The sequence below is a fragment of the Cupriavidus pauculus genome, from assembly GCF_008693385.1.
GTDB lineage: Bacteria > Pseudomonadota > Gammaproteobacteria > Burkholderiales > Burkholderiaceae > Cupriavidus > Cupriavidus pauculus_D.
Map to the genome: position 1 here is coordinate 738,161 of NZ_CP044065.1, position 57,139 is coordinate 795,299.

Genomic DNA, 57,139 nt, shown 5'->3' on the forward strand with positions numbered 1-57,139 from the left:
TGATGCGGATCGGCGCCCCACGTCACGGTGAGCGTTCTGGCGTCCGCCGGCAATCCGCGCAGGAGCGAGCGCGCTGCGCGACAGTACCGATCGCGCGGTGGCCCTGGCGATCTCATAGCGGCGCGGCACATCGGCCTTCTCCCACGGCGAGGTCGCTGGTGCCCCCCGTCAGCGCGACATCGAGCGCGCATTGCTGATGCGGATCGGCGCCCCACGTCACGGTGAGCGTTCTGGCGTCCTCCGGCAATCCGCGTACGAGCGCGCGTCCGCCCTGCGCGACAGTACCGATCCGGCGGCCGTCGGCGGCGAAGACCTCGGCGCCGAAGGGCAGCGGCTGGCCGTCCGCCATGCGCGCGCGGATCAGCGCCGCGCGGCCCATGCGATGGGTCTCGAAGCGCGCGCGGACCACGGCGCCTTGGGTCGGCGCCACATGACGGGTGTCCTCCCCGAGTTCCACGCTCAACGGCAGTCCGCGCGGATCGATCTCGATAGCATTACGCGCGAACGGCTGCAGGTTCGAGACCACCGCGCGTCCCCATGGACCGATGCGCGTGCCGCTTGCCGAGGCAATGCGCGCGCCGGGAATATCGTCCGCTTCCACCACGGCCAGCGTGTCGCCCTGCGCGGGCGACGCGGCCACGCCACCGGCGTAGCCGACGATCACCCCCGAGACGCCGCCGCCTGCCTGGCGATAGCCCGATGCCGCGCCCGCGTTGCCATTGACCGTCGCCATGGTACCGAAATAGGTGGCGTTGGCGCTGGCGCCATACGCTTCGCCGGGGTCGTTGCCGTCGGCCGTGCGGCTCGCGCGGGTCGCGTTCGCGGTCAGCCCATAGGTCAGCGTCGGCGCGTCGCCGATGCTGCCGGTCAGGCTCTGCTGCGCGATCGTGCGGCCGCGCGGATCGTAGGTCAGTGCGGCCGCCGCGCTCGCCGTCGTCGCGCCCTGGCCGAGCGGCATGCCGAGCGTCAGCATGATGCGGTGGTTCCATCGGCCGGTGTCCACGCTGAAATCGCGCGATGCCGCGAGGCTGTAGCGCAGTCGGCCGAACGCATGGGTGTAGCCGAGCTGGAACTGCGTGCCGAGGCCACCGCGATGCCGCTGGGCCTGTACCGCCGCGGAGACATACAACGCGCCGAAGCGGTCGCCCAGCGGCTGATTGACGAGCGCCTGCAGGCGCCGGACCGGCCTCGGCGACGGGGCTTCGCGACCCGCGGGGACATGCCGAAGCATGACGGCATCCGCGAGCGAGAGATAGTTACCGCCCATCTGGTGATCGCCGGACACCGACACGCTCGTGCCGATGCCGGGGAACAGGCGCTGATAGGCCAGCCGCAGGCGCTGGCCGCGTACGGACCCCGCGAACGTCTGCACGAGATCGGCGGAGAGCGCGCCATACGCGGTGTTGAGCGCGATGCCGCCCGCGAGGGCCGCATAGTCTCGCGAGGCTGCCACGCCGCCCTCGAGCGTCACGACGTTGTTCAGCCCATGCCGCAGCACGCCCTGCGCGAGCCAGGGCGTGTCGGCGACCGATGGATGGCGATACTGGCCGGCGGTGACCGAGAAGCGCGTGACGCCCGGCGCAGCGCCTTGACCGTGGCGGAAAACGGCACGCGCCAGGTGCGCACGCTGCCGTCCGCCTCGGTGGCGATGACCTCGAGGTCGCCACCGTAGCCCGTGGGGTACAGGTCGTCGATCTCGAATGCGCCCGGCGCGACGGTGGTCTCGAGAAGCAGGTTGCCACCCTGGCGGATCTGCACGCGCGCATTGGTATTGACAATGCCGCGCACGATGGGAGCAAAGCCGCGGCGCGAGTCGGGCAGCATGCGGTCGTCGCTCGTCAGCTGCACACCGCGGAAGCCCGCGCTATCGAACAGCGTGCCTTCGGTAAAGCCGTCGCCGAGTATCAGCAGGCTGTCGAGCGGCGCGATGGCGCGTTGTACGTAGGTCAGCGTGGGCGTGTAGCGCGCGCTCGCACCCGCGTGCGTGCTCGTGCTCAGGTTGCCGACATGGCGCAGGCGCCAGGGGCCCAGGTTGATGCCGCCGCGAAGGCCGAGGTAAGCCTGCATGGCGGAGCCGGCGGCGGAGGCCTGTGTCGTCCGCGTGGCGAAGACACTGCCGTCATAGCGCAGGATGGCCGCGGGCACTCCATCATCCCAGTACGCCGGATCGGTGTAGCCCCGCGCGTGCCGCGCGAGCGCGATCTGCGGAACGCCGACATCGAGGCGGAAGTCGCTCATGTCGTAATGCGCGGTGGCGCCCTCGACCAGCGCGCCCACGGGATCGCAGCGGTCGTCTGCGCTGACGAGGGCGGCGCTCGCAGCCGCGGAAAGGCGGGCCAGATCGACACCGATCCGCTGCAGCAACGCGCGATCGAAACACGGCAGCGGGAGGGCACCGTGGTCCGCGACGGTCGCGAGCCGGATGGCCGCGCGGCCCACGCGCTGGCCATTCACGTAGAGCGTGAGCGTGTGGACACCGGGCTGGACGGGATTGCCGTACGCAAATCGCGAGCCGTCGATGGGCGGTCCGTCACCATGCAGGAATCCCATGTTGAACTCGACCGCGGCAAGCGTCGTGGTGGCGTCGCCTGCCGCGAGTGACGGCGCGGATGCGGCGATCGCGACGAGCGCGGCGGGTGCGAGGGTCAGTGCCGCGGCGCGGCTCACGGCAACACTTGCGCAGGCAACACCAATCGTCCCGATGCGCCTACTGTGCCTATTGCACCGACGCTTCGCCGTACCATGTGCCGCCCTGATCGTTGATGGCACCGAACCTGACGCGCGTTCCCGCAGCGGGATCGACCCCGTTCCGCACGACACCCTCCAGCCGGAATTGCCGGGATGCACCGGGGCCGAGCATGCCGCCGACGCGGTGGGGCGCCGGGGCGGCGTGCTTCGGTTCGGCAAGCGAAATGTCGATGAGCGTCACGTGGTAGGGCGTGGGATTCGTGGCCTCGAGCGTCAGCCCGCGGTCGCCGTCCACCGCGCGGCCGGTCACGCGCCATGTCACGCGCGTGGGGGCCTCCGCGGCAGCGTCGGGAAGCGATGCGGGGCGAAAGAACAGCTTCAGGCGCGTGCGGAACGCCATCTGCAGCAGATTGCCCTGTGCCGCTTCGCCCGTGGGCCTGGGGGGCACTTCGAGGACGTTGAGATAGAACAGGGACTCGCGATCGTCCGGCAGCGGTTCGCCCGTGTACACGATACGTAGCGTCTGCCCCTTGTCCGGGTCGATACGCGCGATGGGTGGCGTCACGACGAACGGCGCATCGGCCGAGGCGGGCGACGCGGTGGCGTCGCCATCGTCGATCCAGACCTGCGCGAGCGAGGGGTGCCTGCCGCTGTTGGTGAGGCGGACCGTCGCCTCCGCCTCCGCCGCGCGATAAACCACGCGCGTGTTGTCGATGACGATGGAGGCGTGCGTGAGCCCGCTGGCGAGAAAGCCCGCGACGGCCGTGGCAACCTTCGCTACTCGCGCGAATCGGAACGACATGACTGCGATGGATGTCCGCGCTTACTGGTAGACGATCGTAAAGTTCACGCGTGCCGTGGCCTTGCCACCCTGGGCCTTGCCCGTGGCCACGTATTGCGCGGCGTAATGCAGCGTGGCCGAGCCGTCGGTACCGATCGGCACCGCGGTGGGAATGGGGGCGTTGCCATTCAGGGGAATGGAGTTGCCGCTGGCATCAAGGAGGGCGATCTGTACATTCTTGGCGCCGGCGGTGGACTCCAGTTTCAGATGGCCGGACTGCGGATCCGCATCGTTGCTGCCTTCGAAATGCACATACGCGCTGCCGGCAGGATCTGTATTGCAGTCCGAAAGACGGATATCGAATCGCGTACGCCCGGCCGTCGCGCCGCTGGTGGAAAGCGCATCGGCCGAGACATGCGGGAGTGGCACCGTGAAGTTCGCGGCGCTATCCTTCAGGTCGTTGATCTTGCAGGTGTTCGTCTTGACCTCGCCGCTGAACGTGATCGTGCCGCTGACGGCATGGGCCCGCGTGGCGAGGAGTGCGCTACCGGCGACGAGCAACAACGGAATGAGCTTGGCTTTCATGAGATGGCAATCGCTGATGAGGATTGCGCCAGTCTAGGAACGTGAGCGCTCCCGCTGGCCGATCCCAACACATCTTTGCCATCTCCGCGCCGCCGGCGCGCGCCGCGAAACTAGCCGCCAAACATGCCGAGCAGTTCCACCTGGCTCACGTACGCCTTCTTCGCGCGGGAAGGCTTCCGCGCATACTCGCCGTCGGGCTGCATGATCCACGCCGACGCGTTGTCGCGAAGATGGACCTGCAGGCTTTCCTTGATGACGCGGGCCTTGAGCGCGCGGTCGAGAATCGGGAACGCGACCTCGACGCGGCGGAACAGGTTGCGGTCCATCCAGTCGGCGCTGGACAGGTACAGCACGTCCTCGCCGCCCGCGCGGAAGTAGTAGACGCGGTGGTGCTCGAGGAAGCGGCCGACGATCGAGCGCACCGTGATGTTCTCGGACATATCGGGCACGCCGGGCCGCAGCGCGCAGACGCCGCGCACGATCAGGTCGATCTTCACCCCCGCGCGGGACGCCTTGTAGAGTTCCTCGATGATCGAAGGCTCCAGCAGCGCGTTCATCTTGGCGATGATGCGCGCGGACTTGCCGGCGCGCGCGTTGCGGGCCTCGTTGCGGATATGCTCGACGAGGTTGCTGTGCATCGTGAACGGCGACTGCCACAGATGATTCAGCCGGATCGTGCCCGCGGTGCCGGTCAGCAGCTGGAACACGTGATGCACGTCCTCGCAGACCTTCTCGTTGGCCGTGAGCAGGCCGAAGTCCGTATAGAGCCGCGCCGTGCGCGGATGATAGTTGCCCGTGCCCAGATGGGCGTAGCGGCGCAGCTGAACGGACTTGCCCTTGACCATGCTCTTGCCGTCGCTGGGCTCGCGCCGCACGATCAGCAGCATCTTGGCGTGGCACTTGTGGCCGACCACGCCGTACACCACGTGCGCCCCCGCCGATTCCAGCCGCTCGGCCCAGTTGATATTGGTCTCTTCGTCGAAACGCGCGAGCAGTTCCACCACGACCGTGACTTCCTTGCCGTTGCGCGCGGCGGACATCAACGCTTCCATCACCGCGGACTCGTTGCCCGTGCGGTAGACGGTCTGCTTGATGGCCACGACGTTCGGATCGGCCGCCGCCAGCTGCAGCAGGTCCAGCACCGAGCTGAAGCTTTCGTACGGGTGGTGCAGCAGCACGTCCTGATGGCGGATCACGTCGAACATCGGCGCGCCGGGCGGAAACGCCTTGACCGGCGCGGCCACGTGCGGCGGGTACTTGAGCAGCGGCCGGTCGATCAGGTCGGGAATCTGCATCAGCCGGACGAGGTTCACCGGCCCGCTCACGCGATACAGGTCCTGCTCGCCGAGTCCCGACTCCAGCAGCAGCCGGCGCGCGAGCGGGGCGGGGGTGTCGGACGAGACCTCGAGCCGCACCGTGTCGCCGAAATGGCGCGCGGGCAGCTCGCCCTGCAGCGCTTCGCGAAGGTCGGTGATGTCGTCCTCGGAAACGAACAGGTCCGAATTGCGCGTGACGCGGAACTGATAGCATCCCTGCACGTCGATGGCGGGAAACAGCTCGTGCACGAACGCCTGCATGAACGACGAGAGCATCACGAAGCCGTAGGGGTAGCCCGACAGCTTCTCCGGCATCTTGACCACGCGCGGCAGCGCGCGGGGCGCCTGCACGATGGCGAGGTCCGCGTCGCGGCCGAAGGCGTCCTTGCCGGACAGTTCGACCACGAAGTTCAGGCTCTTGTTGAGCACGCGCGGGAACGGATGCGCGGGATCCAGGGCGATCGGGGTGAGGACCGGCCCGAGTTCGCGCACGAAGAAGTCGCGCGCCCAGCCGCGCTGCGCGTCCGTCCACGTGCCCATGAGGTGGAAGTAGACGCCTTCCCGCTCGAGCGCGGGGAATATGACGTTCTGCAGCATGTCATACTGCGAGGCCACGAGGCGCTGCGTGCGCTCTGTGACCAGGTGATAGGTCTGCAGGAACGAGAGGCCGTCGGGCGTCGTGCCCGATGCATTGTCGCGGATCTGCTCCTTGAGACCCGCCATCCGAATTTCGAAGAACTCATCGAGGTTGCTGGAAACGATGCAGATGAACTTGAGCCTTTCCAGCAGCGGGACGTTGGGGTCGGCGGCTTGCGCCAGGACGCGCGCGTTGAATTCTAGGATGCCCAGCTCGCGGTTAAGCAGGGTGCCGGGCGCAGTCGTCGACATGGTCATGAATGTTCTTTTTCGGAATGTGGCGACTTTTCCATAGTTGTGTGTCATTTACATGACACTGTGGATTTGTCATGCTCCGGACATGACGAAGACATAATTTACGGGGTTTGATGCGGTGGCGCCACCCGGTCGATCCCGCCACCCCCGTGCTTCACACTAGCAATGACACAGACACCACGCCTGCTGGCCGCCGTAGACATGGGCTCGAACAGCTTCCGCCTGATGATCGGGCGCGTTGACGAGACCCCGACGGCGTCCGGCCCAGCCAGCCAGATCTTTCAGGTCGATGCCCTGCGCGAACCCGTGCGCCTCGCGGCCGGCCTGACCCCCGACAAGTACCTCGACCAGCCCGCGCGCCGCCGCGGCATCGACGCGCTGCGCCGGTTCGGCGACCGGCTGCGCGACTTCGCGCCCGAGCACGTGCGCGCGGTGGCCACCAATACGCTGCGCGTCGCGCGCAATGCCCCCGAGTTCCTGATCGAAGCGGAGCATGCGCTCGGCTTCCCGATCGAAGTGATCGCGGGCCGCGAGGAAGCGCGCCTGATCTACCTCGGTGCCTCGCACGATGCGCCGGCATGCCAGGGCAATCGCCTCGTCGTCGATATCGGCGGCGGTTCGACGGAATTCATCATCGGCAGCGGCTATCAGTCGAAGCTGATGGAAAGCCTGTATATCGGCTGCGTCTCGCACAGCCGCCAGTTCTTCCCGAGCGGCAATGTCGACGAGTACGCGATGAAGCAGGCCGAACTGGCCGCGCGCCGCGAGATCCAGGTGCTCGTGCGCCAGTACCGCGCCGCGGGCTGGCAGCAGGCCGTGGGGTCGTCGGGCACCGCGCGCGCGCTGGCGGAGCTCATCGAGCTCAATGGCATGAACGACAATCCCGCCGAGCATGGCATCACGCGCGAAGGGCTCGAGCGACTCAAGCGCGCGCTGATCAAGGCGGAGAACGCGAATCGCGTCAAGCTTGCGGGGCTCAAGGCCGATCGCATCCCGGTGCTGCCGGGCGGGTTGTCGATCATGCTCGGCGTATTCGCCGAACTCGATATCGACCGCATGGACGTTACCGACGGCGCGCTGCGTCTCGGCGTGCTGTACGACCTGCTGGGCCGCAGCCATCACGAGGACATGCGCACGGTCACGGTCGATCAGTTCATGCGCCGCTACGCGGTGGATCGCGCGCAGGCGGACCGCGTGGGCGCGGCCGCGCGCGAACTGCTGGCGCAGTTTCCGGAGCCGGCGCACGAGCGCCGCGAGGACAACCTCGCGCTGCTCGGCTGGGCGGCGAGCCTGCACGAGATCGGCATGTCGATCTCGCACGGCGGCTATCACAAGCACTCGGCCTATATCGCGACGCACGCGGACATGCCAGGCTTCTCGAAGACCGATCAGGCGCGGCTGGCCACGCTGTTGCTCGGCCATGCGGGCAAGCTCGGCAAGCTGTCCGGCAGCGGCAAGTTCCTCGACTGGCGCATGCTGTTCAGCCTGCGCCTGGCGTTCGTGCTGTGCCGCCGCCGTTCGGATGCGAAGCTGCCGGACATCCGCGTGAGCCAGCGTTCGGAAGCGCTCGACGAGGGCTTCGAGGTGCGGCTGCCGAAGAACTGGATCGACGCGAACCCGCTGGTCGAGTACAGCCTCGCGCAGGAAGCCGACGAGTGGGAGCGCATCGGCAAGCGCTACAAGGTCGTGTACGTGTAAAGAAAAAAGCCGCGCGACGCGCGGCTTTTTTTACTTCAGACCCAGAAAGTGCCGCGCATAGCGCGGGTTCATGTCGCGCACGCGCAGCAGCGTGAGGAAGTCCGCGACGTTGAAGTCCGGATCCCACGCGGGCAGGCCGCAGATCTTCGCGCCAAGGCGCAGATAGCCCTTGATCAGCGCGGGCGGATCCACATCCAGCGTCTGGTTCAGGTCGTCCACGGGCAACGGCACGCGCGGGAACGCGTGGTACTCGATGGGGGCCAGCGAACGCTCCGCGAACTGGCGGTAGAGGCTCGCGGCGTAGTGGCCGCCATCGCTCATCGGCACGCTCGCGCAGCCGAGCAGCGACTCGAGGCCGTAACGCTGCAGGTATTCGCCCAGACCGCCCCACAGGGCCATGATCACGCTGCCGCTGCGAAAGTCGCGATGCACGCACGAGCGGCCGACTTCCAGCATCTTGGGGCGCAGGTGGTTCAGGCGCACGAGGTCGAACTCGGATTCCGCATAGAGGCAGCCGATGCGCTTGGCCTGATGCGGCGGCAGGGCGCGGTAGGTGCCCACCACCTTGAGCGTTTCCTGGTCGCGGACGATCAGGTGGTCGCAATAGGCGTCGAACATGTCCACGTCCATGTCCGGCGTCGAGGTCTGGAGGCGCGCTCCCATCTCCTCGGCAAACACCTTGTAGCGCAGGCGCTGCGCTTCTTCTACTTCGTCCTGATGGCGTGCCCACGCCACGCTGAAAGCAGGCGCTGCATTTGTTGCATCTTGCTGACGAGGAAGACGCCTCCGCGCCGATTGGCCGGTCTGGCCAGTCGGCAAAGAGTCGAAGAGCGGCTGAGTAGGCGTCGGAAGGTCTCGCATTGTGTGTCCTTTCGGTGTCCTTTCGGTGACGAAACGGCTTCGAAACAATGTAGGCAATGTAGGGACGCCCAGTGACAACGCCGTGGCACGAACATGACGATTCCGTGACCAGAACGGTGTTGCGTGGGTGCTGGAAATGACTCTAACCGGCTTGGAAGCCACGCGCCATAAGCTTTACGTGAAATGTGAAGCTTACGATACAGATTTATGACACGTGCAACGTGCGAAGTCGAACACTGCGTGGCAGTCAGAGAAAATCGGGATGGATGACGGCGCGCAGGGCGACTTGCGCGTCCGAGTCGCGCGTCCGTCCGGTGAGCCACCAGACGCCGCTCTTGCGCACGCTCCAGGGCATTTCGCGGCCGGCCAGCACGCGGCTGGCCACGCGGCCGAGCCACGGCTGATGGCCCACGACGACGACGGTCTGGGTGGCCGCGTCGTCCGTGCCGGGCCAGCCGACCGTGGCCAGCACCTCGGTGACGCTGGCACCGAGCCCGAGCACGTCCAGCACCTCGGCATCGCTGCAGAGCGCGGCGGCGGTCTCGCGTGCGCGCACGGCGGGGCTGCAGACCACGCGATAGGGGGCGGGGAGGTGGTTGCGCAGCCATTTGGCCGTGGCTTCGGCTTGCTTGTGCCCGCGCGGGGTCAGCACGCGCTGGAGGTCCGCGTTGCGGGACAGGCTCATTGCCGAAGGCAGGTCTTCCGCTTCGGCGTGGCGCCACAGGATGAGATTCATGAGCGGACGGTGGCTGGTCGAGTCCCGAGTATGGTCAGGCACCCAGCGGGGCGCAAGAGGGGAGACCATGAGGGACCCGGCGGATGGAGGCCAAAAAACAAAACGGGCTGCCGGAGGCTCGAAGAGCCTGCGGGCAGCCCGTCAGTCTGCGGCGCGGGGATGACACCACTGTGGTCACATCGGTGACATCCCCGCCCGAAGGGCGGACAACTCAGGACAACTCAGGACTTGTGGCGGAAATTGATGCGGCCCTTCGTCAGATCGTAGGGCGACATTTCCAGCGTCACACGGTCGCCGGCCAGGATCCGGATGCGGTGCTTCTGCATCTTGCCCGAAGCGTATGCCCAGATTTCCACGCCGTTTTCCAGCGTCACGCGATAACGGTTGTCGGGGAGGGCTTCCGACACCACGCCGCCAAATTCGATGAGTTCTTCCTTAGCCAATCTTGTAGTCCTTTGCTTGCAGCCAAAGGCTGCACGAGTTGAGTGAGATCCTGCGACGCGCGCACCGGACGTGAAAACGCGGTGTCGCGCGGGTTCAGGCATCGCCGAGGGAATCGTGGAGGGGAGGTCTTGATGGCCGCCGATCTTGACGTGCCTGGCTTCCGGGAGTGCTCACGTACCCCGGAACTGATCTCCGTATTGTATCACGACGGGGGCAAACACGCCGTGGCGGCGTCGTGCGGCGGGCACAGCGCGCGTGCCGGCGCGCGTCCCAAAGAAAAAGGGCTCACGTCGCTCGACGCAAGCCCTTGTCCGGTCTGGCTTTACTACTGCAGTACGACTGCAAAACTGGTCGGAGCGATAGGATTCGAACCTACGACCCTCTGATCCCAAATCAGATGCGCTACCAGGCTGCGCTACGCTCCGAAGCCGGCGATTGTAGCGCCTTGTTACCGCGTGGGTCAAATGCGACGGTGAGGGCGGGCGGAGTGCGGGCTTCGCCGCTGGGAGGCACCCTGCTTCAGACGGGGTGGGATTCGGCTTGACTTGGGGCGTCGCGCTGACATAATCCGCACACCGCCAGGGTCCGACGCTCCGTTCGCCACGGGGCCAGGGCAGATCTCTTCCGGACCCGGTCCCGACAATCACAACAATGGCACGCCAGTCTTCGCGAGCGACGCGGGGGCACGGCTGTAGCCTGAGCATCGTTCGCTCGCGCGCCGCCCGGCGCGTTCGGCGGACCGCATCCGGAACCTGCGGAACAACAATAGGACGGCCCATCGCAGGCCGCAACATCAGGGCATCATGGCCGTGCGGAGCCATGCAGGGCCCTTGTGAACGGGAAAGAAGATGTTTCAGTCGCAGGTGGTGGTGCTGATCGCAGGCTTGTTCGCGCTGCAGATGGCGGTCGTCTGCGCCGTGCTGCGGCGCTCGCCGGGGATGGATCGCAGTGGCCTGAGTTCGTGGGCCGCCGGCGATCTGATCGTGGCCCTGGCAGTCGTGCTGCTCGCGGCCCACACGATGCGTCCGGCCTTGCCGCTCGAGGCGGTGCCCGAGCTCGTGCTCACGGCCGGCCTCTCCATGATGGTCTATGGCATGCGCCATTTCGTCGGCCGCCCCGGGCGCGGCCTGGTGCTGCTCGCGCTCAATGTGCCCGGCCTCGCGGCCCGCGGCGCGCATGCGCTGGAGCATGGTTTCACGCCGGCGGCCCACGGCATCGCCGTGCTGAATGCCACCGCCGAGCCCGCGGTGGCGTCGCTCACGCTTGCCGCGTCCGTCGTGCAGATCCTGCTGTTGCTCGAACTCGTGCGCATTACGGTGCCGTGCGTGCCGATGAAGCGCGGCACGGGCCGGCTTGCCGCGTTGTCGCTGGTCCTGGTGGCGCTGGCGTGCACGGCGCTGATCGGCATGCTGATCGCGCCCGCGGTCGTCATGCTCGTGGATCTGCGCCATCTGCCGGCCCTCGCGCAGAGCGCGCCGCACGACGGCATCCTCGTGCTGCTCGTCTTCGGCATGGTCGGCCTGTCGGTCAGCTTCGCGCTGATGGCGCACGATCGCCTGCGCCGCATGCTCGAGCGCCGCGCGCGCCATGACGACCTGACCGACGTGCTCTCGCGCGGCGCGTTCTGGGAGGAACTCGAGGCCGCGTGCAGGAAGGCCGAGCGCGCGCAGCAGCCGCTGACGGTCGCGTTCATCGATCTCGATCACTTCAAGGCCATCAACGACGTGTACGGCCATCTGGCCGGGGACAGCGTGCTACGCCATTTCGCGGGACTGCTGCGCCGGAACGCGCCGCCGGGCGCGATCGTCGGGCGCCTGGGCGGCGAGGAGTTCGCGGTCGTGATGCCCGCCACCACGATGGAAGCGGGGCGCGCCGCCAGCCTGCGCCTGAACACGCTCGTGCGCGCCACGCCGTGCCCGTCGGAGCCCGATCCGATTTCCTACACGGTCAGTATCGGCATGGCGGAGCGCCAGCCCGGCGAGAACGCCGATGCCGTGATGCGCCGCGCGGATCGCGCGCTCTACGACGCCAAGCTGATGGGCCGCAACTGCGTGTCGTCGCACGACAGCGGCGATGCGCCCGGCATGCCGCGCCGCCCGCGCGTGCGCGAGGACGAGCGGTCCGCGCCCGATGGCGCGGGCAAGCCGCAACCGTCCGCGCGGCCGTAAGCCACGCCGCGGACCGCCGGGTCTTCTTGCGCGGCGGCGTGTGCGGTAGAATGCGGGCCTCTTCTCCAGGCCGCCCTTAGCTCAGTTGGATAGAGCACTCGCCTTCTAAGCGAGCGGTCACACGTTCGAATCGTGTAGGGCGGGCCAACTCAATTCCGGGACCGGTGGCGCGATGACCAAGGGTGGCGCGACGAAGGTTGTCGCAACGAAACGGCTGACCAGTATCGACATCGCCCGGCTGGCCGGTGTGTCCCAGACTACCGTGTCTCGCGTGCTGCAGGATCTGCCGTCGGTCAAGCCCGAGACGAAGGCGCGCGTCCTGAAGGTGATTCAGGACCAGGAATATTCGCCGAGCGCCGCCGCGCGCCAGATGAAGACCCGCCGCAGCGGCACCGTCGCGGTGGTCGTCGCCAGTCTTTCCAATCCGCTGTATCCGCTGTTGCTGCAACTGCTGGTCGAGCGTCTGGCGCTGCGCGGCTTCCGCACCACCGTGTGGGAAGTCGACGGCAAGATGGACGAAGCCACGGTGCGCGCGCTCGCCGAGAGTGCGACCGATGGCGTCATCTTTGCCGCGGCGCTCGACGAATCGCGCGAGATGCTTGCGCGCGTCGCCGCGGACAAGCCCATCATCCTGATCAACCGTTCCGTGGGAACGGACCTGTTCGACACGATCGTCAGCGACAACTACGCGGGCGGCCGGCGCGTGGCGGAGTATTTCCGCTCCGCGGGGCGCAAGTCCGTGGGGCTGATTTCCGCGGCACCGGGCAGGGGATCGAAGGCCAGCACGATTCGCGAACGCGAGCGCGGGTTCATCGAGGGGCTTGGCGACCTCATCGATACGGATGCCTTCGTGCGGGCCGATGCCACCGACTTCGGCTACGAGTACGGCATGCGCGCGATGCAGACGCTGCTTGCCGAACGTCCGGCACTGGACGCGGTGTTCTGCACCAACGATATCGTGGCGATCGGGGTCCTCGATGCGGCGCGGCGTTGCGGCAGGCAGGTGCCGGACGACCTCTGGATCGTCGGCTACGACGACATTCCGATGGCGCGCTGGGATTGCATCAGCCTGAGCACCGTGCAACAGCCGCTGCCGGCGATGGTCGAGCAGGTGGTGGAACGGCTCGAGGATCGGATGGGGAAGCCGGATCTTCCGCCGCGCGCGTTCGTGCTGCCGAACGACCTCGTGCTGCGGCGCACGACGTCCTGAGGTTGGCGGCCAGATTTTTTTGCGTATAATGACTACGTAACCATTTAGGTTCAAGCGCGTAAAAGTGGGAACGGCAACGGATCGCGCATTTTTTGGAGAAAAAATGACTACGTATTCATACGGCATGGTGTCCGAGCCCGCTCGGTCCACGCCGGTCTTCCGCGCCGCCGACGTCTGCGTGGTGGGCGGCGGCGCGGCGGGCGTGGCGGCCGCGATATCGGCCGCGCGCGCGGGCGCCAGGGTCGTGCTGCTGGAACGGGAGGGCTTTCTCGGCGGCACGCTGACCTCGGTCAGCCTCGGCAGTATCTGCGGGCTCTATGCCGTGACCGAGTCGCAGGTCACGCAGATCGTGAGCGGCTTCTGCGACGAGGTGATCGAGCGCCTGCGCTGGCTCGACGGCCTGGGCACGCCCACGCGATGGCTGGAGACGGCGTCGCTGCCGTACGACCTGTTCGCGATGAAGGTCGCGCTCGATCAGTTGATTCAGGAAGCGAAGGTCGAGGTGCTGTTCCATGCGATGGTGGTCGGCGTGGCCACGCGCGACCGCGAGGTCGATGCGGTGCTGATCGAGACCAAGGAAGGGCGTCTTGCCATTCGGGCGAAGGCGTTCATCGATTGTTCGGGCGATGCGGACCTCGTGAGCTTTGCCGGCGCGCCGTGCGAGATCTCCGACGGCGACCTGCAGTTTCCGACCACGATGGTGCGGTTCGGCGGCGTCGATACCGACGCGCTGGCCACGCTGAGCCGCCCCGCGCTGCGCGAGCGGCTGGAGCAGGCCGTGGCCGACGGCTACGAGCTGCCGCGCACCGCGGGCGGGGTATTCGCCGAACGTCCCGGCCTGGCGCACCTGAACATCACGAAGGTGGCCGTGGACGGCAAATCTCCGAATCCGTTCGACCTCAGCGTGATGTCGCGCGCGGAGATGGCGGGACGCGAGCAGGTGTGCACGTACCTGAAGGCCTTTCGCAATTACGTGCCCGGATTCGCATCCGCGTTCGTGATGGACACGGGCGCCGTGATCGGTATCCGGGAAAGCCGCCGCACCGTGGGCAGTTACGTACTGACCGACCGGGACGTGCTGGAAGGCGCGCGCTTCGACGACGTCATCGCGTGCTGCGCATGGCCGATGGAGGACCACGCGGCGGGCCGCGCCACCAAATGGATCTGGCTGCCGCCGGGGACGTACTTCCAGATTCCGCTGCGCTCGCTGCTGCTCGAGGACTTCGACAACCTGATGGTGGCGGGCCGCTGCGCATCGGCCACGCACGGTGCGCAGGCATCCATCCGTGTGACCGCGCAATGCTTCGCGATGGGCGAGGCGGCAGGCCTGACCGTCGCGGCCGCCGTCGATCGCGAAACGAGCGTGCACCGCGTACCCGCTACCGACGTCCAGCAGATGCTGGAGAAGAACGGCGCCTTTCTTGGAGACTTGCAATGACCGCCCGCAACTACCGCAGCAATTTCACCCCGGGCACCACGCGCTGGGCCCTTCGCAAGGCGCAATGGCAGGCGCTCGGACTGAGCGACGCGGATCTCGACAAGCCGAAGATCGCGGTGGTGAACACCTCGTCCGAACTGTCGAGCTGCTTCAGCCACCTCGATGGCGTGGCCGAGCACGTGAAGACCGCGATCCGCGCGGCGGGCGGTGTCCCCTTCGAGGTGCGCACGGCCGCGCCGAGCGACTTCATCACGAGCGCGGGAAAGCAGGGCCGCTACATCCTGCCGTCGCGCGATCTGATCGTGAACGACATCGAGGTGCAGGTCGAGGGCGCGCAGCTCGATGGGATGGTGTGCCTGGCCTCGTGCGACAAGACGACGCCGGGGCAGATGATGGCGGCGGCGCGGCTCGATATCCCGACGCTCGTCGTGATCTGCGGCTATCAGGCCAGCGGCCACTACAAGGGCGAGCACGTGGATATCGAGGACGTGTTCGAGAAAGTCGGCATGCATGTGACGGGGCAGCTCTCGTTCGAAGACCTCGACGGCATGTGCAAGCGCGCGGTGCGCAGTCCGGGCGTGTGCGCGGGCCTCGGCACGGCAAACTCGATGCATATCGTCTGCGAGGCGCTCGGCCTGACGCTGCCCGGCGCGAGCCCCGTGCTCGCCAATTCGCCGGCGATGGTCGATCAGGCGCGCGCGGCCGGCGCGCGCATCGTCGAGATGGTCAACGAGGGCCTGAACCCGCGCAGCATCCTGACGCCCGCGGCGTTCCGCAATGCCGTGCGCGTGGCGCTGGCGCTGTCGACGTCGATCAACGTGCTGCGGCATCTGCAGGGCGTGGCGGAAGAAGCGGGCACGGACGTGGATCTCTACGAGCTGTTCGATCGCCTCGGTCGCGAGGTGCCGCTGCTGGCGACGGTCAAGCCGAATGGCCCGCATCGCACGGAAGAGCTCGAGGCGGCGGGCGGCACGCTGGGGACCATCAAGCGGCTTGCGCCGATGATCGAGCAGTCGTGCATGACCGTATCGGGCAAGACGTGGCAGGCGATCCTCGACGCCTACGAGGCGCCGTCGCCATCGATTCTCCGCACGCTCGACGATCCGGTGTCGACGAAGCCCTCGCTGGTGATCCTCCGGGGCTCGCTCGCCCCCGAGGGCAGCATTCTCAAGCTCGGTAACGCGGGCGAGAAGGCCGAAAGCTTTCGCGGCAAGGCGCTCGTATTCCACTCGCAGGAAGAAGCGATCGAAGCGCTGGCCAGCGGCCGTATTACCGAAGGGACGGTCGCGTGCCTGCGCGGCATGGGGCCCATCGGCGGGCCGGGCGTGGCGCTCGCCTCGTCGTTCGTCGCCGCGGTCGAGGGTGCCGGGTTCAACGGCAAGGTCGCGGTCGTGACCGACGGCCAGCTGTCGGGCCTCAATCGCGGCGTCGCGGTGGGACAGGTGTGTCCCGAAGCGGCGGCCGGCGGTCCGCTCGCGCTCGTGCAGGACGGCGACGAGATCGAGATCGACATTCCGGGCCGCCAGATCAACCTGCTGATCGATGCCGCGGAGATGGAAGCTCGCCGCGCATCGGCAACCCCGATCCGCGGTGCCAGCGAGCAGGGCTGGCTCAATATCTACAGCAGGACAGTCAAGCCGCTCGCCAGAGGCGCTGTGCTGATTCCCATCCAACCCCGATAATCAGAACGTGGAGGAGACAACCATGAAAACCATCAACCGACGCACGATCGTCCAAGGCTTGCGCATGACGCTCGGGCTGGCCACGCTGCTCTCGGGCGTGGCCTTTGCCGCGTATCCCGACAAGCCCGTGCGCATCGTCGTGCCTTACCCGCCGGGCGGCGCATCCGATACCACCGCGCGCGTGCTCAGCGAGAAGCTCAAGGACGTCACGGGCGGCACGTTCGTCGTCGAGAACCGGCCGGGCGCCAATGGCAATATCGCGGCGGAACTGGTCGCGAAATCGCCGGCCGACGGCTATACGCTGCTGATGGCGAACGTCGGTCCCAATGCGATCAGCCAGACGATCTATCCGAACCTGAACTACGACGTCAACAAGAGCTTTGCACCGATCGGCCAGACCACGACCGTGCCGATCGTGCTGGTGGCGGGGCCGAAGGTCAGCGCGACGGACATCAAGGGACTGGTGGCGGAGGTCAAGGCGAATCCGGGCAAGTACACGTTCGCCTCCGCGGGCAACGGTTCGTCGAATCACCTCGTGGGCGAGATGTTCAAGTCGGGTCTCAAGCTCGACATGATGCACGTGCCGTACAAGGGCGACGGCCCCGCGATGACCGATGTGATGGCGGGGCAGGTGTCGATGATGTTCACGACGGCCGTGGCCGCACGGCCGTATGTGACCGGCGGCAAGCTCAAGCTGATCGCCGTGGCCAGCAAGAAGCGCGTGCCGGCGTTTCCGAATGCGCCCACGATCGACGAGTCGGTGCTGAAGGGGTTCGACGCCTCGTCGTGGGGCGGGCTCGTCGCGCCGGCCGGCACGTCGCCCGAGATCGTGAAGCAGTTGAACGAGGCCATGGTGAAGGTGCTCGCGATGCCGGAGGTGAAGAGCAAGCTCGCCACGCTCGGCGCGGAAGTGGTGGCGACGAAGCCCGACGAGTTCGCCGCTTATATCCGGAGCGAGACGGACAAGTGGGGTGCCGTCGCGAAGGCGGCCAACGTCGTGGCGGAGTAAGGAAGGGTGGGCCGGGCGGCATGGTGTCGAGACGCGTACAGGCCGAGCTGACGGGCACGGCAGCGGACTGCATCCGACTGCCGCGTACGGCAGCCGATATCAGCCGACCGTGTCGTGCCGCAGCCGTTCGATCAGCGCCGCGGCCTGCCGCAGGTCGGCCGTGCCGTGGCCTTCGGTGAAGCGCGACAGCACGCCGTCCAGCGCGGTGGCGGCTTCCGCTCCGCGCCCATGGGCGCCGAGCAGCTGGCTGTAGCTCGTCATCGCCCGCAACTCCCACGACAGCGCATGGCTTTCGCGCGCGGTGCTGATGGACCGCAGGAAGCAGGTCTCCGCATGCGCATCGCGCGATTCCGTACGCCACAGCTCGCCCTTGATGCGCAGCAGTTCCGCCATGCACCAGCACTCGCCGCTGGTGACGGCCGCACTGATGGCGGCATCGATCGTGGCGTGGGCACCCGACAGGTTGCCCTCGGCGCCGAGGCCCTGGGCCAGCGCGCCGAGAAACGCCGGAAAGCGCAGCCGGATTCCGCAGTCGTCGAGCGTGTCCAGCGATTCGCGCAGCATCGCGATGCCGCTGCGATCGCCGAGCGCGATCCGCAGCAGCCCGTCCAGCGCGACGCTCAGCGCATTCCAGTAGCCGATGGGATGCAGCGCAAGGTGTTCGCGCAACAGCGTGAGGCCATGGCGGGCCCCCGCGTAGTCGCCCACATGCAATGCAATGGAACAGGTGGCGTGCACGAGCGCGTTGGAGATGGACAGCGCGTGCGCGGTCATCTGCGCATGCGTGAATGCGTTCCTGGCCGTATCGACCGCGCGATCGGGATAGCCGCGCAGCCACAATACGTTGGAGAGCGTGCCGTAGGCGGCCGCGCGCTGGTCGAGCTGAAAGCGCGCGATATGCGAGCCGCGCGCGGGCGCCACGTAGGCGGACAACATGCGTTCCAGATGGCTCTGGGCCTGTGTCTGGTCGCCGAGATAGCGCAACGACGTCGCCATCATGCGATCGACGCTCGATTGCGCGGACGCGTCGCCCGCCGCATCCGCGAGCGCGCGGAAACGTGCCTCGAGTTCGAGCGCGGTGCGGTGCTCGCCGCGATAGGTGTGATAGACCGACAGTCCCCACAGCGCGCGCAGGCGATGTTCGGCATCGTCGTTGTGCTCGGCGAGGGCGAGCGTGCGCTGCCAGGCGCTACCGGCCTCCGGCGTGGAGCCCGTGGCGTAGAGCAGGGCCGCGGCCAGGGCGCCCGTGAGCTTCATCGCCACCACGGACTCGCGTTTCGCATCGACGATCCGCAGTGCGCGGCGGACGAACTGCTGGCACTCGTCGTAGAGAGACAGATGCATCCATAGCGGAATGGCGGCCAGCGTCAGCGAGAGCGCCATGTCCTTCGTGGCCGCGTCCATCGCGCCGTCCGCGCCGTCCGCGCTCCGGGACGTGAACGCCCATTTCAGCGCGGCGCGCACGTCGTCGATCTTGTCGTGATGGTCGCGGAGCCATTCGTCGGCGGGCCGCGCGTCCCATTCGGATTCGGCCTTCGCCAGCCGCTGCATGGTCAGCTGCGCATGGTGGTGCAGCCACAGGTCGAGTTCGCGCGCTTCGTGCAGCTTGCGTTGCCCGTACGCGCGCGTGGTGTCGAGCAGCCGGTAGCGCACGGCATTTCCGCCGAGATCCGCGACGACGAGGGACTTGGCTACCAGTCGCGCCAGCTCGTCGACGATGCATGCGGAATTCGGCATGTCGCGCGCGCCGTGCTGCCGGTGCAGCGCGATGGCGGACTCCAGCGTGAACGGCGCGACGAAGACCGACAGACTGCGCAGCAGCGCCTGTTCGTCGGGCGGCAGCGCGTTGTAGCTCCAGTCGAGCGCGGCGCCGAGCGTGCGGTGCCGGGGCAGGGCGCCGCGGCGATCCTGCATCAGGATGCGGAAACGATCGTCGAGCAGCAGCTGGAGTTCGCGGATGCCGAATGCATCGACGCGCGTGGCGGCCAGTTCGATGGCGAGCGCGATACCGTCGAGCCGCCGGCAGATATCGGCGACGATGGGCGCATCGTCGTCGCGCAGGCGAAATTCGTCCACGCATTCGGACGCGCGCCGCACGAACAATTCCACGGCGGCATAGGCGAGCGCCTGTTTCGCGGTCAGCGTGGGCGCGAGTGGCGGGAGTTCGAGCGGCTGGAGCCGATAGACGCATTCGCCACGGACGCGAAGCGTCTCGCGGCTCGTCGCGAGGATGCGCAACTCGGGTATCGCGCTCAGCATCCGGTCCGCATGGGCGGCCACTTCCTCGATGACGAGTTCGCAGCTGTCGAGCACCATCAGCGTGGGACGGCCGCGCAGGGCCTGCGCAAATGCTTCCACCAGCGCGGGGATGGAATCGCCGCCCTGCGGCGTGAGGCCGGCCGCCGCGGCAATCGCATTGCCGACGAACCGGCTGTCGCCCAGCACGCCGAGATCCGCGAAACAGACATGGGTATCCTGCCGCCGCGCAACGGCCGTTGCCACGCCGAGCGCGACGGTCGTCTTGCCGATACCGCCCGACCCCAGCACCGTCACCAGACGATGCTGTTTCAACTGGTGTCCGATGGCCTCGATGGCATCGGCGCGGCCCACGACGCAGGTAGTCAGTGCCGGCAGCCGCGACGCCAGTTGCGGCGGCATGGGCGACTGCATCGGGGAATGCCCGCTCACCACCGGCGAGACGAATCGATAGCCGCGCCCCACCACGGTCGCGATATAGCGCTGGCCCTCCTGGCCGTCGCCAAGCGCGCGCCGCAGCGCGGTCATATGCACCTTGAGGTTGCTCTCCTCCACGACGGTGTTGGGCCACGCGCGGCCCATCAGTTCGGCCTTGGACACGAGTTCGCCGCTGCGTTCCGCGAGCGCGGCCAGCAGCTCGATCGCGCGCGCGCCCATATGCACGGGGGTATCGTGTTTCAGCAGCAACTGCTGCGCGGGAAAGAGGCGGAACGGGCCAAAGGAGAGGACCGACGCGCTGGCAACGTCCTGCGCCGGTGGAGAACAAGGTGGCTTGCCGGTTTCAGGCTTCACGATGCGCTGGGACAGTGGAGGGTCTGTCAACGCCACGCAGGGCGGTGCGTGTATCCCAGGAGTATAGGAGAACGCTGCTACGGCAGCGTCTGACGATGGGCGTCGCGGGCGCCTGCTCGTCTCCTTTAATACTCGTCTGCCCACTGCGCGCCTCCGCCTTGCCCGCGCGCCCACGGATGCGCGGGCTGCGGGCGGCCGCAGAGTTCGATGCCCGCATGGCGTGGCCAATAGGGATCGTCGAGAATCGCCTGGTCGATGGCGACGAGATCGGCATCGCCGGTCCCGATGATCGCCTCGGCCTGTGCGAAACCCGTGATCGCGCCGGTGGCGATGACGGGCAGACCGGTCTCCTGCTTCAGCGCGCGGGCGAGGGGCACCAGATAGCCCGTGCCGTACGGCGCGTCTTCCGACGCGAGCAGGCCGCCCGCGCTGACGTAGAACACATCGCAGCCCTGCGCCGCGAGGCAGCGCACGAACACCGAGGCCTGCTCGAGATCCCACCCCTGGCTCATCCAGTCCTGCGCGGGAATGCGGCAGGCGAGGGGGCGCCCGGCGGGCACCGCCTCGCGTACCGCGGAGAAGACCTCGAGCGGAAACCGGAGCCGGTTCTGGAGCGTGCCGCCGTACAGGTCGTTGCGGCGATTGGAGAGAGGGGAAAGGAACTGATGCAGCAGGTGGCCGCCGGCGGCATCGATGAACACGGTGTCCACGCCCACGCTCACGGCGCGGCGCGCGGCGGCCACGAACGCCTCGCGAATGACGCGCAGGTCCTGATGGTCGAGCGCTTCCGGGAGGACCTGGCCGGGCTCGTAGGCCAGTGCCGACGGTGCCACGGTCTGCCAGCCGAGCGCTTCCGTCGGCGCGATCTGCGCGTGGGCGCCGAGATTTCCGGGGACATCGGTCGATGCCCGGCGCCCCGCGTGGCTCAGCAGGATGCCGATCGGCATGTCCGACCATCGGCGCAGGCTCTCGATCGTGAGACCCATCGCGGCCTCGGTCATGCTGTTCCACAGGCCGAGGTCCGCATGCGTCGATCGGCCCTCGGGCAGCACCGCCGTGTGCTCGATCGAGAGCAACGCCGCGCCCGATAGCGCGAGCCGGCCCAGATGGATCAGGTGCCAGTCGCTCATGCAGCCGTCGTTCGCCGCGTACTGCCGCATCGGCGCGATGACGACGCGATTGAGCAGTTCGAGTCCCTCGATCACCACGGGGCGCAGCAGGCGTGGCCGGCGCGGCGCGCGGCCGCGTCGGCACGCCTGCCGTGGCGACACCGCGGGCGCCAGCGTTGCGGTGGCGAGCGCGGACGTGCCGAGGGCGGATGCGGCGAAAGCGGAAAGTCCCAGTACGGGCGATCCGTTGCAAGGCTTGGCGGTCATGGGGACCCCTCGTTCATGTCCGGCCTTCATGTTCGGGATTACGCTGCGCAGATTGCCGCCGCGATCACTTTCTTCAGCCTAGGGGAGTACGGCGGGCCGCATGGGTTAAACGTTGTGAATTACCGTGACGCGCGCGTTCCGGTTACAGGCGGGTCGCCGCGTATAGCCGCGTGGTGTCGAGCAGTCGCAGCGTGGTGCTGCCATCGATCGCATGGACCGCGATCAGCGATTTCTCGATCAGGTCCGCAATGGACTGGGTGACCGCGGTGGTGCCGAATTCCGGCGCCGCGGCGGCCACGGCCGCGTCGATCGTGAACTCGCTCGGAAAGGCCGCCAGGCAGCGCAGCACCCTGCGATCGCGCGCGGGCAGCAGGTTGCAGCTCCAGTCGAGCGTCGCCTCGACGGTGCCCTGCCGCGCGGGCGCGTCGCGGCGCCCGCGCCATGACAGCGCAAGCTGGTTGCCGAGCAGTTCGGCCACGCCGTCGATGCCATAGAGCGCGACGCGGCTCGCCACGAGTTCGATCGCGAGCGGATTGCCATCGAGCCGGCGGCAGATCGTCGCGACGGTCGGCGCGTGTTCGTCCTCGAGCGGCGCGTCGTAACCGCCTGCCGTGGCACGGTCCATGAACAGCTGGATCGACGGAAACACCATGGCCTGGTCCGCCGTGAGCGCGCCAGCCATCGGCGGCATGCCCAGGGGCGGTATCGGATAGAGGCGCTCGCCGCGCACGCGCAGCGGCTCGCGGCTCGTGGCCAGCACCTGCAGGTTCGGCGCGCTGGACAAAAGCCGCTCGACCAGGCGCGCCACCTCGTCCACGACGTGTTCGCAATTGTCCAGCACGAGCAGCGTCCGGCGCGATGCAATCGTTTTCAGTACCTCGCCGACGAGCGCTTCGTCCAGGCGCCGGCCGGGTCCTTCGCATTCGCTGTCGCCGGCGTCGAGGCCGAACGCCGTGGCGAGCGCGCCGCCCACACGCTCGTCATTCGCACGCGCGATATCGATGGCCCCGAGGTCCACGAAGCAGACGGCACCGGACAACTCGCGCAGCGTATGGCAGAGCAGCGTGGCCAGCGTGGTCTTGCCGGCACCGCCGGGACCGACGATGGTCACCGCGCGTGCGCCATACAGTGCGCGCGACAGTTCGACCAGATGCTCGCATCGGCCGATGGGCGGACTCAGCGGTGCCGGCGCGGGCCGCCAGCCGTCATGCGGGCGACGCGGGACTCCCGCGCGATCGTCGGAGGCGGCCGGCAGATTTTGCAGGGGAGCGACGAAGCAGTAGCCGCGTCCGGAAATGCTCGCGATGTACTGCATGCCGTTCTGCCCGCAGCCGAGGATGCGCCGCAGCTTGGCCATCTGCACGCGGGCGTTGGATTCCTCGACGACCAGTTCCGGCCACGCGAGGGCCATGAGCTCGCGGTGCGACACCACTTCGCCCGGCCGCTGGACCATGGCCACGAGTATGTCGAAGGCGCGGCTGCCCATTGCGATCACCGCGCCCCCACGTTCGAGGACGCGCGACTGCGTATAGAGCTGGAAGGGCCCAAACGAATAAGTTTCGCTCATTGATTATTCCTGTACGACTGGCCCGGAGGTAAGTGGAAGGCAAGAGACAGAACGTTCCTCCCCACAGGCTTTGTTGTAACCGCAGTCGCTGGAAGACGTGGTTAAGCTGGGTTAATTTCAGTAAAGCCGGCCGGCCGAATCGCCGCCGTTCACAGGTGTTCACCAGCATTAACGGGCCATGGCAGGGGGCGCGTGCCACATTGGAATCGGCCCGGTGCCGATGGGGCGCCGGACGCGCAGTCATTGCAGTCAATTCCCTGGAGAGTGAAATGAGCATCCGCGACACGCTTCCCAATGGTCCGCTAGGCTTCGGCGCCGCGCCGCTCGGCAACATGTTTCGCCAGATTCCGGACGCCGAGGCCGAGGCGACCGTCGATGCGGCATGGGATCTGGGCACACGCTATTTCGATTCGGCACCGTTCTATGGCGCGGGACTATCGGAGATTCGCCTCGGCAAGGTGCTGTCGAAGCACAAGCGGGACGATTACGTGCTGAGCACCAAGGTGGGCCGGCTGATCCTCGACGAGATCGAGACCGGCAAGCGCGAGTTCGGCGAGAAGGGCGGCCTGTTCGAACATGGGCGACCCAACAAGATCGTCTACGACTACACCGAGCGCGGCGCCATGCAGTCCATCGAGGACAGCCTGAAACGGATGGGTGTCGATCGGCTCGACTATGTGTGGATCCACGATATCGCCAAGGATTTCCATGGCGATGCCTGGCTGCAGCAGTTCGAGACGGCACGCACGGGTGCGTTCCGCGCGCTCAGCCGGCTGCAGGAGCAGGGCGTGATCAAGGCCTGGGGCCTCGGCGTCAATCGCGTCGAACCCTGCGAGCTGGCCGTCGATCTCGACGAGCACTGCCCGACGGCGCTGCTCGTGGCCGGGCGCTATTCGCTGCTCGATCATGCCTCGGCGTTGCAGCGCCTGATGCCGCTCTGCGAGAAGAAGCACGTCGAGGTCGTGGTCGGCGGACCCTATAGCTCGGGCGTCCTCGCGGGCGGCACCCATTTCGAATACCAGAAGGCGTCGCCCGAGATCCTGGCAAAGGTCGAGCGCATTCGCGCGCTTGCGGACAAGCACAAGGTGCCCATCAAGGCGGCCGCGCTGCAGTTCTCGCTCGCGCATCCGGCGTCGGTCGCGGTGATTCCCGGCGCGAGCAAGCCCGAGCGCATCGCGGAGGACCATGCGGCGCTGAAGGCATCCATTCCCGCCGAATTCTGGCGCGATCTGCGCGCGCAGGGGCTGGTGTCGCCCGAGGCGCCGCTGCCGACCGATCGCTGATGGGCCCGCAGCAGGAGAGATGACATGGCAACAGCATCCACGAGCATCGAGGTCGCCGTCGCGCCCGATACCGTCTGGAACCTGATCGGCGGATTCGATTCGCTGCCCGACTGGCTTCCCTATATCCCGAAGAGCGAGCTGTCGGAGGGCGGGCGCGTGCGCCACCTCGCCAATCCGAACGGCGAGGCGATCGTCGAACGGCTGATGGCGTTCGACCAGAACCAGCGCAGCTACAGCTACGCGATCCTGAAGGCGCCGTTCCCCGTGACCGACTACCTGTCGACATTGCGCGTGATTCCCATCGACGGTGGCAAATCGTCGCGCGTGGAGTGGTCGGGAGAATTCACGCCGAACGGCGTGAGCGACCAGGAGGCCACCGCGATCTTCCAGAAGATCTACGAGGATGGCCTGAAGGCGCTGGCGGACGGCCTGGCCCGCTAGCCCCATCGCCGGCCGACGGCAGCATCGCTGCTGTCGGCTGCCGCCGTTACTGCGTCATCGGCTTGGTCATCTGCTTCTTCTGGGGCTTTTGCTTCTTGGCCGCCTTCGACTTGTCATCGACGAGCGCGCTGCCGGTGCTCGACCGTGCGCCCTGCGTGTACGGGTCGAACTTGTCGCCCGCGCGATTGGCGTCGGGCGTGTAGCCGTCCCGGTTGCTGATGCGCTGCGGATCCGAGCCGCCCGTGCTGCTGTCGGAGCGGTTGTAGCGGTCGTGGGGCGTGCCCGCGAGGGCGGTGCCCGCGGCACCCGCGGTGAGGGCGGCGACCGCCGCCAGCGTGATGAAAGTTTTCATTTGTGACTCCTGCCGGTTTGGGTGGATGCACCGCCCGGGCGATGGCCCGTTTGGCGCGAGGTGGGAATCCGTACGAAAAAGCATGAAGGTTCAGGACGCCGCGGGCAGGGCCGGCGCCGCTGTCCGGTGCAGCAGTACCGGGATGGACTTCGACGTGGGCGTATTGCAGACGTCGGCGACGCTGTCGAGCGGGACCAGCGGATTCGTCTCTGGATAGTAGGCGCCAATGCAGCCGCGTGGAATGTTGTACTCCACCAGCAGGAAGCCAGGCGCGCGCCGTTCCACGTCGTCATCCCATACCGTCGTGATATCGACCCATTCTCCGGCCCGCAGGCCGAGCATGGCCAGGTCGTCACGGTGGATGAACACGACTCGGCGCTGGCCGAAGACGCCACGGTAGCGGTCGTCGAGCGCATAGATCGTGGTGTTGTACTGGTCGTGGGAGCGCGTGGTCATCAGCACCATCACGCGTTCACCAAAGCGGGCCTGCGCGCGGCGGATCGGCGTATCGACCACCAGCGGGTTGACGAGGAACTCGGCCTTGCCCGACGCGGTATCCCATTCCCGCTCGCGCGCCGCCACGCGCATATGGAACCCACCCGGATGGGCGACGCGCTCGTTGTACTGCTCGAAGCCATCGACCACCGCCTCGATCTTGTCGCGAATGCGGCTGTAGTCCTGCGCGTACCAGCGCCATGGAATCTTGTCTTCGCCAAGCGTCGCGCTGGCCATATTGGCCACGATCGCGGTCTCCGACATCAGCATCGGCGTCGCTGGCTGCTTCATGCCGTACGAGATATGCACCATCGCCACCGAATCCTCGACCGTCACGCCCTGCGCGACGCCGTTCTGCATGTCGATCTCCGTGCGGCCGAGCGTGGGCAGGATCAGGGCCGCCTTGCCGTGGATCAGGTGGCTGCGGTTGAGCTTGGTCGCGATATGCACGGTCAGGTCGCACGATCGGAGGGCATCCCACGTGATCTCCGAATCGGGCGTGGCCATCGCGAAGTTGCCGCCGAGCGCGATGAATACCTTGACCTTGCCTTCGCGCATCGCTTCGATGCTCTCGACCACGTCATAGCCGTGCTCGCGCGGCGGCTCGAAGTCGAACACGCTGCCCAGCCGGTCCAGAAAGGCCTGCGTCGGCTTCTCCTCGATGCCGACCGTGCGGTTGCCCTGCACGTTCGAATGCCCACGAATGGGGCATAGTCCCGCGCCTTCGCGGCCGATATTGCCGCGCATCATCATCAGGTTCGACAGCAGCTGGATGGTCTGCACCGAATGCTTGTGCTGGGTCAGGCCCATGCCCCAGGTGCAGATCACGCGCTTGCCGCGCGCGTAGATGAGCGCCAGGCCCTCGATGTCCTCGCGCGCCACGCCGGACTCGGTCTCGATGGTTTCCCACGTTTCCCTGCGCAGGTCGTCGGCAAACGATTCGAAACCGTGGGTATGCGTCGCAATGAATTCGACATCCAGCACGCGCTCGGCATTCGCCGCGACGGCTTCGTCGTCGAGTTCCAGCACGCGCTTGGCCACGCCCTTGATCAGTGCAAAGTCGCCGCCGAGCTTCGGCTGGACGAAGACGGAGCAGATATTGGTGCTGGACAGCGTCAGCATCTCCACCGGGCTCTGCGGGTTCGTAAAGCGCTCGAGCCCGCGCTCGCGCAGCGGATTGATCGACACGAGCGTGGCGCCGCGCTTCGCGCATTCGCGCAGCTCGCCCAGCATGCGCGGATGGTTCGTGGCCGGGTTCTGGCCGAACAGCAGCAGCGTGTCCGCGCTTTCGAAGTCGCGCAGCGTGACCGTGCCCTTGCCGACGCCGACCGAGAACGGCAGTCCGCGGCTGGTCGCTTCGTGGCACATGTTGGAACAATCGGGGAAATTGTTGGTGCCATAGGCGCGCGCGAACAATTGATAGAGGAACGCCGCCTCGTTGCTCGCGCGGCCGGACGTGTAGAACGCCGCCTCGTCGGGGGAGGGGAGCGCGCGCAGGTGCGCCGCAATCAGATCGAAGGCCGCCTGCCACGCAATCGGGCGGTAGGTGTCCGTCATCGGATCGTAGGCCATCGGCTCGGACAGCCTGCCGTGCTGCTCCAGTTCGAAGTCCGACTGCTTCATCAGCGCCTCGACGGTATTGGCCGCGAGGAATTCGCGCGTGACGCGCTTGCTCGTGGTCTCCGCCGCGACGGCCTTGACACCGTTCTCGCAGAACTCGAACGTGGATGCATGCTCGCGATCGGGCCATGCGCAGCCGGGACAGTCGAAGCCGTGGGGCTGGTTCTGATAGAAGAGCGCGCGGTAGTTGAGCCCGTTGACGCGTTCGCGGAGCAGACTGAGCGCAACGTACTTGATGGCGCCCCAGCCTGCGGCGGCATGCGTGTAAGGGGCAATGCGTGGCTTCTCTTGGCTCATCGTTCGCTCCGGGGGCTGCGGCTGGCGGGCTCGTGCCCGCTGATGTGGCCCATCATGCGTCCACCCTCACGCCGAGCCTGTCGTGCATCCGCGCGCGATTTCAAGAACGCACGCTTTCGATACGTCACTAGCTGCTGAAACGATAGCGCAGCGGCACATCGGCCGCGAGCCCGGTTTGCATCTTTTCACGGGGCTTAACCGACGGCTGGGCGCGCGGCGTTGCGAAGCCCGCGTTCGCCGCCTACGCTGAGTACGCCAATCACGCGAAGAAGGGAAGCTCGGCATGCTATCGACCGAACACCAGCACATCGTCAAATCGACGGTCCCGCTGCTCGAAGCGGGAGGGGAGGCGCTGACCTCGCACTTCTATGACCTGCTGCTGACCGAACGCGCCGATCTGCGCGGCATGTTCAACAGCGCGCACCAGGCCACCGGCGCGCAGGCGCGCGCGCTGGCGGGCGGCGTGCTGATGTATGCGAAGCATATCGACGAGCTCGACGCGCTCGGGGAGCTGGCAGGGCGCGTCGTCAACAAGCATGTCTCGCTGCAGGTGCAGCCGGAACACTATCCGGTCGTGGGCGAGTACCTGCTGCGTTCGATCCGGGAAGTGCTGGGTCCCGATGTGGCCACGCCCGTCGTCATCGAGGCATGGGGCGCGGCGTATGGGCAGCTGGCCGACATGCTGATCGCCGCCGAGCACGATATGTACGGTACGCAGGCCGCGACCGAAGGCGGCTGGCGTGGCTTTCGGCGGTTTCGCGTGGCGGAGCGCGTCGTCGAGTCGGAAGAGATCGTGTCGTTCCATCTGGTGCCGGAGGACGGCGGGCCGGTCATGGTCAATGCGCCGGGGCAGTACATCGCGATACAGGTGATCGTGGATGGCGCGCCGCTGCGCAGAAACTATTCGCTCTCGGCGGTTTCGGATGGCACGCGCTATCGCATCAGCGTCAAGCGCGATCCCGGTGGCGTGGTGTCGGGCTTCCTGCACGACCACGTGAAGGCGGGCGATATCGTCGAGCTCACGGCGCCCGCGGGCGTGTTCCAGCTTGCGGAAACGACGCGGCCGCTGGTGCTGATCGGCGGTGGCGTCGGTCAGACGCCGCTGATGGCGATGCTCGAAGCCGCGGCGGCGCAGGGGACGCGCGATATCCGCTACCTGCATTTCGCGCGCAGTCCGGCGGTGCAGGCGTTCCGCATGCGCGTGGAGCAGCTGGCTGCCGAGTATCCGCGGGTGACATTCGCGTTCTTCTACGACCACGATCCGTCGGTGCCGGGCGGCCTGCCGCCGGGGCGCGTGTCTCGCGACCTGCTGGGCGCGTCCCTGCCGGCCGATCGCGACGTGGATGTCTATATCGTGGGTCCGGCACCGTTCATGACGACCGTGGTCCAGTCATTGCGGGAACTCGGCGTGCCGCCCGAGCGGTGCATCACCGAGTTCTTCGGGCCGCATCAGGCGATGGCCATCGACTGATCGCGCGCCGTGCAGGAACGCGCCGCTGCGGCCGAACACGTGAAACTTTTCTGCATGTCGGAACTGCGGCCATTTGTTCCGCCGCGTATCAATTCATGTTCTCCTGCGGCCGTTTATCCGCGCGGCGCTGCTCCCTATAGTTCGAGCCACATGCAACCGAGAGGTATCGATCATGAATGGCATAGCGAGGCAGGCAGGCGTATGGATGGGCATGATGGCGGGCCTGGCGGGCGCATTGCCCGCGCCGGGCCACGCGGCGGGGCTGTCGCCGAAGGAGAACGGCGCCATCCGTCAGGAAGACATCAAGTGGTCGGCTTTCCCGGCGTTTCCGAAGGGCGCGCAACTCTCGGTCCTCGTCGGCGACCCCGCGCGGCCGGGACCCTACGTCGTGCGCGTGAGCGTGCCGGCGGGCGTGAAGCTGATGCCGCACGTGCATCCGGAAGACCGCATCTATACCGTGATCTCGGGCGTGTTCTATATCGGCCTCGGCGGCGAGTTCGATCCGCAGAAGCTCGTGGCCTATCCCCCGGGCAGCGTGATCGTGCTGCCGGGCGGCACGCCGCATTTCCACTGGGCGCGCTCCGGCGGCTACGTGACGCAGGTCACGGGTACCGGTCCGCTCGGCATCGACTACGTCCATGCCGACGACGACCCGCGCAACAAATGATCGAAGGACACGTCATGACGCAGGAACTCGAACTGATCTATATCGGCGACCCGATGTGCTCGTGGTGCTACGGATTCGGCAAGGAGATGACGGCCCTGCAGGCCAAGCTGGGCGAGCGGTATCCCGGCCTGCCGCTGCGCATACTCGTCGGCGGCATCCGCGCGGGCGCCACCGACGTGCTCGACGACGCGGGCAAGCGCTTTCGTCTGCAGCACTGGGCGCGCGTGGAACAGGCCAGCGGCCTGCCGTTCAACCGCGAGGCATTCCTCGCGCGCGAGGGCTTCGTCTACGATACCGAGCCGATCTGCCGCGCGGTGGTGGCGGCGCGTGGCCTTATGCCCGACGCCGATCTGCTGGCCGTCTTCCGCGCGCTCCAGCGGGCGTTCTACGTCGAGGGACGGGATACGACGGACGGCGCGGTGCTGGCCGAGGCCGCGGTCGCGGCGCTGACCGCGCAAGGGCACGATGTGACGGCCGAGGCGTTCCTCGCGGCATGGCGAAGCGACGCCGTGATGGCCGAGACCGCGCAGGATTTCCGCACGGTACGGCAGTGGGGCGTCAACAGCTTTCCCGTCGTCGCCCTGCGCGCCGGGCAGAACCTATATCAGGTGGCGGCCGGCTATACGCCCGTGGAAGCGCTCGTGAACCAGTTCGAGCGGGTCGTGGAGAGCGCCCGATCTTCCAGCGCAGCCGCATGACGTTTTCACGATCGCCGCATGATCTTTCCAGATAGAACGAAATATGATGTCGATGGCCGCCACGTTGCCCAAATGCACGGGGCGAATGCCATCGAACACATTTCGACTGTCTGGAGAGCGTAATGAAATACCGGAAGCTTGGCAGGACCGGGCTCGACGTTTCCGCCGTATGCCTCGGCTGCATGACCTATGGCGTGCCCGAGCGCGGCGCGCACCCGTGGACGCTGGATGAAGAACAGAGCCGCCCGCTGATCCGGCAGGCGGTGGAAGCCGGCATCAACTTCTTCGACACGGCCAATGTGTACTCGGATGGCACGTCGGAAGAGATCGTCGGACGTGCGCTCAAAGACTTCACGCGCCGCGAGGAAGTGGTCATCGCGACCAAGGTCAACGGCCGCATGCACAAGGGCCCGAATGGCGCCGGGCTGAGCCGCAAGGCGATCCTGCAGGAGGCCGACAACTCGCTGCGGCGGCTCGGCGTCGACTACATCGACCTGTACCAGATCCATCGCTTCGATTATTCGGTGCCGATCGAGGAAACGCTCGAAGCGCTGCACGACCTCGTCAAGGCCGGCAAGGTCCGCTATATCGGCGCATCGTCGATGTTCGCGTGGCAGTTCGCGACGATGCTGCATACGTCGAAGGCCAATGGCTGGACGCGCTTCTCCACCATGCAGAACTACGTGAACCTGCTCTATCGCGAGGAAGAGCGCGAAATGCTGCCGCTGTGCCAGGCGGAAGGCATTGGCGTGATTCCATGGAGCCCGCTCGCGCGCGGCCGCCTCACGCGCCCGTGGGACGAGAAGACGAGCCGTACCGAGACCGACGAGTTCGGCAAGAACCTCTACGCCCACACCGCCGATGCGGACCGCAAGGTCGTGGAAGCGGTCGCACAGGTGGCCCGCGCACGCGGCGTGCCGCCCGCGCAGGTGGCGCTCGCCTGGGTGCTGTCCAAAAGCGGGATCTCGGCCCCGATCGTCGGCGCGTCGAAGCCGGGCCACCTCGAGGACGCCGTGGCCGCGCTGGAACTGACGCTGACGAACGAAGAGCTCGCGCAACTCGAGGCGCCCTACGTTCCGCACGCGGTGGTGGGCTTCTCCTGATCCGTCTGTCGCGGCCTCAGGTCACGATTGTGCCGTCCACCGCCGGTCCGGATAGTAGAGCGTCAGGCCCGCAGCGACTAAATGGCCGCCCAGTGCTGTACGCTCAGTCGCGCGAGAATTTCGCGCCGCTCCCCGGCCGGATATAACGCGGCACCGGCAATCCCATCGCCCTGGCCGCATTGAGAATGCCGTCTTCGATCGCGCCCGCGTCGCGCACGCCCTGGAACTCGCCATCTTTGAAGATGACGTTCGCGCCGTACACGACCATAAAGCCCTCCGCGGGCTCCTTCGCGTCGGCCGGTACCGAGAACGTATGGATCGAGCCGCCCGGTTCGTAGAGATAACTCCCGGCGGTCTGCCGGTCGTCGGGATACTCGACGTAGTTCCATTCGCCGCGCGTCGTGAAGAAATGCACGGTTCCCGTGTGGAAGTGGGGCGGCAGCGTGGTGCCGGGATCGAACTTGCCGTAGAGCACCCAGACGCCGTTCTCGCGATCGAGAAACAGCGGGATGATGGTCGAGCCGGCCTCGGAGCCGGGGAACGGCGTGGCGTCTCCGATATTGACCGAGAGCAGGCGTTCCTGATGCGTAAAGGACTTGGGCAGTGCCATGATGGGTCTCCCGGGATTAGAGCAAGCCGAGCGCGCGCAGCTTGGCGTCGGGCGCCGAGTATGGACGTTCGCAGACGATCTTGTCGGAGCCCGGCGCGAACTCGAAAGTCGCCGCCATGCGCACGCGGAACGTGCGGCCGGTCGGCGCGAAGACCTTGCCATTGGCGCGCAGCGGTCCAAGATGGGTGCCCTGCAGCCAGAACTCCACGAGCACGGTTTCGTCGGCCGCGGCAATCGCGATGATCTCGTTCTTCAGGTCGGGAAAGGGCTCGCGCGAGGCATCGAAGTAGCCGCGTACCTCCGCTTCGCCGTCGAAGATCGCGCCGGTGCCGTGCATCTCGTAGCGCGGATGCGCGAACGTGCCGATGACCGCGTCCCAGTCGTGCACGCATTCGAGCGCCATATGATCGCGCACGGTCTGGATGCGTGCGGCGTCGAGTGTGGTCGTCATGAGGATTCCTGTGGTGACTTGTGTAGAGGGTGTCGAGGGTGCGGACAGGTTTCAGTCGAGGCTGATATTGGCCTGCCGGGCGATCTCCTTCCATATCGGGATATCGCGCGCGTTGATGGCCTGCTGCTCGGCGCCGGAGAGGTAGCGCGCGGAGATGCCGAGCGACAGCAGCTTGTTCACGACCTCGGGCTCCTTGAGCGTGCCCTCCAGCGCCGCGGACAGCTTGTCGACGATCGGCTTCGGCGTCTTGGCCGGCACATACGCGGCCCAGTTGAGCTCGCGGTCGAAGTCCACGCCCTGTTCCTTGTAGCTCGGCACCTGGGGCAGGCTCGGCGAACGGCGCGTGCAGACGGCCAGGGCCTTGACCTTGCCTTCCTTCACGAAAGGCGTGGCGGTGACCATATCGACGAAGCCCACGGCAATATGGTTGCCAAGGATGTCGGTGATGATCTGCGACGTGCCCTTGTACGGCACATGCTGCATGGCGATGCCCGTCTTCTGGCGCAGCACTTCGCCGCAGAAGTGGCCGGTGGAGCCCGCGCCCCAGCTTGCATACTGGATCGGCGCGGCCTGGCCCTGCGCCATCTGCCTGCGCGCCATCGCGATCGTCTCCGCGAGGTTGTTCGCGGGATAGCTGTTCGACGCCACCATCACGATCGAGGAACTGCCGATCGCGCCCAGGCTCTGGAAATCGCGCAGGGGATCGTAGGGGAGCTTTGCATAAGTCGCCGGCGCAAGCTGATGCGTCGACATGCCGCCGATCATGATCGTGTAGCCATCGGCCGCGGCCGTGGCCACCGCGTGGGTGCCGATGGTGCCCGCCGCGCCAGGCTTGTTCTCGACCACGACGGGCTGCCGCAGCCGCGCGGACAGCCGCTCGGCCAGCAGGCGCCCGAGGATGTCGCCGCCGCCGCCGGCCGAGAACGGCAGCAGCATGCGGATCGGGCGGTCGGGATAGTCGGCGGCGTTATCGGGCGCCGCGATCGACGCGGTGGATATCGCCAGCAGCAGGGCGGCGGCGAGCGTGGTCTTCATGCGGGGTCTCCATGAGTCGTCGCCCGTCGTCGGTCGCTGCGCGGGCGTTCTTGATTTCGCAAACGTGTGGAAACGTTTCCATAAAGTTTCGATCGAGGCGTCAGCAACGGCAATCATGGTTAACGCTATATGCTTGAACCGCCGCTGCTGCTCTACACTCTGAGATTGGAAACGTTTCCACAAATATTGCAGAGAACAGGGAGACCGGCATGAGCCAGCAGTTCGGCGGCGTGCGCCAGATCGGCTACGTCGTCCACGACATCGAACGCGCCATGCGCCACTGGAGCGAAGTCCTCGGCGTCGGCCCGTGGTTCTACAAGGAAGCGGTGGGCACCACCGAGTTCCGCTACTACGGCAAGCCATCGGCACTGCCGGACCTGTCCATCGCGCTGGCCAACTCCGGCGGGGTGCAGATCGAACTGATCCAGCAGCGCAACGACGCGCCGTCGTTGTATCTGGACTCGCTGGCACGCGGGGGCGAGGGCATGCAGCACATCGCCTACTGGACCGGCGACCGGTTCGACGTGTATGCCGAATGGCTGTGCGCGCGCGGCTATGTCGAGGGGCACGGCGGCCGCATGGGCATGCGCGGCCGTTTCGCGTACTACCTGCATCCGGACCTGCCCGGCAATATCGTCGAGATCTCGGAGATGGCGGGCGGCAAGGGCGAGTATTTCGCCACGATCGCCGCCGCCGCGCAGGCATGGGACGGCACGGACCCGATCCGGCGGATCGCGGTCCCGGCACCGGCGGTGAACGTATGAGCACGCTCGCCATCGACCCGCCGGCCTCCCGCGTTGCCGTGATCACGGGCGCCGCGCGCGGCATCGGCCTTGCGATCGGCCAGCGGCTGGCGGCCGAGGGCAGCGCGGTAGCGCTATGGGACCGCGATGCCGCGGCGCTCGATGCCGCCGCGGCGGCACTGCGCGAACGGGGCGCGCGCGTTCATGCGGTCGCCGTCGATATCACCGCCCGCGCGCAGGTGGAGCAGGCGTTCGCGCAATCGGTGGCGGCACTCGGCACGCCGACCGCGCTCGTCAACAACGCCGCGATCCTTGCGCGCAGCGGCCCGACGCTCGAGGCTTCGCTCGACGACTGGAAGCGCGCGTTCGACGTCAACGTGTTCGGCGCACTGACGTGCGCGCAGGTGGTCGTGCCGTCGATGGTGGCGGCCGGCTGGGGACGCGTGGTCAATATGGCCTCGGTCGCCGGCAAGGACGGCAACGCGTTCGCGGGTGCCTACGCGGCCTCGAAGGCGGCGCTGATCTCGCTGACCAAGAGCCTCGGCAAGGAACTCGCGGAGCTCGGCGTGCTGGTCAACTGCATCACGCCGAGCGCGGCCGATACCGAGATCTTTGGCATGTATCGCGAGGAAGAGCGCGAGCCGTTGCGCGAACGCCTGCTTGCGCGTGTGCCGATGAAACGCTTCGTGCGCGTGGAGGAAGTCGCAGAGATGGCCGCGTGGCTGTGCTCCGCGCAGTGCAGCTTCAGCACGGGCGCGGTGTTCGATATCAGCGGCGGCCGCGCGGTCTACTGATCGGTGCCCGACCCGATCGGCGATAATCCCACGCACCACTGCCCACCACGCTCACTCGTTCATGCGCCGCACGCGACCGCCCGATTCGGACAAGCCCGCTGACAAGGCCATCGCCAAGGCTGCAACGCGGCCCGTCGTGTCCCCCCGCGTCACGATCCGTGACGTGGCGCGCGCGGCCGGCGTATCGCTGGGCACCGCCTCGCGCGCGCTCAATCGCAGCGGTCCCGTGAGCGAAGCGGCGCTGCAGGCCGTCGAGCGCGCGGCCAGGGAACTGGCTTACGCGCCCGATCCCATCGCGCAAAGCCTGCGCACGGGGACGTCGGGGGTCGTGGGCCTGCTGGTATCCGACCTCGCCAACCCGCTCTATGCGCGCATCATCACCGCCGTGGAGATGCGTCTGCAGCGCGAAGGGTATGCGATGGTCGTCGGTAACACGCACAACAGCAATGCGCGCGAGGACATGATGGTGGAGCTGTTTCGCCGCCGTCGCGTGGATGGCCTGATCCTCGGCCCGTGCGAGGTCGAGCGTCCGGACCATTTGCGGCAGCTTGCGCGCGACCTGCCCGTGGTGGCGCTCGACCGCGACTTCGGCGACGAAGGTGCCGGCGTCCATGTGGACCACTTCGGCGGGGCCCGCGACGCCACGCAGTATCTGCTCGACCTTGGCCATACGCGCATCGCGCTGATGACCTCCGACGGCGCGCTGCGTCCCGGCCGCGAGCGCATCAACGGCTATCGGCACGCGCTCGCGGGTCGCGGCGTCACGGTCGATGACACGCTCGTGCGGTCGAGCCGCTCGGCCATGGACTTCTCGTTCAGCGATGCGCTGGCGTTGCTGTCGGCCCCGGATCGTCCCACGGCGTTTGTCTGCCTCGGCACGCGCATTCTGTCCGGCGTGCTGCAGGCCATGAAGCAGACCGGCCTGCGTGTCCCGCACGATGTCAGCCTGATCTGCGTAGGCGATGGCGATCTGCCGCAGCTGTACTCGCCCGCGATCACGGCGGTGAGCTGGGATCTGGAAGCCGTGGGCACCGCCGCGGCCGAGGTGCTGATGGGAGCGATCGGCGGCAGCGGGACGGCAGCTACGGCGACCGAGGCAGCCGATACCGCGGCCTCCGCCACGATCGATCCCCGCGCGCGCCGGGAGATCCGGCTGACCACGCACGTGATCGTGCGCGAGTCGTGCGCGCCGCCGCCCGCGCGGGCGTAGCGTACAGGCAGACGCCAGCGGCGGCCATCACATCACCGCCTGCCAGATCAGCAGGCCGTTCAGCGCGACGATCAGCACCGCCGCGGCCGACGCCGCCACCAGCACCCGGCGCTTCATCGCGAACTCGCCCATCACGCGGCGGCGCGCGCCGAGCACGAGCAGCGCGATCATCGGCAACGGCAGGGCCATGCTCAGTACCACCTGGCTCGCGATCATCGCGTTCGTGACGTTGCAGCCCAGCGCGACGATCGCGAATGCCGGGGCGATCGTCACCACGCGCCGCACCCACATCGGAATGCGCACGCGCACGAAGCCCTGCATGATGATCTGGCCGGCCATCGTGCCGACCACGGAACTCGATACACCCGAGGCCAGCAGCCCGATCAGGAAAATCACCGCGGCACCGCCGCCGAGGATCGGAATCAGCGTGTGATAGGCCACGCCGATGTCGTCGATGGCCGGCGCGCTCTTGTGGAAGACGGTAGCCGACATGACGACCATCGCCATATTGACGAGCGCCGCCGCGCCCAGCGCGAGCACGACCTCGCGGTTCGAGAAGCCGATCAGCCGTCGCCGCTCGTGCACGTTCGCCGTGACCGCGCGGTGCTGGGTAAGACCGGAGTGGAGGTACAGCGTATGGGGCATGATCGTCGCGCCGACGATACCGACCGCGAGCATCAGCGCATCCTTGTCGCGCAGATGCGGGACGATGGCATGCACGGCCACGGCAGACCAGTCGGGCGGGGCGATCAGCAGTTCGCATACGTATGTGCCGCCGATCACGGTCACGAGCAGCGCGATGGCGATCTCCAGCGGCCGAAAGCCGCGGGACTCGAGCGACAGCAGCGCGAAGGTGACCACGGCGACGATGCCCATCGCCGCGAGCATCGGCAGATGGCACAGCAGCGATAGCGCGAGCGCGCCGCCGAGAAACTCGGCAAGATCGGTGGCGATCGCCGCGACCTCCGACGCGACCCACATCGCGAGCGATACCGGCCGCGGGAAGTGTTCACGGCAGAGCTCCGCGAGATTGCTGCCGGTCACGATGCCCACCTGCGCCGACAGCGCCTGGAAGAACATCGCGATCAGGCTCGACAGCAGCACCACCCACAGCAGCTCGTAGCCATAGCGCGAGCCTGCCTCGATATTGGTGGCGAAGTTGCCGGGATCCATATAGCCGACCGAAGCGATCAACGCCGGGCCGACGAACGGCAGGAACGCGCGCAGGCCGTTGCGGCGCCCCTCGAGCGCCGCGCGCATCGAGCGCGACGTCCGGTCGGTCAGCGAAAGAGTGGTACTGGACGTTGTCATCGGTCGCACGGCATGTTCCCCCTGTCATGTGTGGCGCCTGTTATTGCTTGTTGTCCTGCGGTGTTGTCTTGCAACGCAGCGGGCGGCCGCGGCCGCCCGGGTGCCGCGCCGGCTTATTCCGGCATGATGTCGGGCCGGTCGCTCGGGAATTGTGCGAGCGTGGCGGCATCGATGTTCAGCGTCTGCATGACCATCTCCGGCGGGGTGTGCGCGAGCCAGTCGGACAGGCCCACCTCGGCGAAGTGATCGGCCTTGAAGACCTCGACCATGATCAGGTCCGTATTGCCGACGTTCTGCACGTAGTGGCCGAGGCCTTTCTTCACGTAGCCGATATCGCCCGCGTTGAAGTCCGCCGTCATCGCCTTGGGGCCGGTGTCGAACACCGTCATGCGACCCTTGCCCTTGATGTAGTACTGCCATTCGTCGGCATTCGGATGCCAGTGCAGTTCACGCAGGCCGCCCGGCTTCACCGTGACGAGCGCGGCGGCAACGTTCTGCGAGATCTTGAAGTTGCGGCTGTCGGCAATCTGCACCTGGCCGCCACGCGTCTTCTTCACGGGTGCGGAATCGGAGAGCGAGAACACCACGGGCAGCGCGGGCGGGCCCTTCTTCGATGCCGACGCGCGCTGCGCGGCGGCCAGCGGACCGGGCTCCTTGCCCTGGAAGATCCAGAGGTTATCGACGGGGATGTTCTTGAACGCGTCCGCGGGCACGCCGAAGTTCGCGGCCAGCACTTCGGGCGGCGTATGCGCGATCCAGTCGGTCAGCAGCAGCGTATTGAATTCCGATGCCATGCCGTTGTCGAACGCGATCAGGAATTCGGCGCCCGTGGTGCCCGCGCCCTGCAGCGAGTGCGGCAGGCCCGGCGGGAAGTACCAGAGGTCGCCGGCCTTCACGTCCTGCACGGACGGACGGCCTTCCTCGTCGAGCGTCGTGATGCGGCACTTGCCGTCGAGCATGATCGCCCACTCGGCTTGCTGGTGCCAGTGCATCTCGCGAATGCCGCCCGCGGACAGGCGCATGTTCACGCCCGAGATGTCTTTGGAGATTGCGAAGTCTTCCTGCGTGACCTCGCGTGCCCAGCCGCCGTTCTGGATGCGCTTGTGCGCATTGTTGAACGAGGCCCAGAACAACGGCATGCCGTTGACGTCGGTCGCCGGCGCGTTCTGGAACGAGGGGAACTGTTCCTGCAGCGCGGGGTTGCCCGGACCGGGATCCGTCAGGCCATTGCGATTGACCGCGTTGATGGCGCCTTCGGGCGGCCGGTCGGGGTTGCCGAAGGAGGCTGCATGGGCGGAGGCGGCAGCGGCGGCGAAGGCGGTGGTGGCAGCACCGATCATTACCTTGCGTCGGTTCAGGTCAGTCATGTTGTTCTCGCTGGTAGAGGAGGGGCTATTCGGCTATCTGGACTCTCATCGGTGAGTGATGAAGAGTTGAATCCAGTATTGGCCCGCGGCACTTTCCTCTGACTGACCGAACTATTACAAAACCGTCACTAAGCGGCGCACATCGGAAACCGGTACGTCATCGCGACAAAAACGCCGCCACCGATGGGAAGACCCCGCGCCGGGCGTCCGGCAACGGCGGTCACGTGGGGATATAGCTCAAGGCCACCTTGCGCAGCAGCGCGCCGAACGCGGTCTCCAGCGGCGCGCGCGCGCGGCGGCTGCTATAGATCAGGCCCGTCGTGCGCGTCGGACGCGGACTCTCGAGCGGGATGGCCTTCAGCGGAGAGTCCGGCGTCAGCGCATAGCGCGAGAGGATCGTCGGCGCGCCGGTCTCGCGCACGAGGTTCAGCAGCGACGGAATCGTGCCGGACTCGATGATCACGTTCGGTACCGTGCCGGCGGAAGCCAGCGCATCGTCGATGATCTGCCGCGTCTTGTAGCGCGCGGACAGCATCACCATGTCGCGCCCGTGCAGCTCGATCATGCGCACGCGCTTGCGCCGCGCGAGCGCATGGTCGCCCGGCAGAAACAGCACGAGCTCTTCGTCGCATAGCGGCTCGAACACCATGTCGTGCGCATCGGTCGGCTGGTAGGCGATGGCGAGGTCCATCTCGTTCCCCCGCAGCGCGCGCGTCATATCGGCCAGCGTCAGTTCCTCGATGGTCACGCGCACGTTCTCGTGCTGCTGCCGGAACAGCAATACCGTGCGCGGCACGATGGCCAGATTGAACGTCTGCGACGTGGCGATGCGCAGATGCCCCGACAGTGTGGCCGACGCCTTGAGCAGCGCGGTGCCGCTGTCCAGCGTTTTCAGCGCCTCGATGACCTTCGGCAGAAACAGCATGCCGGCCGCCGTCAGGCTCACGCGCCGCTCGGTGCGCTCGAACAGCACCATGTCGAGCTCGTTCTCGAGCTGCTTGATCTGGTGCGACAGCGTCGGCTGCGTGACGTGAACCTGCTGGGCGGCCGCGGTGAAGTTCAGCCGCTCCGCCAGCGCCACGAAATATCGCAGATGCCTGAGTTCCATGTTCGGGCTCGTATTCGCTATAGATGGTGTCGATGATTAGCATACAAATAATCTACTTTGTCAATCTAGCGCGTCTCCTTAGAATCTTCTCGAAACAAAGCGTGCAGACAACGCAGGAGGAGACATGAGAATCGGCAGGCAAGACGACCCGCATACCGCCATCTGCATGGCCGATGCGGACCACATCACCATCCGGGGCAAGGACCTCTGCGACGACCTCATCGGGAGGATCGGCTTCGCGGATTTCTATGTCTTTCTGCTCACGGGCAGCACGCCCACCGCCGCGCAGAGCCGGCTCGTCAACGCGGCCCTGGTCGCCATCGCCGAGCATGGCCTCACGCCGACCGTGCTCGCCGCGCGCATGACCTACGATGCCGACCCCGCCGCGCTGCAGGGCGCGGTCGCGGCGGGCATCCTCGGCGCGGGCACGGTCGTGATGGGAACGTCGGAGCTGTGCGGACGCTTCCTGCACGAGATCGTCAGCGCGCACGCGGCATCGGGCGACACGCTCGACGCCGTGGCGCAACGCGCGCTCGCGGCGCGCAAGGCCGCGGGGCAGACCGTGCCCGGCTATGGACATCCGCTCCATGCCGGCGGCGATCCGCGCACCGCGCGCCTGCTCGCGCTGGCCGAGGAACTGCAGGTCCGCGGCCCGTACCTCGATGCGCTGTTCGCGGTGGAGCGGCTGATTCCGTCGGTCTATGGCCGCCAGTTGCCGATCAACGCATCGGGCTCGATTCCGGCGGTGCTGCTGCAGGCGGGCTTTCCGGTTGGCGCGCTCAAAGGCATCCCGATCCTCGCCCGTACGGCCGGCTTGCTCGCCCATCTGTACGAGGAATCGGCCCGGCCCATCGGCTTTCTGATGGCCGACCGCGCCGACCGGTCGATTGCCTACGACGGCCCCGCGCGCTAGCGGTTCCGCCAAACAGACGACAGCGGACGCAACGACGTCCGCGCACCATCCCAAGAGGAGGAGACAAGATGACCCGAACCACGCCCCGCGCTCGACCGGGCGCCATGCCAGCGATGACAGGCGGCCGGCGCGCACTGCTGCTCGCCGCCTGCGCCACAGCCTGTGCGCTCGCATTTCCCGGCGCCCCACGCGCGCAGTCCGGCAAGACCACGCAGGTCATCGTCCCGTACTCGGCCGGCGGCACCACCGACCGCATCGCGCGCATCGTTGCCAACGGCCTCTCGCAGGAACTGGGCGAAACGTATGTGGTGGTCAACAAGCCCGGCGCGGGCGGCACGCTCGGCACCGCCGAAGTCGCGCGCGCAAAGCCCGACGGCAGCACGCTGGGCGTCGTGTTCGATTCGCAGGCCGTCAACCAGCATATGTTTCGCGCGCTGCCGTACGACACGTTCAAGTCGTTCACCTATGTCACGCTCGTCGTCTCCGCGCCGCACGTGCTCGTCACGAGCAAGCCCTACGCGTCGCTGGCCGCGCTGACGCAGGCGGCGAAGGCAAAGCCGGGCACCGTGTCGTTCGGGTCCACGGGGCAGGGCACGTCGAATCATCTGTATCCGCTGCTGCTAGGCAATCTGGCTGGCGTGGACCTGCTGCCCGTCCCGTATCAGGGCGGTGGCGGGTCGTTTCTGCCGGACCTGCTTTCCGGCCGCTACGACATGGCATCCGGCACGCTCGGCTACTTTCTGCCGTATATCAAGGACGGCCGCCTCCACGCGCTGGCCACCGGCGGCGTCAGGCGATCGCCGTTGCTGCCCAACGTGCCGACCGTGGCCGAGACCTATCCCGGGTTCGAGGCCTCGTCATGGGTGGGCCTGATCGCGCCGGCCGGCTTGCCGAAGGAGGCCGCCGACCGGTTGCGCAATGGGGTCCGCCGCGCGCTGGCCAACCCGGCGCTCAAGGAGCAACTGCTCGCCGAAGGCTACGACATCGAGGTCTCGTCGTCGGAAGACTTTGTCGCGCGCGTGCACAAGGAATCGGATCGGCTCGGTGCGCTGATCCGCGAAAAGAAGCTTGGCGAGCAATGATGGCGAATTCCGATTCACTGCTGTACTCGGCCGCCGGTGTCGGCGACATGATCGTCAACGCGCTCGAGCGCCACGGCCCGCGGACTGCGTTCGCCTGCCGCGGCCGCGCGGTGACCTATACCCACGTGGCCGAGCAGATCAGCCGCACGCTGCAGCATTTCGAGGCCATCGGCCTCAGGCGCGGCGATGCGATCATGCAGCTCACGAGCAATCGCCACGAGATGTTCGTGATCATGGCGGCCGCGTTTATCGGCGGCTATGTGTCCGTGATTCCGAACTACTCGGCCAGTCTCGACGATCACCGCTATATGCTCGAGGACAGTGGCGCGGTGCTGCTCGTCGTTGATGTGGCACGGACCGCGCGCGGTCAGGCACTCGTGAAGGACGCGAGCCCGACGTCGCAACAATCGTTGCGGCTGGCCTCGCACGATGCCGTGCCCGGCATCGCCGATTTCTGGCGCGAAGTTTCCGGCTACACACCGCGGCCGCTGAAGGCGTGCGAGGCGCCCGACGACAATATCCGCCTGATCTACACGGGCGGCACCACGGGCGTGCCCAAGGGCGTGATCACCGAGAGCCGCGCGCTCGCGTTTGCGTCGCTGCTCCATATCGCCGAACAGGGATTCGATAGCTCGACGCGGCTGCTCGTGTCGTCGCCGCTGTCGCATGGCGCGGGCGCGCTCGTCATTCCGGTACTGGTCCGCGGCGGCACGGTCGTCGTCCACGACGGCTTCGACGCGGACCGCACGCTCGATGCCATTCACGCGGGCGATGCGACCACGCTGTTTCTGGTCCCGACGATGCTCTACGCGCTGATGGACCACCCGCGCATCGCGGCGGTGAATCTCGGCAGCCTGCGGCGCATCGTCTACACGGCCGCGCCCATCTCGCAACACCGCCTCGCGCAGGCGCTCGCGCTGTTCGGGCCGATCCTGCACCAGAACTACGGGCAGACCGAGGTGCCGGGCACCATCCTGTCGCTGACCGCGGAAGATCATCTGCATCCGCGTGGCGACAAGCTGACTGCCGCGGGCAAGCCGTATCCGTGCGTGTCGGTGCGGCTCGTCGATGACCTGGGCAACACGCTGCCGCGCGACGGTGGCATCGGCGAACTGTGCGTCCGCGCGCCGCACGTGACACGCGGCTACTGGAACAAGCCGGAGGCCACGCGGGAACTGCTGCGCGACGGCTGGCTGCATACGGGGGACATGGCCTATCAGGACGCCGACGGGTACTTCCATATCGTCGATCGCAAGAAAGACATGATCATTTCCGGCGGCTTCAATATCTACCCGCAGGAACTGGAGAACGCGCTAGCGGGTCACCCTTCGATCGCAAGCGCGGCCGTGATCGGCGTACCCGACGAGAAGTGGGGGGAGGCGGTCAAGGCCATCGTGGTCCTGCGCACGGGCGCGGCAGCCACGGCGGAGGAACTCATCGCGTTCGTCAAAACGCGAAAGGGGCCGGTGATGGCCCCCAAGACGGTGGAATTCACGACATCGCTACCGCTGACCCCACTCGGCAAGATCGACAAGAAGGCATTGAGAGCTGGCTATTGGGAGGGACGCGCGAACGCCGTGGTGTAAGTCGATCACCCAACCTGATGCACCGCGGTCCGCGACAACGCATCCGCATACCCATGATTCACATCGCGGTGCCCACACTCGTCCTCCCGCACCGCCACCACCACATCCCGCAGCCGGGCCGTCGGCGCGAGGTTCCAGTAAGCGATGGCGATATCGGGCGCCGGCACGTTCTCCACGCGGCCCGCGTCGATCTCCGCGAGGTACAGCGTGTAGCTGATGACGGCCTGCTCCTCGAAGTACCCCACCAGCCGATGCGCGGTGCGCGCCGACACCAGGTACAGCACGAAGAACGCCACGAAGAACACCGCCTGCACCACCAGAATCACCGCGCGCTCGAACCAGCTGGGCCTGGCGATCTCGATAAACGTCATCAGGTGCATCCGTTCGTTCTCGGCCTCGTCCAGCAGCGTGCGAATCCAGTCATGGTCGTCGATCATCCACCGCAGGCACTTCAGGTGCACGAGCATCGCGCCGACCATGCCGGGCACCGCGGCCACGGTCTCCAGCACGATGGCCCGGTTGCCATAGCGCTTGGCGAAGAACGTATCCGCAAAGAACCGTAGCGTCAGCGTGATGCCAAGCGCGATACGGTCCGAGAGGCTGCGGGTTTCACGATGCAGATCCAGGCTGAGGGGGGTGTTGTCATGGGCTTCCATGATGCGCTCCGTTGAGTCGTCGTCGTTTAATGTGTATTCACGATACATCTTTAAACGGACGACAGCAAGGACATTTTGCTGCCCCGCAACAGTAGCGAACCGCTAACCGAGAAACCCCCACCAGGCCGAGCCGAACAGCAATACCGCCATCAGCCGGTCGAACCGCTTCACCCAGACCGCCGACCGCAAGAGCCGCGCGGCCGCGGCACCGAGCCAGGCCCACACGAACATGCAGGGAATGGCCACGCAGAAGAACACCAGCGACAGCAGCGCGACGTCATGGGTCTGGTCGGCGTCATGCCCGGCAAACAGGCTGACGACGGCAATTCCCATCACCCATGTCTTCGGATTGACGAGCTGCAGCCCCGCCGCGCCGAGAAAGCCAAGCGGCCGCGCGGCCGGCGCGCCGCTGACTTCCACGCCGGTGGGCGCGCTGCGAAACAACTGCCACGCCATGCGCGTGAGCCAGAGCGCGCCGGCCAGCGCCATCGCCCGCTGCAGATCGGGATGCTCGGCCAGCGTATGGCCAATGCCGAGCCCCACGGCCAGCACGAGCAGCGCGGCACCGCCGCAGCCGCCGAGAATCATCGGCACCGATGCGGTCACACCGCGCCGCGCGCTGTTGGAGAACACGAGGATATTGGTCGGCCCGGGCGTGATCGATGCCACGAAGGCGAACAGGAGAAAGGGGAGGAGGGCGGGATTCATGCGCCCAGTATTGCGGCGCGGCCTAGGGGGCGTCTGGAACGTTTGAGCAGCGCTCACGGTAGTGCGCGGGCGTCATGCAATAGGTGCGCCGGAACCAGCGGCCGAGGTGGCTCTGATCGGCAAAGCCCGACGCCGCGGCCGCATCCGCCGGTGTCGCGCCCGTGGCCATGAGCCGCCGCGCATGCGAGAGCCGCAACTGCACGAGGTAGGCATGAGGCGCAAGCCCGAACGCGGCCTTGAACGCGCGTGTCAGCCGATAGCGATCCACGCCGGTCGCGCGGACCAGATCGTCGAGCCCGATATCCTCGGCGGCATGCTCGTGCAGGAACTCCCGCGCGCGCTGCGCCACCACGGGCAGCCGCGGATCTTCCCCGATGCGCCTGCGCCAGTGCACATGCGCGGTCAGCCGATCGAACAGCGCATCGAGCGCGGCATCGCGGACGATGCGGAGCTCGGGATCGTGCGTGGCCCGGAAGGCGTCGGCCGCCGCCGTCGCCAGCGCGGCATCGGGCATCAGCGTATGGGCGAAGCTCGGCTGAAAACGATCGGGCATGTCGGGAAACAGCGCGCGCAGGCGCGTATCCACCATGTGCGGATCGAGGCAGAGAATGGAGTAGGTGAACCCGTCGGGCGCTACCGCGTGGCCGTCATGCACCTCGCCGGGTTCGAGCATGAACACCTGGCCCGGCGTGCTGCTGATCAGCGACTTGCGGCAATGGAACTGCTGGATGCCCTGCTCGGTATAGCCGACCATGTAGTAGTCGTGCCAGTGCGGGTCATAGGCGTGCCCCTCGAAGTGCGCGCGCAGCGTCTCGATCCCCGAGGCAGCATCGTGCCGGAGGTCGATCCAGTTGCGGGAGGGGGTAGCGGTGTCCATGACGGTCGGGAGGGCGGCGGAACGACGATGTTACCGCGCCCCGCGCCGGCCGGTCTGGAACGTTTGTGCAGCACCTGCGCGCCCCGCTCGTCGAAGAGCGGGGCCATCGGGCGCAGGTCCTAATGCACGGACGTCAAGGCACGGACATTACTCGTCGTCGACGCTCGCGCCAACGATATTGAAGCCGCCGTCCACATACGTGATCTCGCCGGTCACGCCGCTCGACAGGTCGGACAGCAGGAACGCCGCCACATTGCCGACTTCGTCGATCGTCACGTTGCGGCGCAGCGGGGCCACGTTCTCGAAGTGACCCAGCAGCTTGCCGAAGCCCTTGATGCCCGACGCCGCGAGCGTCTTGATCGGACCGGCCGAGATGCCGTTCGCGCGAATGCCGCGCGGGCCGACCGACGAGGCGAGGTAACGCACGCTCGCCTCGAGCGATGCCTTGGCCAGGCCCATCGTGTTGTAGTTCTGCACGACGCGCTCGGAGCCGAGGTACGTCAGCGTGACCAGCGATGCCTTGTCCGACAGCAGCGGCAGGGCGGCCTTCGCGAGTGCAGGGAAACTGTAAGCCGAGATATCGTGCGCAATGCGGAAGCCTTCACGCGACAGGCCCTCGAGGAAGTCGCCGGCGATCGCCTCGCGCGGCGCGAAGCCGATCGAATGCACCAGACCGTCGAATTTTTCCCAGCGTTGCCCCAGATCGGAGAACAGCGCGGCGATCTGCTCGTCGCTGCCGACGTCGCATTCGTACACCATGTCCGTGCCGAATTCCTTGGCGAAGTCGTTGATGCGGTCCTTGAAACGTTCGCCGACGTAGGTGAAGGCCAGTTCGGCGCCTTCGCGCTTGCAGGCCGACGCGATGCCGTAGGCGATCGAGCGGTTGGACAGCAAGCCAGTGATCAGGATCCGCTTACCTGCCAGAAATCCCATTAAATTCTCCAAGGTGTAATGTCTTGCGGGCATGCTTCATGCACGCGCATGCCAAAGGGAATGTCCGGATGGCTGGTAGCTATCCGGACCCATGTAAAATTGTCGCACATCTTTGCCTGGCCTCTGGCGGCCAGGTGGGGTCGGGATATGTCGGGATATTCTTGGAGGTCTGCATCGGGATGCTGATTCGCGCACGTTGGCCGCTTCAGGCGGCAAGGCAGTATTTCCGTCGTGGCGCGGTACTGCAGTGGGGTCTGGCACTGGCGCTCGTGCTGGCTTCGGGTTTTCCCCTATCGGGTTACGCGGCGCATGGCTTTGCGCTGCACGGCGATCTCAAGTATCCGGCCGATTTCAAGCAATTCGACTACGTCAATGCGGACGCGCCGCAGGGTGGCACGCTCACGCTCGCCAACCCGGACCGCCGTACCAGTTTCGACAAGTTCAACCCGTTTACGCTCAAGGGCACGTCCGCGCCGGGCCTGAACACGCTGATGTTCGAGTCCCTGCTGATCAGCAGCGCCGATGAAACCGCCAGCGCCTACGGTCTGCTTGCCGAAGATGTCGCCGTGGCCCCGGACGAGATGTCCGTGACCTTCCGCATCCGCCCGGAGGCGCGCTTCGCCAACGGCGATCCGGTGCTGGCATCGGATGTCAAATACTCCTACGACATGCTGATGGGCAAGTGGGCCAGCCCCGGCTACCGCAGCATGTGCATGGACGTGAAGGCGGTCGTGGTCACGGGCGAGCGCACGGTTCGCTTCGACTTCAAGCAGCGCAACGGCGAACTGCCGCTGATCGTGGGGTCGCTCCCCGTGTTCTCGAAGAAATGGACGGCCAAGGTGCCGTTCGAGAAGCTGACCTTCGAGGAGCCGATCGCCAGCGGGCCCTACCTGATCGAGCGCTATGACGCCGGTCGAGGCATCACGTTCAAGCGCAATCCCGCCTACTGGGGCAAGGACCTCGCCGTGCGCCGCGGCACGTTCAACTTCGCGCGTGTGGTCTATCGACTCTACAAGGACGAGACCGCGCGGCTCGAGGCATTCAAGGCGGGCGAGTTCGACGCGATCGTCGAATACCGCGCGAAGAACTGGGCCAAGAGCTACGACGGCCCGCGCTTCCGCGACAAGGATCTGATCAAGACCGAGTTTCCGCATCGCAACGGCGCCGGCATGCAGGGCTTCGTCATGAACATGCGCAAGCCGGTGTTCCAGGACGTGAACGTGCGCAAGGCGCTCATTCTCGCCATGGATTTCGAGTACCTGAACCGTCAGTTGTTCTATGGGGCATACAAGCGCCTCGACAGCTGGTTCTCGAACAGCGAACTCGCGGCGAGCGCCACCTATGACGGGCGTCCCGGTCCCGGCGAAATGAAGCTGCTGGAGCCGCTGCGCGCCGAGCTGCCGCCCGAGGTGTTCGGCCCCGAGGTCGTCCAGCCCACCACGAATCCGCCACGATCGCTGCGGGACAATCTGCGCGAGGCACGCCGCCTGCTCGCGGCCGCCGGCTGGACCTACGAGGATGGTGCGCTGCGCAATGCCAAGGGCGAACCGCTGGTCTTCGAGTTCCTCGACGACGGCGGGGCGATGAGCCGCGTGATCACCACGTACGTGCGTAACCTGCAGACGCTCGGCATCGAGGTGCACCAGCGCACGACCGACTTCGCGCTGTACCAGAAGCGGCTCGAGGACTTCGACTTCGACATGGTCTCCATCCGTTTCCCGGACTCCCAGAGCCCCGGCAACGAACTGCGCGACCGTTTCTCGTCGGAAGCGGCCGCCATGCCGGGCTCCGACAACCTGTTCGGCCTGAAGTCGGCGGCGGTGGACAAGCTCGTGGACGCGGTGCTGCACGCGGAGTCGCGCGGCGAGCTGATCACGGCCGGCCGCGCGCTCGATCGTGTGCTCATGCACGGTTACTACATCGTGCCAAACTGGTACAGTGCATCACACCGGGTGGCGTATCGGAAAGCCCTGTCGTACCCGAAGCGCCTGCCGTATTACTACACGGCCGAAGGCTGGGTCCTGGGCAACTGGTGGCGCAACGATCTGCAGCAGGCCACGCAGTAAGCAACGCAACGCGCGCCATGCGCAATCGACGACGGCCATGATCGCCTACCTCCTCAAACGCATTCTGCTGATGATCCCGACGCTGGTCGGGGTCATCACGCTGACGTTCATCGTGATCCAGTTCGTGCCCGGCGGCCCCGTCGAGCAGATGATGATGGAAATGAAAGGGCGCGGCGGCGCCGGCGAAGCCAGCGGTGGCGGTGCCGAATATCGCGGCCGCCGTGGCGTGGATCCCGAGAAGATCAAGGAGATCCAGGCGCTGTACGGCTTCGACAAGCCGCCCATCGAGCGCTACTTCCTGATGCTCAAGCGCTTCGCGAGCTTCGACCTCGGCCAGAGCTATTTCCAGCACCGCAGCGTGTGGGAACTGGTCAAGTCCAAGCTGCCGGTGTCCATCAGCCTTGGGCTATGGACGTTCTTCCTCAGTTATCTGATCTCGGTCCCGCTCGGCATCTCCAAGGCCATTCGCGCGGGCAGCCGGTTCGACGTCATCAGCAGTCTCGTGGTGCTGGTCGGTTACGCGATTCCTGGCTTCGTGCTCGGCGTGCTGCTGCTCGTGCTGTTCGGCGGCGGCACCTTCGTGCAGTGGTTCCCGCTGCGCGGCCTGACCTCCGACAACTGGGACCAGCTCTCGATGATGGGCAAGGTCATGGACTATCTGTGGCACCTCGTGCTGCCGATCACGGCGTCGGTCGTGGGCAGCTTCGCGGTGGTCACGATGCTGACCAAGAACGCGTTCCTCGAGGAAATCCGCAAGCAGTACGTGCTGACCGCGCGCGCCAAGGGCCTCGCGGAACGCCGCGTGCTGTGGAAGCACGTGTTCCGCAACGCGCTGATTCCGCTCGTCACGGGTTTCCCGGCCGCATTCATCGGCGCGTTCTTCACGGGGTCGCTGCTGATCGAGACGCTGTTCTCGCTCGACGGCCTGGGCCTGCTGTCCTATGAGGCGGTGCTGCGCCGCGACTATCCGGTCGTGCTCGGCACGCTGTACCTGTTCACGCTGATCGGCCTGATCACGCGGCTCATCTCCGATGTCTGCTACGTGCTCGTCGATCCCCGCATCCATTTCGAAGGGATGCCCCGATGACCGCCCACGCGCCGCACGCGCACTCGCTTCCCCATTCGATGTCGCCGCGCCAGCGCGCGTGGCAGCGCTTCCGCCATAACCGGCTCGGCTACTGGAGCCTGATCCTGTTCGTGCTGCTGTTCGTCTTCAGCATGGCCGCGGAGGTCCTGTCCAGCGACCGCCCGCTCGTGGTCCGCTACAAGGGCGACTGGTACTTCCCGATCGTCAAGGTCTACCCGGAGACCACGTTCGACGGCGATTTCCCGACGCGCACCGACTATCTGGATCCGTTTATCCGCGAGCGCATCACCACGCATGGCAACTTCGCGGTGTTCCCGCCCAACCGCTATTCGTACGACACGCTCAACTATTTCGCGAAGGAGCCGAACCCGGCGCCGCCTTCGTCCGAGAACTGGCTCGGCACCGACGACCGTGGCCGCGACGTGCTGGCGCGGCTGCTTTACGGCTTTCGCGTCTCCGTGCTGTTCGGCATGGCGCTGACGGTGATCGGCGTGCTGATCGGCACGCTCACGGGCGCGCTGATGGGCTTCTTCGGCGGCCGCTTCGACCTGATGTCGCAGCGCGCGATCGAAGTCTGGAGCTCGATGCCGGAGCTGTACCTGCTGATCATCTTCGCGTCGATCTTCGAGCCGAGCCTGAGCCTGCTGATCATCCTGCTGTCGCTGTTCGGCTGGATGGGCTTGTCCGATTACGTGCGCGCCGAGTTCTACCGCAACCGCTCGCTGGACTACGTCAAGGCGGCCCGGGCACTGGGTTTGTCCAACGCGCAGATCATGTGGCGCCATATCCTGCCCAACAGCCTGACGCCCGTCATCACGTTCCTGCCGTTCCGCATGAGCGCGGCGATTCTCGCGCTGACCAGCCTGGACTTCCTGGGCCTCGGCGTGCCGCCGACCACGCCGAGTCTCGGCGAACTGCTCGCGCAGGGCAAGGCCAACCTCGATGCCTGGTGGATCTCGGTGTCCACGTTCGCCGTGCTCGTCATCACGCTGCTGCTGCTGACCTTCATGGGCGACGCGCTGCGCGATGCGTTCGACACGCGCATGGGCCTGGCCCAGCTGCGCGGCCGCGTGCGGCCCAAGGTGCCGGCTGCCGCCGCGCCCGCGCCGGAGGTGGTGTCATGAGCCTTGCCGCATCGCGCATGCCATCATCCAACACGCCACCCGGCGATGCGTTCGAACCCGTGGCCGCGCCGGCCCCCGGCACCACGCTGATGTGCGTGGAGAACCTGTCCGTGACCTTCGGTCACGGGGAGGGCGCCACGCGCGCCGTGCGCGACGTGAGCTTCGACCTGCGCGCGGGCGAGCGCTATGCGCTCGTCGGCGAGTCGGGCTCGGGCAAGACCGTCACCGCGCTGGCCATGCTGCGCCTGGTCGAGGACGCCCACTACGAGGGCGCCATCCGCTTCGAGGGGCGCGACCTGCTCGACGTATCGGACCGCGAGATGCGCGGCATTCGCGGCTCCGAGATCGCGATGATCTTCCAGGAGCCGATGACCGCGCTGAACCCGCTCTATACGATCGGCAACCAGATCGTGGAGACGCTGGCGCTGCACGAGGGGCTGGACCGCCGTGCCGCGCGCGACCGCGCCATCGCGCTGCTCGAACGCACGGGCATCAGCGACGCGGCCAACCGCTTCAACAGCTTTCCGCACCAGCTTTCGGGCGGCCAGCGCCAGCGGGCGATGATCGCCATGGCGCTCGCGTGCCGGCCCAAGCTGCTGCTGGCCGACGAGCCCACCACGGCGCTCGACGTGACCATCCGCGCGCAGATCCTCGACCTGCTGCGCGACCTCCAGGCCGAGTACGGCATGGCGGTCATGCTCATCACGCACGACCTGAACCTCGTGCGCGCGTTCGCGCAGCGCGTGGGCGTGATGGAGAAGGGCGTGCTCGTCGAGACCGGCGAGACCGCGCAGGTGTTCTCCAACCCGCAGCATCCCTATACGCGCAAGCTCATCGACAGCCGGCCCCGGCGCGAGGTGCTGCCGCTGGTGCCGCTGGCGCCCGTGCTGCTCAACGTGCGCGACCTGTCGGTCAACTACGCGCGCAAGAAGGCCGGCATCGCGGGCTGGTTCGGCAAGGAACAGTTCCCGGCGGTCAAGGGTGTCGGGTTCGAGCTGCGCGAGGGCGAGACCATCGGCATCGTCGGCGAGTCCGGCTCCGGCAAGACCACGCTCGCGCACACGGTGCTGGCGCTGCAGAACAAGAGCGGCGGCACCATCGACTTCCTGGGTAGCGACCTGCATAGCTGCACGCGCAAGAAGCGCAGCTCGCTGCGGTCGCGCATGCAGGTGGTGTTCCAGGATCCGTTCGGCTCGCTGGCGCCGCGCATGACCATCGAGCAGATCGTCGGCGAGGGGCTTGCGCTGCATCAGCCGGGCCTGTCGCGCGAAGCCATGCGCGAGCGCGTGATCGAGGCGCTGCGCGAAGTCGGGCTCGACCGCACGGCGCTCGGCCGCTATCCGCACGAGTTCTCGGGCGGCCAGCGCCAGCGTATCGCCATTGCGCGCGTGCTGATCCTCAAGCCGCAGGTACTCGTGCTCGACGAGCCCACGTCGGCGCTCGACGTCTCCATCCAGCAGCAGGTCCTGGCGCTGCTGTCCCAGCTGCAGCACAAGTACAACCTCAGTTATCTGTTCATCAGTCATGACCTGGCCGTCATCCGCGCGATGGCGCACCGGGTCCTGGTCATGAAGAACGGGGAGGTCGTCGAGGCAGGGGAAACGGAAGCGGTACTCGGCGCGCCGCAGCATCCATATACGCGCAAGCTGATGGCCGCTGCCGCGCTTGGGGCTACCTGAGTGATGTGCGTCGCAGCATCCCGAAAAACGCGTGCCTTAGCACGCGTTTTTTATGCGGTATGCGAGAAAGAAGATGCGTTTTTCACGCTAGCTCGTTGATTCGCATAGTGAATCGACGAAATTTGTAACGATCTTTGACAGATCAACGGGTAAGCCTTTAAGATCCCGCGATACCTATTTTCGGGGGTGGTTCGTCCGTTGCATACGTGACCAATAACGAGTTGCGACGCACGGCGATGGTGCAAACGGTAACCAGTTGGTAACAACTTGGGGATCGGAAAGTGACCAGACCGTACTTGTGGGGGGCAAAAGCCATCTGGCCTGCTTCTTGCGTACGAACCGCCCTGATGTTTTCAGCCTGTCCGGCGATGTCCGACATCCCGGTCAGACATGTCCGACTCATCAGGAGAACCAATGCAGCGAACGGTACTTCATTCCCTGGCAAAGGTCGCCATTGGAATTGCCTTTGCCTGCGGTGCGACGGTGTCGAACGGTGTGCTGGCGGATACGGTGTTCAAGGATCCCGACTCCCGCGTCGAAAGCCGTGCTGAACTGAGCACGGATTCGCATGTGGAAGGCAAGCGCGGCTTGCTGTCCTCGGTGATGAACTCCACCAGCTCGGTGGCCAGCAAGGCTGGCGACCTCGTCATGAATGCGCTGGGCCTGATCGGCGTGCGTTACCGCTTCGGCGGTAACAGCCCCGAATCCGGCCTCGACTGCAGCGGCTTCGTCCGCTACGTGTTCAACGACACCTTCGGCTTCATGCTCCCGCGCCGCTCCGTGGAAATGAGCCAGGTTGGCACGACGGTTGCCGTCAACGACCTGCGCCCCGGCGATCTGGTGTTTTTCAACACCATGCGCCACACGTTCTCGCACGTCGGTATCTATATCGGCGACAACAAGTTCGTGCACGCACCGTCCACCGGCAGCAAGATCCGTGTCGACGATATGCGCGCGAGCTACTGGGTCACGCGCTACAACGGCGCCCGCCGCATCGACGAGTCGGCGCAGGGCGGGGCAGGCGACAGCATGGGCAATATGGTCGAGACGCTCAAGCGCTTCGATCCGGCTGCTCAGGGCCGCTCGCTGTATGGCGGCTGATGGAAATCGGCCTGCCCAAAAAAAGGACTGCCTTGGCAGTCCTTTTTTTTTGCCTCCTCTTGCCCTCTCTTGCTCTCTCTGCCCTTCTGCAGGATGACAAGAGCTGTCACCCCACTAACGAGGGGTGACACCCGCTGTCACTGATCTGACAACCGATGTCATTTCCAGAAACGCACGCCCATCGCGCCGGTCACTGCGCCACCACGGTGCCGACCGGCGCGCTGACCGGCCGCTGACGCAACTGCGCCAGCTTGTCCCGCAGCGCGGGCAATACCGCCGCCGTCGCCACCTCGCCCGCGAGAATCGCGCGATTGCGCGACGTAAAGTCGCTGCCCGCCATATCGGGCAGATCGGGCCGGATCACCACGTCTGCGCGCGCCAGCGCCACGCGATTGATCGATTGCCCCATGATGGCCGTCGTCTGCAGCAGCACGCCGCTCTGGCCACCGTTCTTCTGCGAGGCCGGGTCCGCCGAGATGTTCACGGCGATCACGAAGTCCGCGCCCATCTCGCGCGCGGCGTCCACGGGCACCGGCTCGACGAGGCCGCCATCGACATAGTCGTGGCCGGCGATCGATACGGGCTGGAACACGCCCGGCACGCTGCTGGACGCGCGTACCGCCTGCCCGGTATTGCCGCGGCGGAAGAGAATGCGCTCGCCCGACTGGAGGTCGGTGGCCACGATGCCGAGCGGCAGCTTCATCGACTCGATGGGCTTCTGCTTCACGAGCCGGTTCACATAGTTCTGCAGCGCCTCACCCTTGAGCCATCCGCCGAAACGCGTGCCGAAGGGCAGGGCCCAGTCCGCGATCGTGGCCTCGTCCATGGTCAGTGCCACCTTGTTCAGCGCAAAGCCGTCCATGCCCGACGCATACAGCGCGGCGACCACGGACCCCGCGCTCGTGCCCGTGACGATATCGGGATGGATGCCCTGGGCCTCGAGCGCCTTGATCACGCCGATATGGGCAAAGCCGCGCGCGGCGCCACCGCCCAGCGCCAGGCCGATGCGGATCGGGCGCGGCGGCGTGGCGACGGCCGGGGGGACGTTGACCGGTGTGGCGGCCACCGGCGGCGTGGCCGGCTTCGGGCCAAAACTGCAGGCACCCAGCAGCAGCGCGGCAGGCGCGGCACCGAGAAAAAGGCGTCGTTTCATAGGGGAGGGATCGTTCAGCGGAAAGTGATGCACGTGGCATCCGGCACCCGCTCGCTGGCGAGCGGCCGCCGATTGAGACTCCACGCAGCATAAATGATTCCGCGAGTGCGTTGCTATAATCACTCATTCAACGCATCCAGCCTGCGCGCATCCGTGCGCGGGCTTTTTTGTTTTCCCCAGCCCATGACACAACGCGTCCGCACCCGCTTCGCACCGAGCCCCACCGGCTTTATTCACCTCGGCAACATCCGCTCGGCCCTCTACCCGTGGGCCTATGCCCGCCGCATGCAGGGCGACTTCATCCTCCGTATCGAGGACACCGACGTCGAGCGGTCGTCGCAGGAAGCCGTGGACGTGATCCTGGAAAGCATGGCCTGGCTCGACCTCGATATCGACGAAGGTCCGTTCTACCAGATGCAGCGCATGGACCGGTATCGCGAGGTCGTGAAGCAGATGCTCGACGGCGGTCTGGCGTACCACTGCTACATGAGCACGGAAGAGCTCGACGCGCTGCGCGAAGCGCAGCGCGCCGCGGGCGAAAAGCCGCGCTACAACGGCTTCTGGCGTCCGGAACCGGGCAAGGTCCTGCCCGAGCCGCCGGCCGGCGTTACGCCGGTGGTGCGATTCAAGAACCCGATCGGCGGCAGCGTGGTCTGGGAGGATGGCGTCAAGGGGCAGATCGAGATCTCGAACGACGAGCTCGACGACCTCGTCATCGCGCGTCCGGACGGCACGCCGACGTACAACTTCTGCGTCGTGGTCGATGACCTCGACATGCGGATCACGCACGTGATTCGCGGCGACGATCACGTCAACAACACGCCGCGCCAGATCAACATCATCCGCGCGCTCGGCGGCACGCCGCCCGTGTATGCCCACCTGCCGACCGTGCTGAACGAGCAGGGCGAGAAAATGAGCAAGCGCCATGGCGCGATGGCGGTCACGGGCTACCGCGATGAAGGCTATCTGCCCGAGGCGGTGCTGAACTACCTCGCGCGTCTGGGCTGGGCGCACGGCGATGCGGAAATCTTCTCGCGCGAGCAGTTCGTCGAGTGGTTCGACCTCGAACACCTCGGCAAGTCGCCGGCGCAGTACAACCCCGAGAAGCTGGCCTGGCTCAACAACCACTACATCAAGGTGGGCGACAACGCGCGCCTGGCCACGCTCACGCAGCCGTTCATTGAAGCGCTCGGGGGCACCGTGGAAGGCGCGCCGCTGCCCGAGGTCATCGCGCTGGTCAAGGATCGCGCCAACACGCTGAAGGAAGTCGCGCAGACCGCGCTGCTGTTCTATCGCGGCGAACCGCAGCCCGATGCGGCGCTGAAGGCCGAGCACCTGACCGACGAGATCCGCCCGGCGCTGGCCGCGCTGGCCACGCAGCTGGCCGCGCTGCCCGAGTGGAAGCGCGAAGCCATCGGCGCGACCTTCAAGGCCGTGCTGGCCGAGTTCGGCCTGAAGATGCCCAAGCTTGCCATGCCGGTGCGCCTGCTGGTGGCGGGGCAACTGCAGACGCCGTCGATCGACGCGGTGCTGGAATTGTTCGGCCGCGACACCGTGCTGAGCCGGATGCAGAAGGGCCTCTGAGATGGAAAAAAAGTTTCGGCGGGGGCTTGCGCTCCG

47 protein-coding genes, 2 tRNA genes and 1 pseudogene are annotated in these 57,139 nt (G+C 66.7%); 25 read left to right on the forward strand and 25 right to left on the reverse strand.

Features of this window, described 5'->3' with window-relative positions:
- Nucleotides 1-112: 112 nt before the first annotated feature.
- The 5 genes and pseudogenes from FOB72_RS32395 to ppk1 form a co-directional block, all read right to left on the reverse strand.
- Nucleotides 113-379 (reverse strand): FimD/PapC C-terminal domain-containing protein, encoded by a 267-nt coding sequence (locus FOB72_RS32395; RefSeq protein ID WP_223851471.1) that lies wholly within the window; start codon nucleotides 377-379, stop codon nucleotides 113-115.
- A gap of 72 nt (nucleotides 380-451) precedes the next feature.
- Nucleotides 452-2,550 (reverse strand): annotated as a pseudogene (locus FOB72_RS32920) (fimbria/pilus outer membrane usher protein); the annotation flags it as partial.
- 166 nt (nucleotides 2,551-2,716) lie between these two features.
- Complete coding sequence (locus FOB72_RS03505; RefSeq protein ID WP_150371254.1) at nucleotides 2,717-3,490, reverse strand: molecular chaperone; 774 nt, start codon at nucleotides 3,488-3,490, stop codon at nucleotides 2,717-2,719.
- A gap of 21 nt (nucleotides 3,491-3,511) precedes the next feature.
- On the reverse strand, nucleotides 3,512-4,054 hold the full coding sequence (locus FOB72_RS03510; RefSeq protein WP_150371255.1) for a fimbrial protein: 543 nt from the start codon (nucleotides 4,052-4,054) through the stop codon (nucleotides 3,512-3,514).
- A 110-nt stretch (nucleotides 4,055-4,164) separates the two neighbouring features.
- Nucleotides 4,165-6,258 (reverse strand): polyphosphate kinase 1, encoded by a 2,094-nt coding sequence (ppk1, locus tag FOB72_RS03515; protein ID WP_263364770.1) that lies wholly within the window; start codon nucleotides 6,256-6,258, stop codon nucleotides 4,165-4,167.
- Between the two features lie 168 nt (nucleotides 6,259-6,426).
- Here ppk1 and ppx point away from each other — a divergent pair, with 168 nt between their 5' ends.
- On the forward strand, nucleotides 6,427-7,959 hold the full coding sequence (gene ppx, locus FOB72_RS03520) for an exopolyphosphatase (protein ID WP_150371257.1): 1,533 nt from the start codon (nucleotides 6,427-6,429) through the stop codon (nucleotides 7,957-7,959).
- Nucleotides 7,960-7,989: 30 nt separating this feature from the next.
- Here ppx and FOB72_RS03525 read toward each other — a convergent pair whose 3' ends face one another.
- The 4 genes from FOB72_RS03525 to FOB72_RS03540 form a co-directional block, all read right to left on the reverse strand.
- Nucleotides 7,990-8,820, reverse strand: a complete 831-nt coding sequence (locus tag FOB72_RS03525) for a GNAT family N-acetyltransferase (protein ID WP_150371258.1) — start codon at nucleotides 8,818-8,820, stop codon at nucleotides 7,990-7,992.
- Nucleotides 8,821-9,067: 247 nt separating this feature from the next.
- Nucleotides 9,068-9,556, reverse strand: coding sequence for a SixA phosphatase family protein (locus FOB72_RS03530; protein WP_150371259.1), 489 nt, complete (start codon nucleotides 9,554-9,556; stop codon nucleotides 9,068-9,070).
- A 221-nt stretch (nucleotides 9,557-9,777) separates the two neighbouring features.
- Complete coding sequence (gene infA / locus FOB72_RS03535; protein ID WP_008641674.1) at nucleotides 9,778-9,999, reverse strand: translation initiation factor IF-1; 222 nt, start codon at nucleotides 9,997-9,999, stop codon at nucleotides 9,778-9,780.
- A 349-nt stretch (nucleotides 10,000-10,348) separates the two neighbouring features.
- A tRNA-Pro gene (locus FOB72_RS03540) sits at nucleotides 10,349-10,425 on the reverse strand.
- Nucleotides 10,426-10,848: 423 nt separating this feature from the next.
- Between FOB72_RS03540 and FOB72_RS03545 the strand changes: the two genes are divergently transcribed.
- The 6 genes from FOB72_RS03545 (at nucleotide 10,849) to FOB72_RS03570 (ending at nucleotide 17,507) form a co-directional block, all read left to right on the forward strand.
- Nucleotides 10,849-12,168: a GGDEF domain-containing protein gene (locus tag FOB72_RS03545; protein ID WP_150371260.1), complete on the forward strand. Its 1,320-nt coding sequence runs from the start codon at nucleotides 10,849-10,851 to the stop codon at nucleotides 12,166-12,168.
- A 70-nt stretch (nucleotides 12,169-12,238) separates the two neighbouring features.
- A tRNA-Arg gene (locus tag FOB72_RS03550) sits at nucleotides 12,239-12,315 on the forward strand.
- Nucleotides 12,316-12,340: 25 nt separating this feature from the next.
- Nucleotides 12,341-13,378 carry a LacI family DNA-binding transcriptional regulator gene (locus FOB72_RS03555; protein WP_150371261.1) on the forward strand — a complete coding sequence of 346 codons (1,038 nt, stop codon included), beginning with the start codon at nucleotides 12,341-12,343 and terminating at the stop codon, nucleotides 13,376-13,378.
- A gap of 103 nt (nucleotides 13,379-13,481) precedes the next feature.
- Nucleotides 13,482-14,816: an FAD-dependent oxidoreductase gene (locus FOB72_RS03560; RefSeq protein WP_150371262.1), complete on the forward strand. Its 1,335-nt coding sequence runs from the start codon at nucleotides 13,482-13,484 to the stop codon at nucleotides 14,814-14,816.
- On the forward strand, nucleotides 14,813-16,498 hold the full coding sequence (locus tag FOB72_RS03565; protein ID WP_150371263.1) for a dihydroxy-acid dehydratase: 1,686 nt from the start codon (nucleotides 14,813-14,815) through the stop codon (nucleotides 16,496-16,498). The genes FOB72_RS03560 and FOB72_RS03565 overlap by 4 nt, the downstream gene beginning before the upstream one ends.
- Before the next feature lie 22 nt (nucleotides 16,499-16,520).
- Complete coding sequence (locus tag FOB72_RS03570) at nucleotides 16,521-17,507, forward strand: Bug family tripartite tricarboxylate transporter substrate binding protein (protein ID WP_223851405.1); 987 nt, start codon at nucleotides 16,521-16,523, stop codon at nucleotides 17,505-17,507.
- A 99-nt stretch (nucleotides 17,508-17,606) separates the two neighbouring features.
- Here the strand turns inward: FOB72_RS03570 and FOB72_RS03575 are convergent, their stop codons facing one another.
- From FOB72_RS03575 to FOB72_RS03585, 3 genes are all read right to left on the reverse strand, one after another.
- Nucleotides 17,607-20,555, reverse strand: coding sequence for an ATP-binding protein (locus FOB72_RS03575; protein WP_150371264.1), 2,949 nt, complete (start codon nucleotides 20,553-20,555; stop codon nucleotides 17,607-17,609).
- A gap of 125 nt (nucleotides 20,556-20,680) precedes the next feature.
- Nucleotides 20,681-21,931 (reverse strand): oxidoreductase, encoded by a 1,251-nt coding sequence (locus FOB72_RS03580; protein ID WP_150371265.1) that lies wholly within the window; start codon nucleotides 21,929-21,931, stop codon nucleotides 20,681-20,683.
- Between the two features lie 142 nt (nucleotides 21,932-22,073).
- Entirely contained in the window at nucleotides 22,074-23,498 is a 1,425-nt protein-coding gene (locus FOB72_RS03585) for an ATP-binding protein (protein WP_150371266.1), read from the reverse strand.
- A 269-nt stretch (nucleotides 23,499-23,767) separates the two neighbouring features.
- On the opposite strand from FOB72_RS03585, the gene FOB72_RS03590 reads away from it, so the two are divergent.
- Both FOB72_RS03590 and FOB72_RS03595 read left to right on the forward strand, forming a co-directional pair.
- On the forward strand, nucleotides 23,768-24,781 hold the full coding sequence (locus FOB72_RS03590) for an aldo/keto reductase (RefSeq protein WP_150371267.1): 1,014 nt from the start codon (nucleotides 23,768-23,770) through the stop codon (nucleotides 24,779-24,781).
- 24 nt (nucleotides 24,782-24,805) lie between these two features.
- On the forward strand, nucleotides 24,806-25,222 hold the full coding sequence (locus FOB72_RS03595) for an SRPBCC family protein (protein ID WP_150371268.1): 417 nt from the start codon (nucleotides 24,806-24,808) through the stop codon (nucleotides 25,220-25,222).
- A gap of 46 nt (nucleotides 25,223-25,268) precedes the next feature.
- On the opposite strand, the gene FOB72_RS03600 is transcribed toward FOB72_RS03595, so the two are convergent.
- Together FOB72_RS03600 and FOB72_RS03605 are read right to left on the reverse strand one after the other, a co-directional pair.
- Entirely contained in the window at nucleotides 25,269-25,574 is a 306-nt protein-coding gene (locus FOB72_RS03600; protein ID WP_150371269.1) for a hypothetical protein, read from the reverse strand.
- A 90-nt stretch (nucleotides 25,575-25,664) separates the two neighbouring features.
- The gene (locus FOB72_RS03605; protein ID WP_150371270.1) at nucleotides 25,665-27,986 is read right to left on the reverse strand and encodes an FdhF/YdeP family oxidoreductase; all 2,322 of its coding nucleotides are present in this window, start codon (nucleotides 27,984-27,986) and stop codon (nucleotides 25,665-25,667) included.
- Between the two features lie 283 nt (nucleotides 27,987-28,269).
- Here FOB72_RS03605 and hmpA point away from each other — a divergent pair, with 283 nt between their 5' ends.
- The 4 genes from hmpA (at nucleotide 28,270) to FOB72_RS03625 (ending at nucleotide 31,925) form a co-directional block, all read left to right on the forward strand.
- A complete protein-coding gene (gene hmpA, locus FOB72_RS03610) occupies nucleotides 28,270-29,457 on the forward strand; it encodes an NO-inducible flavohemoprotein (RefSeq protein ID WP_150371271.1) in 1,188 nt (395 codons plus the stop codon).
- 172 nt (nucleotides 29,458-29,629) lie between these two features.
- The gene (locus FOB72_RS03615; RefSeq protein ID WP_223851406.1) at nucleotides 29,630-30,124 is read left to right on the forward strand and encodes a cupin domain-containing protein; all 495 of its coding nucleotides are present in this window, start codon (nucleotides 29,630-29,632) and stop codon (nucleotides 30,122-30,124) included.
- Nucleotides 30,125-30,138: 14 nt separating this feature from the next.
- On the forward strand, nucleotides 30,139-30,822 hold the full coding sequence (locus FOB72_RS03620) for a DsbA family protein (RefSeq protein WP_150371272.1): 684 nt from the start codon (nucleotides 30,139-30,141) through the stop codon (nucleotides 30,820-30,822).
- A gap of 122 nt (nucleotides 30,823-30,944) precedes the next feature.
- Nucleotides 30,945-31,925: an aldo/keto reductase gene (locus tag FOB72_RS03625; RefSeq protein ID WP_150371273.1), complete on the forward strand. Its 981-nt coding sequence runs from the start codon at nucleotides 30,945-30,947 to the stop codon at nucleotides 31,923-31,925.
- 103 nt (nucleotides 31,926-32,028) lie between these two features.
- Here FOB72_RS03625 and FOB72_RS03630 read toward each other — a convergent pair whose 3' ends face one another.
- Genes FOB72_RS03630 through FOB72_RS03640 form a run of 3 tightly spaced genes read right to left on the reverse strand, consistent with a single transcriptional unit; the run spans nucleotide 32,029 to nucleotide 34,021 of the window.
- Complete coding sequence (locus FOB72_RS03630; protein ID WP_150371274.1) at nucleotides 32,029-32,535, reverse strand: 2,4'-dihydroxyacetophenone dioxygenase family protein; 507 nt, start codon at nucleotides 32,533-32,535, stop codon at nucleotides 32,029-32,031.
- Nucleotides 32,536-32,551: 16 nt separating this feature from the next.
- Nucleotides 32,552-32,986: an ester cyclase gene (locus tag FOB72_RS03635; protein ID WP_150371275.1), complete on the reverse strand. Its 435-nt coding sequence runs from the start codon at nucleotides 32,984-32,986 to the stop codon at nucleotides 32,552-32,554.
- Nucleotides 32,987-33,037: 51 nt separating this feature from the next.
- Nucleotides 33,038-34,021 (reverse strand): Bug family tripartite tricarboxylate transporter substrate binding protein, encoded by a 984-nt coding sequence (locus tag FOB72_RS03640; RefSeq protein ID WP_150371276.1) that lies wholly within the window; start codon nucleotides 34,019-34,021, stop codon nucleotides 33,038-33,040.
- Nucleotides 34,022-34,230: 209 nt separating this feature from the next.
- On the opposite strand from FOB72_RS03640, the gene FOB72_RS03645 reads away from it, so the two are divergent.
- The 3 genes from FOB72_RS03645 (at nucleotide 34,231) to FOB72_RS03655 (ending at nucleotide 36,768) form a co-directional block, all read left to right on the forward strand.
- Entirely contained in the window at nucleotides 34,231-34,785 is a 555-nt protein-coding gene (locus FOB72_RS03645; protein WP_150371277.1) for a VOC family protein, read from the forward strand.
- Nucleotides 34,782-35,558 (forward strand): SDR family NAD(P)-dependent oxidoreductase, encoded by a 777-nt coding sequence (locus tag FOB72_RS03650; RefSeq protein ID WP_150371278.1) that lies wholly within the window; start codon nucleotides 34,782-34,784, stop codon nucleotides 35,556-35,558. Before FOB72_RS03645 ends, FOB72_RS03650 begins: the two co-directional genes overlap by 4 nt.
- A 61-nt stretch (nucleotides 35,559-35,619) precedes the next feature.
- Complete coding sequence (locus FOB72_RS03655; protein WP_150371279.1) at nucleotides 35,620-36,768, forward strand: LacI family DNA-binding transcriptional regulator; 1,149 nt, start codon at nucleotides 35,620-35,622, stop codon at nucleotides 36,766-36,768.
- A gap of 27 nt (nucleotides 36,769-36,795) precedes the next feature.
- Here the strand turns inward: FOB72_RS03655 and FOB72_RS03660 are convergent, their stop codons facing one another.
- From FOB72_RS03660 to FOB72_RS03670, 3 genes are all read right to left on the reverse strand, one after another.
- Nucleotides 36,796-38,079 (reverse strand): Nramp family divalent metal transporter, encoded by a 1,284-nt coding sequence (locus tag FOB72_RS03660; RefSeq protein ID WP_150371280.1) that lies wholly within the window; start codon nucleotides 38,077-38,079, stop codon nucleotides 36,796-36,798.
- A gap of 113 nt (nucleotides 38,080-38,192) precedes the next feature.
- The gene (locus FOB72_RS03665) at nucleotides 38,193-39,446 is read right to left on the reverse strand and encodes an oxalate decarboxylase family bicupin (protein ID WP_150371281.1); all 1,254 of its coding nucleotides are present in this window, start codon (nucleotides 39,444-39,446) and stop codon (nucleotides 38,193-38,195) included.
- 220 nt (nucleotides 39,447-39,666) lie between these two features.
- Entirely contained in the window at nucleotides 39,667-40,554 is an 888-nt protein-coding gene (locus tag FOB72_RS03670) for a LysR family transcriptional regulator (protein WP_150371282.1), read from the reverse strand.
- 124 nt (nucleotides 40,555-40,678) lie between these two features.
- Between FOB72_RS03670 and FOB72_RS03675 the strand changes: the two genes are divergently transcribed.
- From FOB72_RS03675 to FOB72_RS03685, 3 genes are all read left to right on the forward strand, one after another.
- Nucleotides 40,679-41,467 carry a citryl-CoA lyase gene (locus FOB72_RS03675; RefSeq protein ID WP_150371283.1) on the forward strand — a complete coding sequence of 263 codons (789 nt, stop codon included), beginning with the start codon at nucleotides 40,679-40,681 and terminating at the stop codon, nucleotides 41,465-41,467.
- 68 nt (nucleotides 41,468-41,535) lie between these two features.
- Nucleotides 41,536-42,549, forward strand: a complete 1,014-nt coding sequence (locus FOB72_RS03680; protein WP_150371284.1) for a tripartite tricarboxylate transporter substrate-binding protein — start codon at nucleotides 41,536-41,538, stop codon at nucleotides 42,547-42,549.
- Nucleotides 42,546-44,135, forward strand: coding sequence for an AMP-binding protein (locus FOB72_RS03685; protein WP_150371285.1), 1,590 nt, complete (start codon nucleotides 42,546-42,548; stop codon nucleotides 44,133-44,135). Before FOB72_RS03680 ends, FOB72_RS03685 begins: the two co-directional genes overlap by 4 nt.
- A 5-nt stretch (nucleotides 44,136-44,140) precedes the next feature.
- Here FOB72_RS03685 and FOB72_RS03690 read toward each other — a convergent pair whose 3' ends face one another.
- The 4 genes from FOB72_RS03690 to fabI form a co-directional block, all read right to left on the reverse strand.
- Entirely contained in the window at nucleotides 44,141-44,791 is a 651-nt protein-coding gene (locus FOB72_RS03690) for an alternative oxidase (protein WP_150371286.1), read from the reverse strand.
- Nucleotides 44,792-44,893: 102 nt separating this feature from the next.
- Nucleotides 44,894-45,499, reverse strand: coding sequence for a LysE family translocator (locus FOB72_RS03695; protein ID WP_150371287.1), 606 nt, complete (start codon nucleotides 45,497-45,499; stop codon nucleotides 44,894-44,896).
- Nucleotides 45,500-45,521: 22 nt separating this feature from the next.
- On the reverse strand, nucleotides 45,522-46,376 hold the full coding sequence (locus FOB72_RS03700) for an AraC family transcriptional regulator (RefSeq protein WP_150371288.1): 855 nt from the start codon (nucleotides 46,374-46,376) through the stop codon (nucleotides 45,522-45,524).
- 147 nt (nucleotides 46,377-46,523) lie between these two features.
- On the reverse strand, nucleotides 46,524-47,309 hold the full coding sequence (gene fabI, locus FOB72_RS03705; RefSeq protein ID WP_150371289.1) for an enoyl-ACP reductase FabI: 786 nt from the start codon (nucleotides 47,307-47,309) through the stop codon (nucleotides 46,524-46,526).
- A 179-nt stretch (nucleotides 47,310-47,488) separates the two neighbouring features.
- On the opposite strand from fabI, the gene FOB72_RS03710 reads away from it, so the two are divergent.
- The 5 genes from FOB72_RS03710 to FOB72_RS03730 all read left to right on the forward strand — a co-directional run bounded on the left by FOB72_RS03710 (nucleotide 47,489) and on the right by FOB72_RS03730 (nucleotide 54,366).
- On the forward strand, nucleotides 47,489-49,375 hold the full coding sequence (locus FOB72_RS03710; protein WP_150371290.1) for an extracellular solute-binding protein: 1,887 nt from the start codon (nucleotides 47,489-47,491) through the stop codon (nucleotides 49,373-49,375).
- A 37-nt stretch (nucleotides 49,376-49,412) separates the two neighbouring features.
- Nucleotides 49,413-50,462, forward strand: coding sequence for a microcin C ABC transporter permease YejB (locus FOB72_RS03715; protein ID WP_150371291.1), 1,050 nt, complete (start codon nucleotides 49,413-49,415; stop codon nucleotides 50,460-50,462).
- Nucleotides 50,459-51,586: an ABC transporter permease gene (locus FOB72_RS03720; RefSeq protein WP_150371292.1), complete on the forward strand. Its 1,128-nt coding sequence runs from the start codon at nucleotides 50,459-50,461 to the stop codon at nucleotides 51,584-51,586. Before FOB72_RS03715 ends, FOB72_RS03720 begins: the two co-directional genes overlap by 4 nt.
- Before the next feature lie 17 nt (nucleotides 51,587-51,603).
- Nucleotides 51,604-53,265 (forward strand): ABC transporter ATP-binding protein, encoded by a 1,662-nt coding sequence (locus FOB72_RS03725; protein WP_150373733.1) that lies wholly within the window; start codon nucleotides 51,604-51,606, stop codon nucleotides 53,263-53,265.
- A gap of 414 nt (nucleotides 53,266-53,679) precedes the next feature.
- Entirely contained in the window at nucleotides 53,680-54,366 is a 687-nt protein-coding gene (locus tag FOB72_RS03730; protein ID WP_150371293.1) for a C40 family peptidase, read from the forward strand.
- A 190-nt stretch (nucleotides 54,367-54,556) separates the two neighbouring features.
- Here FOB72_RS03730 and FOB72_RS03735 read toward each other — a convergent pair whose 3' ends face one another.
- Nucleotides 54,557-55,519: a patatin-like phospholipase family protein gene (locus FOB72_RS03735; RefSeq protein WP_150371294.1), complete on the reverse strand. Its 963-nt coding sequence runs from the start codon at nucleotides 55,517-55,519 to the stop codon at nucleotides 54,557-54,559.
- Between the two features lie 183 nt (nucleotides 55,520-55,702).
- Here FOB72_RS03735 and gltX point away from each other — a divergent pair, with 183 nt between their 5' ends.
- Entirely contained in the window at nucleotides 55,703-57,103 is a 1,401-nt protein-coding gene (gene gltX / locus FOB72_RS03740; RefSeq protein WP_150371295.1) for a glutamate--tRNA ligase, read from the forward strand.
- Nucleotides 57,104-57,139 lie beyond the last annotated feature (36 nt).

Coding starts and splice junctions, on each gene's coding strand:
- hmpA (WP_150371271.1), top strand. CDS start 28,270: ATGCTATCGACCGAACACCAGCACATCGTCAAATCGACGGTCCCGCTG.
- ppx (WP_150371257.1), top strand. CDS start 6,427: ATGACACAGACACCACGCCTGCTGGCCGCCGTAGACATGGGCTCGAAC.
- FOB72_RS03675 (WP_150371283.1), top strand. CDS start 40,679: ATGAGAATCGGCAGGCAAGACGACCCGCATACCGCCATCTGCATGGCC.
- FOB72_RS03580 (WP_150371265.1), bottom strand. CDS start 21,931: ATGACCGCCAAGCCTTGCAACGGATCGCCCGTACTGGGACTTTCCGCT.
- FOB72_RS03595 (WP_150371268.1), top strand. CDS start 24,806: ATGGCAACAGCATCCACGAGCATCGAGGTCGCCGTCGCGCCCGATACC.
- fabI (WP_150371289.1), bottom strand. CDS start 47,309: ATGGGATTTCTGGCAGGTAAGCGGATCCTGATCACTGGCTTGCTGTCC.
- FOB72_RS03570 (WP_223851405.1), top strand. CDS start 16,521: ATGAAAACCATCAACCGACGCACGATCGTCCAAGGCTTGCGCATGACG.
- FOB72_RS03555 (WP_150371261.1), top strand. CDS start 12,341: ATGACCAAGGGTGGCGCGACGAAGGTTGTCGCAACGAAACGGCTGACC.
- FOB72_RS03665 (WP_150371281.1), bottom strand. CDS start 39,446: ATGACTGACCTGAACCGACGCAAGGTAATGATCGGTGCTGCCACCACC.
- ppk1 (WP_263364770.1), bottom strand. CDS start 6,258: ATGTCGACGACTGCGCCCGGCACCCTGCTTAACCGCGAGCTGGGCATC.
- FOB72_RS03545 (WP_150371260.1), top strand. CDS start 10,849: ATGTTTCAGTCGCAGGTGGTGGTGCTGATCGCAGGCTTGTTCGCGCTG.
- FOB72_RS03600 (WP_150371269.1), bottom strand. CDS start 25,574: ATGAAAACTTTCATCACGCTGGCGGCGGTCGCCGCCCTCACCGCGGGT.
- FOB72_RS03565 (WP_150371263.1), top strand. CDS start 14,813: ATGACCGCCCGCAACTACCGCAGCAATTTCACCCCGGGCACCACGCGC.
- FOB72_RS03680 (WP_150371284.1), top strand. CDS start 41,536: ATGACCCGAACCACGCCCCGCGCTCGACCGGGCGCCATGCCAGCGATG.
- FOB72_RS03635 (WP_150371275.1), bottom strand. CDS start 32,986: ATGACGACCACACTCGACGCCGCACGCATCCAGACCGTGCGCGATCAT.
- FOB72_RS03645 (WP_150371277.1), top strand. CDS start 34,231: ATGAGCCAGCAGTTCGGCGGCGTGCGCCAGATCGGCTACGTCGTCCAC.
- FOB72_RS03505 (WP_150371254.1), bottom strand. CDS start 3,490: ATGTCGTTCCGATTCGCGCGAGTAGCGAAGGTTGCCACGGCCGTCGCG.
- FOB72_RS03735 (WP_150371294.1), bottom strand. CDS start 55,519: ATGAAACGACGCCTTTTTCTCGGTGCCGCGCCTGCCGCGCTGCTGCTG.
- FOB72_RS03685 (WP_150371285.1), top strand. CDS start 42,546: ATGATGGCGAATTCCGATTCACTGCTGTACTCGGCCGCCGGTGTCGGC.
- FOB72_RS03655 (WP_150371279.1), top strand. CDS start 35,620: ATGCGCCGCACGCGACCGCCCGATTCGGACAAGCCCGCTGACAAGGCC.
- FOB72_RS03640 (WP_150371276.1), bottom strand. CDS start 34,021: ATGAAGACCACGCTCGCCGCCGCCCTGCTGCTGGCGATATCCACCGCG.
- FOB72_RS03700 (WP_150371288.1), bottom strand. CDS start 46,376: ATGGACACCGCTACCCCCTCCCGCAACTGGATCGACCTCCGGCACGAT.
- FOB72_RS03510 (WP_150371255.1), bottom strand. CDS start 4,054: ATGAAAGCCAAGCTCATTCCGTTGTTGCTCGTCGCCGGTAGCGCACTC.
- FOB72_RS03615 (WP_223851406.1), top strand. CDS start 29,630: ATGAATGGCATAGCGAGGCAGGCAGGCGTATGGATGGGCATGATGGCG.
- FOB72_RS03605 (WP_150371270.1), bottom strand. CDS start 27,986: ATGAGCCAAGAGAAGCCACGCATTGCCCCTTACACGCATGCCGCCGCA.
- FOB72_RS32395 (WP_223851471.1), bottom strand. CDS start 379: ATGGGCCGCGCGGCGCTGATCCGCGCGCGCATGGCGGACGGCCAGCCG.
- gltX (WP_150371295.1), top strand. CDS start 55,703: ATGACACAACGCGTCCGCACCCGCTTCGCACCGAGCCCCACCGGCTTT.
- FOB72_RS03670 (WP_150371282.1), bottom strand. CDS start 40,554: ATGGAACTCAGGCATCTGCGATATTTCGTGGCGCTGGCGGAGCGGCTG.
- FOB72_RS03530 (WP_150371259.1), bottom strand. CDS start 9,556: ATGAATCTCATCCTGTGGCGCCACGCCGAAGCGGAAGACCTGCCTTCG.
- FOB72_RS03590 (WP_150371267.1), top strand. CDS start 23,768: ATGAGCATCCGCGACACGCTTCCCAATGGTCCGCTAGGCTTCGGCGCC.
- FOB72_RS03730 (WP_150371293.1), top strand. CDS start 53,680: ATGCAGCGAACGGTACTTCATTCCCTGGCAAAGGTCGCCATTGGAATT.
- FOB72_RS03620 (WP_150371272.1), top strand. CDS start 30,139: ATGACGCAGGAACTCGAACTGATCTATATCGGCGACCCGATGTGCTCG.
- FOB72_RS03695 (WP_150371287.1), bottom strand. CDS start 45,499: ATGAATCCCGCCCTCCTCCCCTTTCTCCTGTTCGCCTTCGTGGCATCG.
- FOB72_RS03650 (WP_150371278.1), top strand. CDS start 34,782: ATGAGCACGCTCGCCATCGACCCGCCGGCCTCCCGCGTTGCCGTGATC.
- FOB72_RS03585 (WP_150371266.1), bottom strand. CDS start 23,498: ATGAGCGAAACTTATTCGTTTGGGCCCTTCCAGCTCTATACGCAGTCG.
- FOB72_RS03660 (WP_150371280.1), bottom strand. CDS start 38,079: ATGACAACGTCCAGTACCACTCTTTCGCTGACCGACCGGACGTCGCGC.
- FOB72_RS03710 (WP_150371290.1), top strand. CDS start 47,489: ATGCTGATTCGCGCACGTTGGCCGCTTCAGGCGGCAAGGCAGTATTTC.
- FOB72_RS03690 (WP_150371286.1), bottom strand. CDS start 44,791: ATGGAAGCCCATGACAACACCCCCCTCAGCCTGGATCTGCATCGTGAA.
- FOB72_RS03725 (WP_150373733.1), top strand. CDS start 51,604: ATGCCATCATCCAACACGCCACCCGGCGATGCGTTCGAACCCGTGGCC.
- FOB72_RS03525 (WP_150371258.1), bottom strand. CDS start 8,820: ATGCGAGACCTTCCGACGCCTACTCAGCCGCTCTTCGACTCTTTGCCG.
- FOB72_RS03625 (WP_150371273.1), top strand. CDS start 30,945: ATGAAATACCGGAAGCTTGGCAGGACCGGGCTCGACGTTTCCGCCGTA.
- FOB72_RS03560 (WP_150371262.1), top strand. CDS start 13,482: ATGACTACGTATTCATACGGCATGGTGTCCGAGCCCGCTCGGTCCACG.
- FOB72_RS03630 (WP_150371274.1), bottom strand. CDS start 32,535: ATGGCACTGCCCAAGTCCTTTACGCATCAGGAACGCCTGCTCTCGGTC.
- FOB72_RS03720 (WP_150371292.1), top strand. CDS start 50,459: ATGACCGCCCACGCGCCGCACGCGCACTCGCTTCCCCATTCGATGTCG.
- FOB72_RS03715 (WP_150371291.1), top strand. CDS start 49,413: ATGATCGCCTACCTCCTCAAACGCATTCTGCTGATGATCCCGACGCTG.